The organism is Micromonospora noduli (assembly GCF_003264475.1).
GTDB lineage: Bacteria > Actinomycetota > Actinomycetes > Mycobacteriales > Micromonosporaceae > Micromonospora > Micromonospora noduli.
This window is the reverse complement of sequence record NZ_PYAC01000009.1, coordinates 57,672-114,697: the sequence shown is the minus strand read 5'-3', so window position 1 is coordinate 114,697 and position 57,026 is coordinate 57,672. Positions and strand designations below refer to the sequence as shown.

The 57,026-nt window shown below is 72.5% G+C and carries 56 protein-coding genes and 1 pseudogene (2 of these 57 cut by a window edge); 44 read left to right on the top strand and 13 right to left on the bottom strand.

The genetic code is table 11. The annotated features are described in order from the left end of the window. Positions 1–1,268: the final stretch of a leucine--tRNA ligase gene (gene leuS, locus MED15_RS13060; RefSeq protein WP_112735746.1), read on the top strand. The gene continues 1,573 nt to the left of window position 1, outside the view; the window shows 1,268 of its 2,841 coding nt (coding positions 1,574–2,841); its start codon lies off the left edge, out of view; it ends in the stop codon at positions 1,266–1,268. 215 nt (positions 1,269–1,483) lie between these two features. Here leuS and MED15_RS13055 read toward each other — a convergent pair whose 3' ends face one another. The 5 genes from MED15_RS13055 to MED15_RS13035 all read right to left on the bottom strand — a co-directional run bounded on the left by MED15_RS13055 (position 1,484) and on the right by MED15_RS13035 (position 6,263). After that, positions 1,484–2,698: a TolB-like translocation protein gene (locus MED15_RS13055; protein WP_146762995.1), complete on the bottom strand. Its 1,215-nt coding sequence runs from the start codon at positions 2,696–2,698 to the stop codon at positions 1,484–1,486. 134 nt (positions 2,699–2,832) lie between these two features. Continuing rightward, the gene (locus tag MED15_RS13050) at positions 2,833–3,630 is read right to left on the bottom strand and encodes an aminoglycoside phosphotransferase family protein (RefSeq protein WP_112582754.1); all 798 of its coding nucleotides are present in this window, start codon (positions 3,628–3,630) and stop codon (positions 2,833–2,835) included. Beyond that, positions 3,627–4,310 (bottom strand): TVP38/TMEM64 family protein, encoded by a 684-nt coding sequence (locus tag MED15_RS13045; protein WP_112730745.1) that lies wholly within the window; start codon positions 4,308–4,310, stop codon positions 3,627–3,629. The genes MED15_RS13050 and MED15_RS13045 overlap by 4 nt, the downstream gene beginning before the upstream one ends. Further along, positions 4,307–5,026, bottom strand: a complete 720-nt coding sequence (locus MED15_RS13040; RefSeq protein ID WP_091407683.1) for a type 1 glutamine amidotransferase — start codon at positions 5,024–5,026, stop codon at positions 4,307–4,309. Before MED15_RS13040 ends, MED15_RS13045 begins: the two co-directional genes overlap by 4 nt. After that, positions 5,016–6,263 carry a MurT ligase domain-containing protein gene (locus tag MED15_RS13035; RefSeq protein WP_091407686.1) on the bottom strand — a complete coding sequence of 416 codons (1,248 nt, stop codon included), beginning with the start codon at positions 6,261–6,263 and terminating at the stop codon, positions 5,016–5,018. The genes MED15_RS13040 and MED15_RS13035 overlap by 11 nt, the downstream gene beginning before the upstream one ends. A 355-nt stretch (positions 6,264–6,618) precedes the next feature. Between MED15_RS13035 and mraZ the strand changes: the two genes are divergently transcribed. From mraZ to MED15_RS12910, 25 genes and pseudogenes are all read left to right on the top strand, one after another. After that, the gene (mraZ, locus tag MED15_RS13030) at positions 6,619–7,050 is read left to right on the top strand and encodes a division/cell wall cluster transcriptional repressor MraZ (RefSeq protein ID WP_030488958.1); all 432 of its coding nucleotides are present in this window, start codon (positions 6,619–6,621) and stop codon (positions 7,048–7,050) included. Between the two features lie 206 nt (positions 7,051–7,256). After that, positions 7,257–8,294 (top strand): annotated as a pseudogene (rsmH, locus tag MED15_RS13025) (16S rRNA (cytosine(1402)-N(4))-methyltransferase RsmH); the annotation flags it as partial. A gap of 61 nt (positions 8,295–8,355) precedes the next feature. Beyond that, the gene (gene ftsL / locus MED15_RS13020) at positions 8,356–8,961 is read left to right on the top strand and encodes a cell division protein FtsL (protein ID WP_112605082.1); all 606 of its coding nucleotides are present in this window, start codon (positions 8,356–8,358) and stop codon (positions 8,959–8,961) included. A gap of 3 nt (positions 8,962–8,964) precedes the next feature. Next, a complete protein-coding gene (locus MED15_RS13015) occupies positions 8,965–11,172 on the top strand; it encodes a penicillin-binding transpeptidase domain-containing protein (protein ID WP_112735744.1) in 2,208 nt (735 codons plus the stop codon). Between the two features lie 52 nt (positions 11,173–11,224). Beyond that, positions 11,225–12,787, top strand: coding sequence for a UDP-N-acetylmuramoyl-L-alanyl-D-glutamate--2,6-diaminopimelate ligase (locus MED15_RS13010; protein WP_112582750.1), 1,563 nt, complete (start codon positions 11,225–11,227; stop codon positions 12,785–12,787). Beyond that, the gene (locus tag MED15_RS13005) at positions 12,784–14,181 is read left to right on the top strand and encodes a UDP-N-acetylmuramoyl-tripeptide--D-alanyl-D-alanine ligase (protein ID WP_112582749.1); all 1,398 of its coding nucleotides are present in this window, start codon (positions 12,784–12,786) and stop codon (positions 14,179–14,181) included. Before MED15_RS13010 ends, MED15_RS13005 begins: the two co-directional genes overlap by 4 nt. Continuing rightward, on the top strand, positions 14,178–15,302 hold the full coding sequence (gene mraY / locus MED15_RS13000) for a phospho-N-acetylmuramoyl-pentapeptide-transferase (RefSeq protein WP_030334519.1): 1,125 nt from the start codon (positions 14,178–14,180) through the stop codon (positions 15,300–15,302). Before MED15_RS13005 ends, mraY begins: the two co-directional genes overlap by 4 nt. A gap of 226 nt (positions 15,303–15,528) precedes the next feature. Then, entirely contained in the window at positions 15,529–16,974 is a 1,446-nt protein-coding gene (locus MED15_RS12995) for an FtsW/RodA/SpoVE family cell cycle protein (RefSeq protein WP_112582748.1), read from the top strand. Next, entirely contained in the window at positions 16,974–18,080 is a 1,107-nt protein-coding gene (gene murG / locus MED15_RS12990) for an undecaprenyldiphospho-muramoylpentapeptide beta-N-acetylglucosaminyltransferase (protein WP_091407701.1), read from the top strand. The genes MED15_RS12995 and murG overlap by 1 nt, the downstream gene beginning before the upstream one ends. Then, on the top strand, positions 18,077–19,642 hold the full coding sequence (gene murC, locus MED15_RS12985) for a UDP-N-acetylmuramate--L-alanine ligase (RefSeq protein WP_112582747.1): 1,566 nt from the start codon (positions 18,077–18,079) through the stop codon (positions 19,640–19,642). Before murG ends, murC begins: the two co-directional genes overlap by 4 nt. Continuing rightward, the gene (locus MED15_RS12980; protein WP_112582746.1) at positions 19,639–20,457 is read left to right on the top strand and encodes a cell division protein FtsQ/DivIB; all 819 of its coding nucleotides are present in this window, start codon (positions 19,639–19,641) and stop codon (positions 20,455–20,457) included. The genes murC and MED15_RS12980 overlap by 4 nt, the downstream gene beginning before the upstream one ends. 245 nt (positions 20,458–20,702) lie before the next feature. After that, positions 20,703–21,818, top strand: a complete 1,116-nt coding sequence (gene ftsZ, locus MED15_RS12975) for a cell division protein FtsZ (protein ID WP_091407710.1) — start codon at positions 20,703–20,705, stop codon at positions 21,816–21,818. A 9-nt stretch (positions 21,819–21,827) separates the two neighbouring features. Next, positions 21,828–22,571: a YggS family pyridoxal phosphate-dependent enzyme gene (locus tag MED15_RS12970; RefSeq protein ID WP_112700068.1), complete on the top strand. Its 744-nt coding sequence runs from the start codon at positions 21,828–21,830 to the stop codon at positions 22,569–22,571. A gap of 191 nt (positions 22,572–22,762) precedes the next feature. Next, complete coding sequence (locus MED15_RS12965; RefSeq protein WP_112582744.1) at positions 22,763–23,455, top strand: cell division protein SepF; 693 nt, start codon at positions 22,763–22,765, stop codon at positions 23,453–23,455. A 30-nt stretch (positions 23,456–23,485) separates the two neighbouring features. Then, positions 23,486–23,791: a YggT family protein gene (locus tag MED15_RS12960; protein ID WP_030334503.1), complete on the top strand. Its 306-nt coding sequence runs from the start codon at positions 23,486–23,488 to the stop codon at positions 23,789–23,791. A gap of 44 nt (positions 23,792–23,835) precedes the next feature. Continuing rightward, on the top strand, positions 23,836–24,645 hold the full coding sequence (locus MED15_RS12955; protein WP_036411965.1) for a DivIVA domain-containing protein: 810 nt from the start codon (positions 23,836–23,838) through the stop codon (positions 24,643–24,645). An 80-nt stretch (positions 24,646–24,725) separates the two neighbouring features. After that, positions 24,726–25,457 carry a hypothetical protein gene (locus MED15_RS12950; RefSeq protein WP_112603523.1) on the top strand — a complete coding sequence of 244 codons (732 nt, stop codon included), beginning with the start codon at positions 24,726–24,728 and terminating at the stop codon, positions 25,455–25,457. A gap of 10 nt (positions 25,458–25,467) precedes the next feature. Then, entirely contained in the window at positions 25,468–25,773 is a 306-nt protein-coding gene (locus MED15_RS12945; RefSeq protein ID WP_112582742.1) for a DUF167 domain-containing protein, read from the top strand. Positions 25,774–25,795: 22 nt separating this feature from the next. Next, on the top strand, positions 25,796–27,295 hold the full coding sequence (locus tag MED15_RS12940; protein ID WP_112582741.1) for a potassium/proton antiporter: 1,500 nt from the start codon (positions 25,796–25,798) through the stop codon (positions 27,293–27,295). A gap of 225 nt (positions 27,296–27,520) precedes the next feature. Continuing rightward, the gene (locus MED15_RS12935; RefSeq protein WP_091407724.1) at positions 27,521–27,940 is read left to right on the top strand and encodes a TraR/DksA family transcriptional regulator; all 420 of its coding nucleotides are present in this window, start codon (positions 27,521–27,523) and stop codon (positions 27,938–27,940) included. Positions 27,941–28,004: 64 nt separating this feature from the next. Then, the gene (lspA, locus tag MED15_RS12930) at positions 28,005–28,622 is read left to right on the top strand and encodes a signal peptidase II (RefSeq protein ID WP_112603533.1); all 618 of its coding nucleotides are present in this window, start codon (positions 28,005–28,007) and stop codon (positions 28,620–28,622) included. Then, positions 28,619–29,563, top strand: a complete 945-nt coding sequence (locus MED15_RS12925) for an RluA family pseudouridine synthase (RefSeq protein WP_112700067.1) — start codon at positions 28,619–28,621, stop codon at positions 29,561–29,563. The genes lspA and MED15_RS12925 overlap by 4 nt, the downstream gene beginning before the upstream one ends. Before the next feature lie 42 nt (positions 29,564–29,605). Then, positions 29,606–30,637 (top strand): hypothetical protein, encoded by a 1,032-nt coding sequence (locus tag MED15_RS12920; RefSeq protein ID WP_112582740.1) that lies wholly within the window; start codon positions 29,606–29,608, stop codon positions 30,635–30,637. 95 nt (positions 30,638–30,732) lie between these two features. Continuing rightward, the gene (locus MED15_RS12915; RefSeq protein ID WP_425271079.1) at positions 30,733–32,400 is read left to right on the top strand and encodes a MinD/ParA family ATP-binding protein; all 1,668 of its coding nucleotides are present in this window, start codon (positions 30,733–30,735) and stop codon (positions 32,398–32,400) included. 56 nt (positions 32,401–32,456) lie between these two features. Beyond that, positions 32,457–33,287, top strand: coding sequence for a DUF2567 domain-containing protein (locus MED15_RS12910; RefSeq protein ID WP_112603515.1), 831 nt, complete (start codon positions 32,457–32,459; stop codon positions 33,285–33,287). Here MED15_RS12910 and MED15_RS12905 read toward each other — a convergent pair. Continuing rightward, a complete protein-coding gene (locus MED15_RS12905) occupies positions 33,202–33,900 on the bottom strand; it encodes an LON peptidase substrate-binding domain-containing protein (protein ID WP_112582737.1) in 699 nt (232 codons plus the stop codon). The two genes, MED15_RS12910 and MED15_RS12905, sit on opposite strands and share 86 nt — an antisense overlap. 106 nt (positions 33,901–34,006) lie before the next feature. On the opposite strand from MED15_RS12905, the gene hisD reads away from it, so the two are divergent. From hisD to hisF, 12 genes are all read left to right on the top strand, one after another. After that, positions 34,007–35,332, top strand: coding sequence for a histidinol dehydrogenase (hisD, locus tag MED15_RS12900; protein ID WP_112582736.1), 1,326 nt, complete (start codon positions 34,007–34,009; stop codon positions 35,330–35,332). Then, on the top strand, positions 35,329–36,402 hold the full coding sequence (locus MED15_RS12895; RefSeq protein ID WP_112582735.1) for a histidinol-phosphate transaminase: 1,074 nt from the start codon (positions 35,329–35,331) through the stop codon (positions 36,400–36,402). Before hisD ends, MED15_RS12895 begins: the two co-directional genes overlap by 4 nt. Then, on the top strand, positions 36,399–37,010 hold the full coding sequence (gene hisB, locus MED15_RS12890; RefSeq protein ID WP_030334475.1) for an imidazoleglycerol-phosphate dehydratase HisB: 612 nt from the start codon (positions 36,399–36,401) through the stop codon (positions 37,008–37,010). Before MED15_RS12895 ends, hisB begins: the two co-directional genes overlap by 4 nt. After that, complete coding sequence (locus MED15_RS33450; RefSeq protein ID WP_167362522.1) at positions 37,010–37,180, top strand: hypothetical protein; 171 nt, start codon at positions 37,010–37,012, stop codon at positions 37,178–37,180. The genes hisB and MED15_RS33450 overlap by 1 nt, the downstream gene beginning before the upstream one ends. 13 nt (positions 37,181–37,193) lie before the next feature. After that, positions 37,194–37,826, top strand: coding sequence for an imidazole glycerol phosphate synthase subunit HisH (gene hisH, locus MED15_RS12885; protein ID WP_091407748.1), 633 nt, complete (start codon positions 37,194–37,196; stop codon positions 37,824–37,826). Positions 37,827–37,862: 36 nt separating this feature from the next. After that, positions 37,863–38,186 carry a hypothetical protein gene (locus MED15_RS12880; protein ID WP_091407752.1) on the top strand — a complete coding sequence of 108 codons (324 nt, stop codon included), beginning with the start codon at positions 37,863–37,865 and terminating at the stop codon, positions 38,184–38,186. Between the two features lie 14 nt (positions 38,187–38,200). After that, on the top strand, positions 38,201–38,926 hold the full coding sequence (gene priA, locus MED15_RS12875; RefSeq protein ID WP_091407754.1) for a bifunctional 1-(5-phosphoribosyl)-5-((5-phosphoribosylamino)methylideneamino)imidazole-4-carboxamide isomerase/phosphoribosylanthranilate isomerase PriA: 726 nt from the start codon (positions 38,201–38,203) through the stop codon (positions 38,924–38,926). Beyond that, on the top strand, positions 38,923–39,312 hold the full coding sequence (locus MED15_RS12870) for a RidA family protein (RefSeq protein ID WP_112582733.1): 390 nt from the start codon (positions 38,923–38,925) through the stop codon (positions 39,310–39,312). Before priA ends, MED15_RS12870 begins: the two co-directional genes overlap by 4 nt. A gap of 81 nt (positions 39,313–39,393) precedes the next feature. Then, positions 39,394–39,840: a MarR family winged helix-turn-helix transcriptional regulator gene (locus MED15_RS12865; protein WP_112582826.1), complete on the top strand. Its 447-nt coding sequence runs from the start codon at positions 39,394–39,396 to the stop codon at positions 39,838–39,840. Positions 39,841–39,845: 5 nt separating this feature from the next. Then, positions 39,846–40,277, top strand: coding sequence for an organic hydroperoxide resistance protein (locus tag MED15_RS12860; protein WP_112668570.1), 432 nt, complete (start codon positions 39,846–39,848; stop codon positions 40,275–40,277). Between the two features lie 47 nt (positions 40,278–40,324). Further along, the gene (locus tag MED15_RS12855; RefSeq protein WP_112725202.1) at positions 40,325–41,320 is read left to right on the top strand and encodes an NADP-dependent oxidoreductase; all 996 of its coding nucleotides are present in this window, start codon (positions 40,325–40,327) and stop codon (positions 41,318–41,320) included. A 73-nt stretch (positions 41,321–41,393) separates the two neighbouring features. Further along, on the top strand, positions 41,394–42,161 hold the full coding sequence (hisF, locus tag MED15_RS12850; protein ID WP_112582731.1) for an imidazole glycerol phosphate synthase subunit HisF: 768 nt from the start codon (positions 41,394–41,396) through the stop codon (positions 42,159–42,161). A gap of 5 nt (positions 42,162–42,166) precedes the next feature. Here hisF and MED15_RS12845 read toward each other — a convergent pair whose 3' ends face one another. Both MED15_RS12845 and yczE read right to left on the bottom strand, forming a co-directional pair. After that, positions 42,167–42,628: a hypothetical protein gene (locus MED15_RS12845; protein ID WP_091407765.1), complete on the bottom strand. Its 462-nt coding sequence runs from the start codon at positions 42,626–42,628 to the stop codon at positions 42,167–42,169. A 101-nt stretch (positions 42,629–42,729) separates the two neighbouring features. Next, positions 42,730–43,401, bottom strand: coding sequence for a membrane protein YczE (yczE, locus tag MED15_RS12840; RefSeq protein ID WP_112735742.1), 672 nt, complete (start codon positions 43,399–43,401; stop codon positions 42,730–42,732). 59 nt (positions 43,402–43,460) lie between these two features. On the opposite strand from yczE, the gene yczR reads away from it, so the two are divergent. Next, a complete protein-coding gene (gene yczR / locus MED15_RS12835; protein ID WP_112582729.1) occupies positions 43,461–44,915 on the top strand; it encodes a MocR-like transcription factor YczR in 1,455 nt (484 codons plus the stop codon). A gap of 88 nt (positions 44,916–45,003) precedes the next feature. Continuing rightward, positions 45,004–46,308: a low temperature requirement protein A gene (locus tag MED15_RS12830; RefSeq protein ID WP_244220450.1), complete on the top strand. Its 1,305-nt coding sequence runs from the start codon at positions 45,004–45,006 to the stop codon at positions 46,306–46,308. Between the two features lie 45 nt (positions 46,309–46,353). On the opposite strand, the gene MED15_RS12825 is transcribed toward MED15_RS12830, so the two are convergent. Next, positions 46,354–48,180 (bottom strand): AMP-dependent synthetase/ligase, encoded by a 1,827-nt coding sequence (locus tag MED15_RS12825; RefSeq protein WP_112582727.1) that lies wholly within the window; start codon positions 48,178–48,180, stop codon positions 46,354–46,356. Between the two features lie 162 nt (positions 48,181–48,342). On the opposite strand from MED15_RS12825, the gene MED15_RS12820 reads away from it, so the two are divergent. Continuing rightward, a complete protein-coding gene (locus MED15_RS12820; RefSeq protein WP_167457648.1) occupies positions 48,343–49,566 on the top strand; it encodes an RNA-guided endonuclease InsQ/TnpB family protein in 1,224 nt (407 codons plus the stop codon). A gap of 160 nt (positions 49,567–49,726) precedes the next feature. On the opposite strand, the gene MED15_RS12815 is transcribed toward MED15_RS12820, so the two are convergent. Further along, entirely contained in the window at positions 49,727–50,602 is an 876-nt protein-coding gene (locus MED15_RS12815) for a terpene synthase family protein (RefSeq protein ID WP_225855049.1), read from the bottom strand. A 198-nt stretch (positions 50,603–50,800) separates the two neighbouring features. Next, positions 50,801–51,430, bottom strand: a complete 630-nt coding sequence (locus MED15_RS12810; protein ID WP_112582824.1) for a TIGR03085 family metal-binding protein — start codon at positions 51,428–51,430, stop codon at positions 50,801–50,803. A 179-nt stretch (positions 51,431–51,609) separates the two neighbouring features. Here MED15_RS12810 and MED15_RS12805 point away from each other — a divergent pair, with 179 nt between their 5' ends. The 3 genes from MED15_RS12805 (at position 51,610) to MED15_RS12795 (ending at position 56,232) form a co-directional block, all read left to right on the top strand. Then, positions 51,610–53,493 carry an ABC transporter ATP-binding protein gene (locus MED15_RS12805; protein ID WP_112582724.1) on the top strand — a complete coding sequence of 628 codons (1,884 nt, stop codon included), beginning with the start codon at positions 51,610–51,612 and terminating at the stop codon, positions 53,491–53,493. Positions 53,494–53,607: 114 nt separating this feature from the next. Then, complete coding sequence (locus MED15_RS12800) at positions 53,608–55,398, top strand: ABC transporter ATP-binding protein (protein WP_112700062.1); 1,791 nt, start codon at positions 53,608–53,610, stop codon at positions 55,396–55,398. Between the two features lie 84 nt (positions 55,399–55,482). Continuing rightward, complete coding sequence (locus MED15_RS12795) at positions 55,483–56,232, top strand: DUF2470 domain-containing protein (RefSeq protein WP_112735736.1); 750 nt, start codon at positions 55,483–55,485, stop codon at positions 56,230–56,232. 39 nt (positions 56,233–56,271) lie between these two features. Here MED15_RS12795 and MED15_RS12790 read toward each other — a convergent pair whose 3' ends face one another. Next, a complete protein-coding gene (locus MED15_RS12790; RefSeq protein ID WP_112582721.1) occupies positions 56,272–56,868 on the bottom strand; it encodes a TetR/AcrR family transcriptional regulator in 597 nt (198 codons plus the stop codon). Positions 56,869–56,959: 91 nt separating this feature from the next. Beyond that, positions 56,960–57,026 carry the 3' end of an ABC transporter permease gene (locus tag MED15_RS12785; protein WP_112582720.1) on the bottom strand. Its footprint extends 689 nt past the window's final position, so 67 of the gene's 756 nt are visible here — the last part of the coding sequence; its start codon lies beyond the right edge, outside the window — the gene reads right to left on this strand; its stop codon occupies positions 56,960–56,962.

Genomic DNA, 57,026 nt, shown 5'->3' with positions numbered 1-57,026 from the left:
TCTACGACGAGACGGGCGCGGCCATCGCCCTGCCGGAGGAGATGCTGCCGGTCGAGCTGCCGGAGGTGGACGACTTCTCCCCGAAGACGTTCGACGCCGACGACGCCAACAGCAACCCGGAGACCCCGCTGTCGCGGCGGCGCGACTGGGTCGAGGTCGAACTGGACCTGGGTGACGGGCCGAAGCGCTACACCCGGGAAACCAACGTGATGCCGCAGTGGGCCGGCTCCTGCTGGTATGAGCTGCGCTACCTGGACCCGACAAACAGCGGGCGGTTCGTCGACGCGGAGAACGAGCGGTACTGGATGGGCCCGCGCGCCGACGGTGACTGCGGGGGCACCGACCTGTACGTCGGTGGCGCCGAGCACGCCGTGCTGCACCTGCTGTACGCGCGGTTCTGGCACAAGGTGCTGTTCGACCTGGGGCACGTGTCCTCGTTCGAGCCGTTCCGCAAGCTGTTCAACCAGGGCATGATCCAGGCGTACGCGTACACCGACTCGCGCGGCAGCTACGTGCAGGCCGAAGAGGTCTTCGAGCGCGACGGCGCCTACTACCTGGGTGACCTGGCGGTCAACCGCGAGTACGGCAAGATGGGCAAGTCGCTGAAGAACGTGGTGACGCCCGACGACATGTGCGCCGCCTACGGCGCGGACACCTTCCGGGTGTACGAGATGTCGATGGGCCCGCTGGAGGTCTCCCGCCCCTGGGAGACCCGGGCGGTGGTCGGCTCGTACCGGTTCCTGCAGCGGGTGTGGCGGGCGGTCGTCGACGAGCAGACCGGCGCCCTGCGGATCACCGAGGACCCGGCCGACGAGGCGACCCGCCGGCTGCTGCACAAGGTGATCGACGGGGTCCGTGGCGACATGGACGGCATCCGGTTCAACACGGCGATCGCCAAGCTGATCGAGCTGACCAACGGGCTGACCCGACTGTCGGCCACGCCTCGCGAGGTGGCCGAGCCGCTGGTGCTGATGGTGGCGCCGTTCGCCCCGCACGTCGCCGAGGAGCTGTGGCGCAAGCTGGGCCACGACACCTCGCTGACGTACGCGGACTTCCCGACCGCCGACCCGGCGCTGCTGGTGGCCGACACGGTGACCTACCCGGTGCAGGTCAACGGCAAGGTCCGTGGCCGCATCGAGGTCCCCGCCGACGCCTCCGAGGAGAGCGTCCGCGCGGCGGCCCTGGACGCGGTGGCGGCGACCCTGAACGGCAAGGAACCGCGCAAGGTCATCGTGATCAAGGGCCGGATGGTCTCGGTCGTCGCCTGACACCCTGTCGATCAGGGCAGCGGGCGGTCCGGCGCGAGCGACACGCACCGTGACGTCCACGGAGGCGGGCACCGCGTTGAGCGTTATGACTCAGAGGCATAAATATGCCTCTGAGTCATAACGCTCTTCGGCGCATCCGCCGCCGGTCGCCGCAAACCCGCTCGTGCAGTCGCCGGATCAACCAGACCAGCCGCCCGGCGGCTGCGCTCCGGTGGTCACGGGCAGGGCGGCAGTGGCGGCAGCCGGTCCGGGCGCAGCAGCGAGTACGCGTGCTGCTGTGCGGGGTCCGAGTTGTTGTCCGGGTCCACCAGCAGCGCCTCGCCCAAGACGACCGCGTGGGCGTGATCGGCTGTCAGCCGCACGTACGACCCGGTTCGTAGGTCGGCCACGTACCAACCCAGGTGGTACTGGAAGATCACCAGGTCTCCGACAGCCCTGGGCGTGGCCACCTTGTGGAAGGGGTCGACGGTCGGGGGTCTGGTGCCCGGTGGCAACGAGGTAGCGGCAGCCGGAGCCGGCGGAGGGGTCACGCGGAACACGCGGACCGGTGCCGCCCAGTCCGGTCGCCAGACGGTCAGGGTGCGCTCGTCGCGGGACACCCAGGCCGTGGTCTGGCCGTCGGTGGTCACGTCGACGGTGGTGCCCGGTCCTGGGCTCGGCTGCGGCGCGGACCCAGCCTCACCGTCCGGACCGACCGCGTTCAGGTGGCCCGTGGCCCGATCGAACCAGAGCAGGTCGGCGCCGTGGAACCCGACACCGGCCACCGGGCCGGCGGCCACCGTGCGGACCGTCCCGGCAGCCAGGTCGTGCAGGGTCAGCTCGTTCCGGTCCTCGCCGAGGACCTTGGTGACGGCGAGCTTCCCGTCGCGCAACGGGGGCCGGTGGAGGAAGTCCGCGGTGCCCAGTAGCTGCCGTGGTGCGGCCCCCGACTCCGCGTCCCAGGCGAAGAGTTCGGAGCCACCGCCGCCGTGGGGTGCCGCTCGCATGAGGCTGCTGCGGGCGTACACCAGCCAGCGCCCGTCGAAGACGCCCCACAGTGGGAAGGTGAACATGTCTGGCATGGTGGCCACCTCCCTCCGTCGGCCGTCCTCCTCCTGCCAGACCAGCGTCATCGAGCCGCCGCGCTGCACAGTGGCGAACGCGGAGCGGCCGTCCGGCGCCGGGGTGAGCGCCGCCCACTTTTCCCCGGGATCCTGCGGCAGGCGACTGTCACGGATCGCGTCCTGCCAGCTCGGTGGCATGGCGACCGGGCAGAAGTCGGCGAGCGGTGGGGCGGTCACCCGTGTCGCGGGCGGTGCCTCGGCCGTGGCGGGCGGCGACGATGCTGCCGGTGGATCATTCGGGGTGCACGCCGCGAGCAGCGCCGCCGCGAGGGCAGCAACGAGGGCGAAGGCTCGGGAACCGATCCTGGCTCGGGGCAAGGGCTTCACGGCCGCAGACGCTAGATCGCGCTGGCGCTGCCCGATGCCCTGCCGGCGGGATCGTCGTCCGGCTGTTACCACCGCCGACCCGGCGCTGCTGGTGGCCGACACGGTGACCTACCCGGTGCAGGTCAACGGCAAGGTCAGTGGACCTGTCGCCCCGGCGGAGGACAGGCGGTCACCGCTACGACACTGCGATGGGTGTACAGCCAGTTGTGCCAGCGGCGTATTCCGTCGGGCACGCCTGAGGCGCGCAGCCGGAGCATGGCCGGCTCGCCCCGCTCGGCGCCGGCGTCGATGCCCCGCCAGGTGCTCCCGATCTGATCGAGCATCACGTCCACCAGCTCACCCCGGTCCAGTGCCGGCGACGCCGCCTCGTAGGCGTCGCAGAGAACGCGACACCGTCGGCCCAGTTCGGCGGGATCGGCATCCTCTCCCAACGCCGCCCAGTGCCAGCCGGCGAACGCCACGTCCTCGATCCGCCGGCCCGGCGCGGCCAGGTCCCAGTCGAGGAAGGCAACCGGGAGCGGCCCGGCGGGGAAGTCCCGGTACACCGTGTTCTTCGGGGACAGGTCGCGGTGGCACACGGTCTCGGCGTCGCCGGACAGGTCGGTGTCCGCGCACGCGTCGTGCAGCCGCCGGATCAGCTGGCCCAGTCGCACCAGCGCCGGGTCGGCGAAGAATTCGGGGTCCTCCCGGTCCCGCCACGGCACGCGCCCCGGGACGTAGCTGAGCATCTGCCGACCGTGGGCGTCGACGCCCAGGTGGCGGGGCGCGAGGTCCGCGCCCACCCCGGCCAGGTGGCGCAGCAGCGCGCCGACGAAGTCCAGGTTGGCGGGCGGGGTACGTCGTACCGTGTCGCCGACCCGGACCACGGCGGCGATGAATCCGCCGGTGAGTGGCTCCTCGGCAGAGCTGTCGGTCGGCTCGGGCACGGTCATACCGGCATGCGACGGCGCTGGCGTTCGGCGCGCCACCACTGGTGGATGAGCACCAGGCTGGCGATCAGGCCGAGGCTGGCCGGGGCGGCGGCGTACCAGTTGACGTGGCCCGGGGAGCTGACCGCCGCGCCGATCGCCGCGTAGCCGAAGGCGGTCGGCGCGGACGCGATCACGCTGCCGGCCAGGAACGGCAGCACTCGGGCGCCGGTCGTGCCGTAGCCGTAGCTGACCAGGCCGAAGCCGGCGATCGGCAGCAGCCGGACGGTGACCACACCGAGCACGCTCTGCCGGGCGAACCAGCCGTCGAGGCGGGCCAGGCGACCGCGGACCCGTTCGGCTACAAACTCCCGGCCGAGCAACCGGCCGACAGTGAACCCGATCGCCGCCGCCACCAGCGCGGCGCCCAGGGCGTACGCGGCGCCCTCCAGCGGGCCGAAGATCGCACCTGCGGCGAGCGTGATGAAGGTCCGGGGCACCAGCGCGACCAGCAGCAGCGCACCACCGAGGATCGCCGCCACCGGGGCGAGGTCACCCAGCCGGTCGGCGACCTGCGGCAGCCGCGCCGGATCCGGCCGGGGCACCAGCAGCAGCAGTAACCCGCACCCGCCGATCAGCAGCACGAGCAGGGCGAACCGGGCGGCCGACGGCTGCCGGAGCAGCCGCCGGACGGCACGGATCATGCCCGGGCGGCGGCCACCGCGGAGCGGCGCTCGTTGCGGAGCCGGTCCGACCAGGTGTCGTCCAACGGCGGGAGCTGGTGTGCCCCGGTGGCCCAGCGCAGCAGCAGGTCGGCCAGGGCCGGGTTGCGAGCCAGCGCCGGCCCGTGCGAGTAGGTGCCCAGCAGCTTGCCGCGCCACGCGCCCTCGGTGGCCCCGTCGTTGCCCACCCCGGCGGTGACCCGGGCCAGCGGGGAGACCTCTGGACCGAGGTGGGTGCGGCCGCCGTGGTTCTCGAAACCGGTCAGCGGGGGCAGGCCCAGGCGGGGGTCGATCTCACCGGCCAGCTCGCCCACGGCCCGGCTCTCACCCCGGTCGGACCGCAGGTCGAGCAGCTCCAGCCCGCGGCACTGCACACCCTTGGCGAAGAACGAGGTGCCGAGCAGCTGGTAGCCGGCGCAGACGCCGAACACCACCGAGCCCTGCGCGACGGCGCGGTGCAGGCCGCCGTCGGCCAGCAGCCGCTGGGCGCCGAGCGCCTGCGGGCCGTCCTCGCCGCCACCGACCAGGTAGATGTCGGCGGTCGCGGGCAGCCGCTCGTCGGAGCGGACCTCCAGCACCTCGACCGGCATCCCACGCTGACGGGCCCGCCGGGCGAGGATCAGGGCGTTGCCCCGGTCTCCGTAGGTGGAAAGCAGGTCGGGGTAGATCCAGACGATGCGCAGACTCTCAGATGACACGGTCCAACTCCGCTCGGATGTCCTGGAACGCGGTGTAGTTCGCGATGACCTCCAGCCGCCCGGGCGGGACCGACCGGAGTGCGTCGTCGAACGTGCGGACGTGCTGGAACGGCACGTCGTTGACGTCCAGTCGAACCGCCAGGTCGTACGCCCGGTCGCCGGTGATCAACACCTGCCGGCCGCGCAGCGGGGCGAAGTCGACGTCGTAGAGCCAGGAGGTGTCCAGACCGTCGGGGTCGCGCGCGTTGATGGAGAGCAGCGTCGGCGCGTCGTCGGCCATGTCGAACGCCTCCAGCCAACTGGCCGGGTTCTTGGCCAGCAGCAGCCGGATGTTGCGCCCGTCCTTGTCGACCTGGGCGTAGCGACCGGCCACCGAGGTGACGATGCCGAGGCGGGACACCGCGTCGACCGGGCGGACGCCGAACTCGGCGGCCACCGCCAGCGCGGTCGCCGCGTTGCCGAGGTTGACCTTGCCGGGCAGTTGGAGGGAGACCTTGTGCCAGGCGCCGGTGGGGTCGAGCACGCCCTCGTCCTCCACGACCCAGTGCGGCTCCGGTCGGCGCAGCGGGCAGCCGGTGCACCACCACTGCTCGCCGGAGCGCTGGATGGTGGAGCCGCACTCCGGGCAGACCCAGGAGTCGTCGTGCCAGCGTTGGCCGGCACTGAACCACGTCACGTGCGGCGGGTTGATGCCCCGGGCGGGGTCGCCCGGTGGGGTGGCGGCCCACACGACCAGCGGGTCGTCGGCGTTGGCCACCACCCGTACGTCGGTGTGCCGGACCAGCGCCGCGCGCCAGAGCTGCGCCATCATGGCGACCTCCTTGGCGCGGTCGAGCTGGTCGCGGGAGAGGTTGAGCAGGGCGACCACGTGCGGCTCGGTCGCCTCCAGCACCTGCGCCAGGTAGTGCTCGTCGACCTCCAGCACCGCGTACGGGGTGCTGCCGGCCTTGGCCAGCGCCGAGGTGTGCCCGCTGGGCATGTTGGCGCCGAACGAGTTGGTGGCGACCCGGCCGAGCACGCCGACCGCGGCGGAGGTCAATCGGGTGGTGGTGGTCTTGCCGTTGGTGCCGGAGACGAGCGCGATCGCGCGCCCGGCCGACAGGTGGGCCAGCAGGTCCGGGTCGATCTTCAGGCCGATCCACCCGCCGATCACTGAACCGTCGCCACGGCCGGCCGCCCGGGAGAGCGCCGCGGCGGTCCGTGACACGGAGCTGGCCACCTTGGCCCGTAGGGGCATTTTCGCGTCCGTCACGCGAGCGAGGTTACCGGACCGCCGGCCCCACCAGATCGCCGCCGACGGTGAACCGTTCGGCCGTGGTGGCTGCGCTGGCGGCCGGGTCGGCGTCCCCCGGACGGAGTCGATCTATGTCGGAAAGCGGACCACGCCGAGGAGCGGCCGGAGCCCTCCACTCCGCTCCACCCCTTGTGACGTGCGGTTTTGCCGTCGGGTCAGGCGCGCCACGCGGGCGAATTTGGTTGCGGGTGGAGGGAAGTGGAGTAGAGTGGGGACCAATGGTGAGGCCGGGAGGGCTCACCGGCCCGGGGGGTCAGCGGCGCCGCGAACGCCGCTCAAGGGCGAGGGGGTTGGGCCGATGTTCCTCGGCACCCACACTCCGCGCCTGGACGAAAAGGGCCGGTTGATCCTTCCGGCCAAGTTCCGGGATGAGCTGGCGGGGGGTGTCGTGGTCACTAAAGGGCAGGAGCGCTGCCTCTACGTCTTCCCGACCCCTGAGTTCCAGCGGATCGCGGAGCAGTTGCGCGCACAGCCGATGACCCACAAGGCGGCCCGGGCCTACAGCCGGGTCTTCTTTGCCAGCGCGCACGACGAGGTTCCGGACAAGCAGGGCCGGGTGACCATCCCGGCTCATCTGCGGGCCTATGCCGCGCTGGACCGCGAGTTGGTGGTGATCGGCGCGAGCACGCGGGTGGAGATCTGGGACAAGGTCGCCTGGGAGACCTACCTCGCCGAGAGCGAAGACGACTTCGCCGACATCGAGGAGGGGGTGCTGCCCGGCGGTCTGTAGGGCGGTAACGGCGCCCGACGTACTGCGAGATCTCCAGCCGCTTTCGAGTTCCTGGCATCACTTCCCCGGTGCCAGGCGCACGATCCAGTCATTGGGCGACGGTCCGGTGTCAGGCGGGAGCGGATGGGGATCTGGCGGTACGACGGCAGCGCCGTCCGACGACAGGCGCACGAGAAGAACGGACGTTTCAACCAGTGGGGGTCATCATGGGGGAGTTGCGCGGCACGCACGTGCCGGTGCTGCTCGAGCGGTGTCTCGAGCTGCTGGCCCCCGCGCTGGGTCGAGGCGGCCGGACGGTCTACGTCGACGCGACGCTCGGTCTGGCCGGGCATGCGGAGGCGGTGCTGGAGGCGCATCCGGAGACGGTCCTGATCGGGCTCGACCGGGACACCGAGGCGCTCGCTCACGCGCGGGTCCGGCTGGCCCGGTTCGCCGATCGGGTGCACCTGGAGCACGCCGTCTACGACGAGTTGCCGGACGTACTGGACCGGCTGGGCTATCCGGCCATCGACGGCATCCTGTTCGACCTGGGTGTCTCGTCGTTGCAGTTGGACGCGCCCGACCGAGGGTTCGCGTACGCCCAGGACGCGCCGTTGGACATGCGGATGGACCAGACCCGGGGGGTGACCGCCGAAGAGGTGGTCAACACGTACGCGCATCCGGACCTGGCCCGGGTGCTGCGGGTCTACGGCGAGGAGAAGTTCGCCGGCCGGATCGCCTCGGCGATCATCCGGCAGCGGGAGCGGGCCCGGATCACCTCGTCCGCGCTGCTGGCGGAGCTGGTTCGGGACTCCATTCCGGCACCAGCCCGACGAACGGGTGGGCACCCGGCAAAGAGAACGTTTCAGGCTTTACGGATCGAGGTAAACAGAGAGCTGGCAGCGCTGGAGACAGCGTTGCCATCCGCACTCGACGCACTGACCGTGGGCGGTCGCATGGTGGTCCTGTCCTACCACTCGCTGGAGGACAGGCTCACCAAGGCGGCCCTCACGGACCGGGTCCGCAGTAAGGGCCCGATTGACCTCCCGGTCGAGCTTCCCGGGTCCGGTCCGACGTTCCGGCTGCTCAGCCGGGGCGCCGAGCTGCCGGGGGAGGCGGAGGTCGCCGCGAACCCGCGGGCCGCCTCGGTGCGGCTGCGGGCCGCGGAGCGACTCGACCCGAACGCGACAGAGCAGGGGCGGACCGACCGCGAACGGTCTCGCCGACGGGTGAAGGGAATGCACCAACCGGGCACGGGGTCCGCCTGATCCGTGGGGGGTCAGGGGCACCGGGACGGCTAGAGGGACGGACGTTAGGGGGAGGGACATGAGCATTGACAAGCGCGACCGCCGGGACGTCACCGGCGGCGGGCAGCGCGCACCGCGGTCGGGGGGCCGGACCGCGGCGGAGCGGGCTCCGCGCCTCGGAAACGGTACGCCACGCATCGATCGAACGAATCGGCAGGGGGAGACTCGCGCCCGGGGGGCGCGCGAGTTCCCGACTCAGGGCACCGCCGCGCTGCGACCGGTCGAGAAGGCCGCCAGCGCCACCAGCGCCCGGCCGCCGCGGCTGCGGGTGGCGCCGCCGCCGCCGATCTCGGTGCCGCGTGCGCCGTTCGCGGCGCTGATCGTGGTGCTGGTGGTCGGCGGGGTGCTGGGCATCCTGGCGGTCAACACCAAGATCAATGAGAACGCGTTCCGGCTGGAGCGGTTGCAGCAGCAGCAGGCTCGACTGGACCTGGAGAAGCAGCAACTGGACAAGCAGATCGCCGACGCCGAGGCGCCGGGCAACCTGACCGCCGAGGCGCGGCGGCTGGGCCTGGTCGACGCCGGCGAGCCGGGCTACATCCGGCTGCCGGACGGCAAGACCCTCGAGGTGCCGCAGCCGGCGAACGGCCAGCCGTCGGTGACCAGCCAGGGTGCGGGAGGCTGACCGGTGCCACCAAGGTCGGACGAGCCGCGCCGGGACCCTACGGGGTCCCGGCGCGGTTCTGCACGTGATGCCGGGCCCGCCGACGGGGAGCCGCGCACCGGCGAGCCGGGCATCGGGGGCATCTCCGGCGCCCGGGCGTACACCCCGAGAGGTCGGACCGTCCGGGAGGAGCGCGGTACGCCTGCGCGCGGTCAGGGCGCCGAACAGCGGCGTACGCCGCGCAGCACCCGGTCCGGTGACCCGTTCCGGCCGGCGTTGCAGGTGCTCGACGGCGGTCGGGCCGCCGCCCGGTCCGGCCGGCGCGACGCTCCGGCGGCCGGCCGCGGTGGGGTGGTGCGCACCGTCGCGCCGCGTACCCCCCGTGGCCCGGGTGGGGACGAGCCGCCGCCGCGTCGCCGGACGACGCCAAGCGCGCCGCGGCGCACCGACCGACCGGCGGCCCGCCGGCCGTCGCGCAAGCCACGACGCCCGCCGAAGCTGGCCGACTCGCGGCTGCGGCTGCGGCTGGGCACCGTGCTCGCCCTGACGCTCTTCGCCACCATCGGGATCCGGCTGATCTACCTCCAGGCGGTCGACGCTCCGGCGTACGCAGGGGGCGGCATCGCTGACCGGCTCCGCACGGTCGAGCTGCCGGCGCCGCGGGGCGCGATCTACGACAGCACCGGCGCGCCGCTGGCCCGTAGTGTCGAGGCGCGGTACGTGTACGCCGACCCGACCGAGGTGAAGGACTCGGCCGCCGTCGCCAAGGCGCTCTCCCCGCTGCTCGGCATCCCGGTGTCGAAGCTGATGGAGTTGATGAAGCCGCGCAAGCTGGAGGACGGTAAGGCGTCCCGATTCGTGTACCTGGCGCGGGGAGTGGAGATCTCCACCGCCAAGCGGGTGCAGGCGCTTGACCTCCTCGGCATCGGGGTGCACCGCGACGAGCGCCGTGAGGTGCCCGGCGGTGACCTGGCGGCCAACCTGATCGGCTTCACCAGCCAGGACATGGTCGGGTTGGAAGGGCTGGAGGCCCGCTACGACGACGTGCTCGCCGGTCAGGACGGCAAACGGGTGTACGAGGCCGGCCTCGGCGATCTCGCCGCGCCCATTCCAGGTGGCTACAGCCGGACGACCCTCGCCAAGCCGGGCAGTTCGCTCGGCCTCACCATCAACCGCGACCTGCAGTTCCGGACGCAGCAGATCCTCAGCGCGCGCATGGCCCAGGCCCCGGGCGGCACGGGCGCCGCCGTGGTCATCGAGATTCCCTCCGGCGCGGTGCTGGCCCAGGCCAGCAACCCCACCTACGACGCGGCGAAGCCGGTGCCCAGCGACCCGGTCGCCCGGGAGGACGCCGCGACCAGCTTCGTGGTCGACCCCGGCTCGGTGCACAAGGCGATCACCTACGGCGCGGCCCTGCAGGAGGGCGTGATCACGCCGGACACCACGTTGCCGATCGCCAACAACATCAAGATGGGCGACACCTGGTTCTCCGACACCCATCCGGCCAACGGCAGGCGGATGAGCGTGCCGGGGATGCTGGCCTACTCGTCGAACGTCGGCACCATCACGATCGCCGAGAAGCTCGGCCGGGACCGGTTGATCGACTACCAGAAGCGGTTCGGGCTGGGCAAGCCGACGGGCGAGGGGATGCCCGGGGAGGCCAGCGGGCGACTGCTGCCGGCCGACGAGTGGAGCGAATCGTCGCGTGGGTCGGTGCCGATCGGGCACAGCGTCGACGCCACGCCGCTGCAGATGGCCGCCGCGTACGCCGCCATCGCCAACAACGGCACGTACGTGCAGCCGCACCTGGTCAAGGAGGTGATCGGCCCGGACGGCAAGCGCACCCCCGCGCCGGCCCCGCTGACCCGGTCGGTGCTCAGCCCGCAGAACGCGGCGGCCCTGCGCACCATGCTGGAGGCGGTCACCACCGTCGACGGCGCCACCGGCGTCACCGCCGCGGTCCCCGGCTACCGGGTCGCCGGCAAGACCGGAACCGGATCACGGCTGGTCAACGGCAAGATAGAGACCGACAAGGTGTCCTCCTTCATCGGCATGGCTCCCGCCGAAAACCCCCGCTACGTGATCGCCGTCTTCGTCTACACGCCCAACGGCGGGGGCGCGGCGATCGCCAATCCGGCGTTCCGGGACATGATGCAGTTCACTCTGCGTCACTACCGGGTACCGCCCTCGACTGGCGGATCCGCGCCCAAGTTCGTGGTCTATCCGCGCTGAGCAGCGACGGCGGGACATCATCGGTGAGTGCCGACGAACCACCGGGGCGGCTGTGCGGCCGGAACCGGACGACCGGGTAGGGTCTGACGCCGTGCCCGGCAATCCACGTCCACGTACCGTGACCGGAGTCCGGCTCGGTGATCTCGCCGTCCGGCTCGCCGTCGACCTTCCGGCGGACGCCGCCGCGGTGGTCGTCTCCGGGGTCACCCACGCCAGCCAGGAGGTTCGCTCCGGCGACCTCTACGCGGCGTTGCCCGGTGCCCGTCGGCACGGCGCGGAGTTCGCCGCCGGCGCCGTCGAGGCAGGTGCCGTGGCGCTGCTGACCGACCCGGCCGGCGCGGAGTTGGCGGCGGGGACCGGCCTGCCCACCCTGGTGGTACCCGACCCGCGCGCCGTGCTCGGCGAGCTGGCCTCGGCCGTGTACGGCGACCCCACAGCCGATCTCACAGTGATCGGGGTGACCGGCACCGCGGGCAAGACGTCCACCGCATACCTGATCGAGTCGGGGCTGCGGGCCGCCGGGCACACCACCGGGCTGGTCGGGACGGTGGAGACCCGGCTCGGTGATCTGGTGATCGACAGTGTGCGAACCACCCCCGAGGCGACCGACCTGCACGCCATGTTGGCCACCGCCCGCGAGCGGGGAGTTACCGCCGTGGTCATGGAGGTCTCCAGCCACGCGCTGGCCATGGGCCGGGTGGGCGGTGTGCGGTTCGCCGTCGGCGGTTACACCAACTTCGGCTCCGACCACCTGGACTTCCACGCCGACAGCGACGACTACTTCGCCGCGAAGGCGCAGCTGTTCGACGGGCGCTGCGCGGTCGAGGTGCTCAACCACGACGACCCGGCGTTGAAGCCGCTGCTCAAGCCGACCACTGTCACCTACTCGGCGGCCGGTGACCAGGGCGCGACCTGGTGGGCCGACGGTGTGGGCGGCGAGGGGTACGCCCAGCGGTTCACCGCGCACGGCCCGAACGGCGTGGCAGTGTCCGCCGGTGTCGCCCTGCCGGGCCGGCACAACGTGGCCAACGCGCTGCTGGCCATCGCCACCTTGGTCGGCGCCGGGGTGGACCCGGTGACCGCCGCGGCCGGTGTGGCCGCCTGCGGTGGCGTCCCGGGCCGGCTGGAACTGGTCGACGTGGCCGCGCCGGTGCGCGGGGTGGTCGACTACGCGCACAAGTCGGACGCGATAGTGGCCGCGCTGGCCGCGCTGCGCGAGTTGAGCGCCGGCCGACTGATCTGTGTGATCGGCGCCGGTGGAGACCGGGACCGGGGCAAGCGGCCGGTGATGGGCGCCGCCGCGGCGGAGGGAGCCGACGTGGTGCTGGTGACCGACGACAACCCGCGCACCGAGGACCCGGGGGAGATTCGCGCCGAGGTGCTGGCCGGGGCGTACCGGGCCGGCACTGCCGCCCGGATAATCGAGGTGGCGGGCCGCCGCGCCGCGATCGACGAGGCGGTGCGGCTGGCCGAGCCGGGCGACGTGATCGCGCTGCTCGGCAAGGGCCACGAACGTGGCCAGGAGGTGGCGGGCCAGGTGCTTCCGTTCGACGACAGCATCGAGTTGGCCGAGGCGCTGCGGGCCCGCTTCGGGGACCTGGCGGGTCAGCGGTGATCGCGCTGAGCCTGGCCGAGGTGGCCGCGGCGGTCGACGGGCGGCTGGTGGCCGCCGAACCGGCCGCCACCGTGACCGGATCGGTGGAGTTCGACTCGCGCAAGGTGGGGCCAGGTTCGCTCTTCGTGGCCTTCCCGGGGGAGAAGGTCGACGGGCACGACTACGCGGCGACGGCGATCCAGGCCGGCGCGGTGGCGGTGCTCGGCAGCCGAGAGGTGCCCGGGGTGCCGATGGTGCTGGTCGAGGACGCCCTGACCGCGATGGGCCGGCTGGCCCGCGCGGCGGTGGACCGGCTGCCCGGGCTGACCGTGATCGGCGTGACCGGCTCGTCCGGCAAGACCACCACGAAGGATCTGATCGGTCAGCTCACCGCCCGGCTCGGGGCCACTGTGGCGCCACCCGGCTCGTTCAACAACGAGCTGGGGCACCCGTACACCGCCCTCCAGGCTGACCCGGACACCCGCTACCTGGTGATGGAGAAGGGCGCGCGCGGGGTCGGGCACGTGCGGTACCTGTGCGAGCTGGTGCCGCCCCGGATCTCCGTCGTGCTCAACGTCGGCACCTCGCACATCGGCGAGTTCGGCTCGCAGGACGCCATCGCCCTGGCCAAGGGCGAGCTGGTGGAGGCGCTGCCGCCGGACGGGCTGGCCGTGCTGAACGCCGACGACCCCCGAGTGGACGCGATGGCGAGCCGCACGCAGGCCCGGGTGGTCCGCTACGGCGAGGCGCCCGACGCCGACGTGCGCGCCGAGGACGTCACGCTCGACGAGCGGGGTCACCCGTCGTACACCTTGGTCACCCCGGAGGGGCGCGCGCCGGTGCGGCTCCGGCTGGCCGGCCGTCACCAGGTCGGGAACACGCTGGCGGCGGCGGCGGTCGCCCGGGAGCTGGGCATGCCGCTGGCCGAGCTGGCCACGGCCCTCGGTGAGCTGGGGCTGGTCTCGACCCGACGGATGGACGTCTTCGACCGCCCCGACGGGGTGACCGTGATCGACGACTCGTACAACGCCAACCCGGCCTCGATGGCGGTAGCGGTGCGGGCGCTGGCGAGCATGGGCCAGGGGCGGCGTACCGTCGCGGTGCTTGGTTACATGGCCGAGCTGGGCCCGTTCGAGTACGACGGCCACGCCGAGGTCGGCCAACTGGCGGCCGAGCTGGGTGTCGACCGGCTGCTCGTGGTGGGTGAGCCGGCCGCGCCGATCCACGAAGGCGCGACAGCGGTAGCAAACTGGGGAGGAGAGTCGGTGCTGCTCACCGATCAGGCGGCGGCCGTCGAGGTGCTGCGGAGCGAGCTACGACCGGGTGACGTCGTCCTGGTCAAGGGCTCCCGGTACCGGACCTGGGAGGTGGCCGACGCCCTGCGCGCCGACGCCGGTGGGGAGTCGACCCGATGAGGGCGGTCATCGTCGCCATCGGGGTGGCCTTCCTCGTCTCGCTCTTCTGCACCCCGATCGCGATCAAGGTGTTCACCCGGCTCAAGGCCGGTCAGCCGATCCGGTCCGACGGCCCCGCCATGCACCAGGGCAAGAAGGGCACGCCCACGATGGGTGGCGTGGTCTTCATCCTGGCCACTGTGATCGCGTACGTGGCCGGGCACCTCGCCCTGACCACCCTGCCGGACCAGCAGATCGCCCAGGTGGAGCCGACGATCACGGCGCTGGTGCTGCTGGGGCTGATGGTGTTCTCCGGCGCTGTGGGTTTCCTCGACGACTTCCTCAAGGTGCGCAAGCGCAACAGCGCCGGGCTGAACAAGCGCGGCAAGCTGCTCGGCCAGATCCTGGTCGGTGCGGTCTTCGGGGTGATCGCGCTGTGGTTCCCGAGCACGATGACCAACGGCTCGGGGCTGGCGACCAACACCGAGACGGTGGGCAGCACCACGCTGAGTTTCATCCGGGACATCGACTTCCTGGAGGTCAGCAAGGTCGGGGCGGTGATCATCTTTATCTTCGTGGTGATGGCCGCGACGAACGGCGTCAACCTCACCGACGGCCTGGACGGTCTGGCCACCGGTGCGTCGGTGATGGTGCTCGCCGCGTACGCGCTGATCGCGTTCTGGCAGTACCGGCACTGGTGTGCCGACCCGAACTACACCCAGCCGTACTGCTACGAGGTCCGCGACCCGTTGGAGATCGCGCTGATCGCCGGGGCGGCGGCGGGGGCCTGTGTGGGCTTCCTCTGGTGGAACACCTCCCCGGCGCGGATCTTCATGGGCGACACCGGGGCGCTGGGGCTGGGCGGTCTGATCGCCGGCATGGCGATGTCCACCCGCACCATCCTGCTGCTGCCGATCATCGGCGGGCTCTTCGTGATCATCACGATGTCCGTGGTGATCCAGATCATCTCCTTCAAGACCACCGGTAAACGGGTGTTCCGAATGTCTCCGCTCCAGCACCACTTCGAGCTGGCCGGCTGGAGCGAGGTCAACATCGTGGTGCGCTTCTGGATCATCGCCGGCATCGGCGTGGCCATCGCCCTGGGCCTGTTCTACAGCGAGTTCCTCGCCAACATGACCTGATCCGCGGGGCCGACACGCCCGAGGGGGCGTTCTGGGGGTGTCGGGCGTGTTTAGCGGTGATGATGTCGGGGTGGGGGAGGACATCGGCACTGAGGGCAGGGCGGGCGGGCGGGCGCGGCGGTCGCCGGGCGCGTCGGGGCGTACCGCGGAGGCGGTTGCGCCAACCGACGACGCGCGGGGGCCGGAACCGGGCGCGGCCGCGCGTGCGGCGGACCCGGCGGCGCCCGTGCCGCTGCGCGGTCTCGACGCGGCCGGCGGGCTCGCCGCGCTGCGCGGCCTGCTGGACCGGCCGCTGACCTCCTACTACCTGCTGCTGTCCTGCGCCGGCCTGCTGCTGCTGATCGGGCTGACCATGGTCTTCTCGGCGACCAGCGTGAAGGACTACGCCGAGGACGGCAACGCCTCGGCCTCGGTGACCAAGCAGGCCATCTTCGCGGTGATCGGCATCGGCGCGTTCTGGGTCTGCCAGCGCCTGCCCGCCAGCACCTACCGGTCGCTGGGCCGGCCGCTGCTGTTCACCTCGATCGGCCTCCTGGTGGTGCTCAACCTGCTGGTCGCCTACGCCCGGCTGACCAATCAGCTGTCGGCCAGTTTCGGGCCGGTCGAGGCGCGACTGAACTGGCTGTTCGTCGGCGGGATCCAGTTACAACCCTCCGAGCTGGCCAAGTTCGCGATGGTGCTCTGGGGTGCGCACCTTGTCGCCCGCAAGGGAGCCGCGCTCGGTTGGTGGCGCGAACTGGCCACCCCGCTCTTCCCGGTGGTCGGCCTGCTCTTCGTCCTGGTCGGTTACAACGACACCGGCACGATGCTCTGTCTGCTGGCCCTGGTCGTGGGCCTGCTCTGGGCCGCCGGGGTGCGGATGCGGGTCTTCGGCGCCCTGGCCACTGCCGGTCTGATCGGGATCGGTCTGCTCGTGGCGGTGGCCTCGTTGGGCGCCGGCTCCGGCGAGCGCGGCGCTGACAACTATCGCCTCGCCCGGCTGGACATGTTCTTCAATCCGCCGGACCCGGAGACCTGCAAACTCAACGACTGCCTCCAGTTCTACCAGGGGCGGCTGGCCATCGAGCACGGTGGCTGGTTCGGTGTCGGGCTGGGCAAGGGCAGCCTGAAGTGGGACTGGCTGCCCGAGGCGCACAACGACTTCATCTTCGCGATCATCGCCGAGGAGCTGGGCGTGATCGGGTGCGTTGTGGTGCTCAGCCTCTTCGCGGTCCTCGCGTACACCGGTTTCCGGATCGCCCGGCGGGTCGACGACCCGTTCCGCCGGCTCGCCGCCACCGCCGTGACCACCTGGCTGGTCAGCCAGGCCGTGATCAACATCGGTGGGGTGGTGGGGCTGCTGCCGATCACCGGTCTGCCGTTGCCGTTCATCTCCGACGGCGGAAGTGCCCTGGTGGTGACGTTGGCCGGCATCGGCATGCTGGCGTCCTTCGCCCGCGCCGAACCCGATGCGGCCAGAGCACTGCATGCCCGTCCGCCGGCCCGGTGGGTCCGACTACTCTGGGCCCCGTTGCCGCCGCTTCCCGGCCGGCGTCGCCGACCGGCGACGCCGCCCGCTGGCCGAGGGTCCGTGCCCCGGTCCCGCGAGCGGCGCCATGACGATCAGGCCGCACCGCGCGGGGTCCGACAGGACCGCAGCCGCGGGGGTACGGCGAGCGAGAGGAGACGCTGATGGGTCCGCTGCGTTCGGTGGTGCTCGCGGGAGGTGGCACCGGGGGGCACGTCTACCCGCTGCTCGCCTTCGCCGACTGCCTGCGCCGACACGACCCGGGCGTCCGGATCACCTGCCTCGGCACACCCCGGGGCATGGAGAACGACCTGATCCCGCCGCAGGGCTACGACCTGCGGCAGATCCCGGCGTACCAGCTGCCCAGGTCGGTCAACATGAACCTGGTCCGCACCCCGGGCCGGATGTGGACCGCGGCGCGCGCCGCGGGCAAGGTGATCGACGAGGTGCGCGCCGAGGTGGTCGTCGGCTTCGGCGGGTACGTCTCGGTGCCGGCCTACCTGGCCGCGTGGCGTCGTGAGCTGCCCATGGTGATCCACGAGGTGAACGTGCCACCGGGCGTGGCCAACAAGCTGGGCATGAAGTTCACCAAGAACGTGGCCGTCGGCTTCCCGAACCAGCCGAGCCAGGCCGAGTCGCTGCGGGACGCCACAGTCGTCGGTGTGCCGCTGCGCCGCAGCATCGCCGGCCTGGACCGGTACGCGCTGCGCAACGCCGCCCGCGCCCACTTCGGGCTCCGCCCGGACCTGCCGGTGCTCTTCGTGTCCGGCGGCTCGTCCGGCGCCCGCTCGATCAACCTGGCGGTCTCCGGGGCGGCCAAGGAGCTGGCCCGTAACGGCGTGCAGGTGCTGCACGTGATGGGTGCCCGCAACGAGCCGGTGCCGATCCCCACCGACCTGCCGGTGCCGTACGTGACGCTGCCGTACCTGTCCGAGATGGAGCTGGGCTACGCCGCCGCCGACCTGATGCTGGCCCGGGGTGGGGCGATGACCGTCGCCGAGGTGGCCGCGATCGGGCTGCCCACGATCTACGTGCCGTACCCGCACAGCAACCAGGAGCAGCGGCGCAACGCGCTGCCCGTGGTGGAGGCCGGCGGTGGGCTGCTGGTCGACGACGCGGAGCTCACCCCGGACTGGCTGGAGCGCACAGTCATCCCCCTCATCCGCGACCCGCAGCGGCTCTACAACATGGGTGCCGCCGCCGGGTCGTACGGCCGGCGCGACGGCGACGAGGCGTTGCGTTCCTTCGTGCTGGCGGCGGTGGCCCGATGACCGCGCAGTTCACCCCGGCCGGCACGCTCACCGCCGAGGACCTGGGCGCCGTCCACCTGATCGGAGTGGGTGGGGTGGGCATGCTCGGCGTGGCCCGGCTGCTGCTCACCCGTGGCATCCGGGTCTCCGGCAGCGACCTGCGGGAGTGGCCTTCGCTGGCCGGCCTGCGGGCGCTCGGCGGCACCATCCACCTCAGCCACGAGGTGACCAACCTCGACGGCGTGGACACCGTCGTCTACTCGTCGGCCATTCCGCAGGACCACCTGGAGTTGGTCGAGGCGCGTCGGCGCGGCCTACGGGTGCTGCACCGCTCCGAGGCGCTCGCCGCGGCGATGACCGGCCGTCGGGCGGTGGCCGTCGCCGGCACGCACGGCAAGACCACCACCACCTCGATGGTGACGATGGTGCTCCAGCAGGCCGGAGTGGACCCGTCCTTCGTGATCGGCGGGGAGATCTCCGAGGTTGGTTCGGGCGCCCACCACGGCACCGGCGAGCACTTCGTGGTCGAGGCGGACGAGAGCGACCGCTCGTTCCTCATCTACCGCCCGTACGTCTCGATCATCACGAATGTCGAGGCGGACCACCTGAACACCTACGGCGACTACGCGACGCTGGAGGCGGCGTTCGTGGAATTCGCCCGCCTCACCGACCCGGACGGGTTCATCATCACCTGCGCCGACGACCCGGGCGGTCGGCGGTTGGCCGAGAGCCTGCGGTCCGAGGGACGGCGGGTCTTCACCTACGGCGAGGCCGCCGACGCCGACCTGCGGTTGACCGAGATGGTCTCCTCCGCGCGTGGGGTGCGCTACCTGGCCGCGATCGACGGCCGGTCGCTGGGCGAGTTCCGTCTGCCGGTGCCGGGGCGGCACATGGGGTTGAACAGCGCCGCCGCGGTGCTGGCCGCGTACCTGCTGGAACTGCCGCTGGAGGCGGCGGAGGCCGCGCTGGCGGTCTTCCCCGGGGTGCGACGGCGCTTCGAGCGCAAGGGTGTCGTGGACGGCGTGCTGGTCTACGACGAGTACGCCTACCACCCGACCTCGATGACCCTCGCCATGCAGACGTTGCGCGAGGTCGCCGGGGACGGCCGACTGATCGTCGTCTTCCAGCCGTACCGGCTGTACCGCACCCGCGACAACCAGGCGGAAATCGCCGAGGCGCTGGCCATCGCCGACGAGGTGGTGCTCCTGGAGGTCTTCGGGCCGGGTGAGTTGCGTCAGCCCGGCGAGGGCTCGGCGGCGCTGATCGCGGCGGTGGACCTGCCCGCCGACCGAAAGGTCTTCGTGGAGTCGTGGGAGCAGGCCCCGATCGAGGTGGCCCGTCGCGCTCGCTCCGGGGACGTGGTGGTCACCATGGGCGCCCCGCCGATCTCGCTGATGGGCGACGAGCTGCTGGCCGCCCTGGGTGAGCGTACGGCCGGCTCGGCACCGACCGCGAACGTCGACCCGGTGGCCACCACCCCGGCGATCGGTGATCCGGTGCCGGGCGGGACAACGTCCGGCGGCGACGGCGCGGCTCTCGGTGGCACCGCCGTGCCCGGCGGCTCGGCACCCACGGCCGGATGAGTCCCGGCCCGGCCCGAGGGCGGACCAGCGCCGCCGACGGCGGCGCCCCGCGCCGCGGTCCGGCCCGGCGGTGGCAGTTGGTCCGGGCGGGCCGCGACGCGGTACCGCCCTCGACCCGCCGGTTCATGGCTCGTGCCCGGCAGCGTCGCATGCGTGCGGCGCTGCCGTGGGCGGTGGCCGCCGGGGTGCTCGCCCTGGCCGGGCTGGTCGCCTGGACGGTGCTCGGCACCGGGCTGTTCGGTGTGCGGGAGGTACGCGTGGAGGGCGCCGACCTGGTCACCCCGGTGCAGGTGCACGACGCGGTCGGGGTGCCGGACGGGGTGCCGCTGGCCCGGGTGGACCTGACCGCCGCCGCCCGTCGGGTCGGTGCGCTGCCGGCGGTGGAGCGGGCCACGGTCTCCCGGGACTGGCCCGGCGCGCTGGTGGTGCGGGTGACCGAGCGGACCGCTGTGGCGGTGGTGCCGCAGGGCGAGGCGTTCGCCCTGATCGACCGCAGCGGGGTGGCGTTCCGGACCGTGGAGCGACGCCCCGCCGACCTGCCACAGGTGACGGTGGCCCGGCCGGCCGCCGACGACCCGGGCACCCGGGCCGCGCTGGAGGTGCTCGTCGCGCTGACGCCGCAGCTGCGCGCGGAGCTGGTGGACGTGAACGTGGCGGGGCTGGCCCGGATCAGCCTGCGGTTGCGCGGCGACCGGACGGTGGTCTGGGGCGACGCGACCCGGGGTACGGACAAGGCTCGGGTGGCCACCGCGCTGCTCGACGAGGACACCGATCGGATCGACGTGAGCGCGCCGGATGTGGTGACCTTTCGTTGACCGGTGAGCGTGCGCGGACGTGACCCGTGGCGCTCCGCGCGGCGACACGCCGCCCGGGTCCTTGGCTCATCGCGTGGTGGCGCTTACGTTGCCTCGAAGAGCTTCAGTGGTTGACATAACTGTAAGCCTCTAGTAGAGGGTTAGGGTTTACCCCTGATCCTCGTTGGTGACAGCTGTCGTCGGCCGCTGGTCTGGCCACGCCGTAACCGGTCGGCCGAAGCCAATCTCGAAGGAAAGGACCGGAGATGACACCTCCGCACAACTACCTGGCGGTCATCAAGGTCGTCGGCATCGGGGGCGGCGGCGTCAACGCCGTCAACCGGATGATCGAGGTTGGGCTCAAGGGCGTCGAGTTCATCGCGATCAACACCGATGCGCAGGCGCTGCTGATGAGCGACGCCGACGTCAAGCTCGACGTCGGCCGGGAGCTGACCCGTGGCCTGGGGGCCGGGGCCAACCCGGACGTCGGGAAGAACGCCGCCGAGGACCACCGCGACGAGATCGAGGAGGTGCTCAAGGGCGCCGACATGGTCTTCGTGACCTGCGGCGAGGGCGGCGGCACCGGCACCGGCGGCGCGCCCGTGGTGGCCAACATCGCCCGCAAGCTCGGCGCGCTGACCATCGGCGTCGTGACCCGGCCGTTCTCCTTCGAGGGCAAGCGCCGCCAGGTGCAGGCCGAGACGGGGATAGACGAGCTCCGCAACCAGTGCGACACGCTGATCGTCATCCCGAACGACCGGCTGCTGGCCCTGGGCGACCGCAACATCAGCATGATGGACGCGTTCCGCACGGCCGACCAGGTGCTGCTCTCGGGTGTGCAGGGCATCACCGACCTGATCACCACCCCGGGTCTGATCAACCTGGACTTCGCCGACGTCAAGAGCGTGATGAGCGGCGCCGGCAGCGCGTTGATGGGCATCGGCAGCGCCCGCGGCGAGAACCGCGCGGTCGAGGCGGCCGAGGCGGCCATCTCCAGCCCGCTGCTGGAGCAGAGCATGGACGGCGCGCGGGGCGTGCTGCTCTCCATCGCCGGCGGCTCCGACCTGGGCCTGTTCGAGATCAATGACGCCGCCCAGCTGGTCACCGACGCGGCCCACCCGGACGCCAACATCATCTTCGGTGCGGTCATCGACGACGCGCTCGGTGACGAGGTGCGGGTGACGGTCATCGCGGCGGGCTTCGACGGCGGCACGCCCGCGTACAAGGCGGCCGAGCCGACCCGCAAGACCAACACCAACCAGCCGGCACCGCAGAGCACCCCGGCGCCGGCGCCGGCCACCAACCCGGCTCCGGCCCAGTCGCCGCGTCGCGTGCTCTTCGACGACGTGGACGTTCCCGACTTCCTCAAGAACGGGTCCTGAGCACCGCCGATGACCGACAGCTCAGCCACGGTACGACCAGATCGGCACGCCGAACTCGCTGCCGGTCTGGCCCAGGTTCGGACCCGGATCGATGACGCCTGCGCGCAGGCCGGGCGGGACCGCGCCGAGGTCACGATGATCGCGGTGACGAAGACCTACCCGGCCAGCGACGTGTTGGCGCTGGCCGGGCTCGGGGTGACCGACATGGGGGAGAACCGCGACCAGGAGGCAGCCGGCAAGGCCGCCGAGGTGACTGCCGCCGGGGTGCGTCCCCGCTGGCACTTCATCGGCCAGTTGCAGCGCAACAAGGCCCGCTCGGTGGTCCGCTACGCCGACGTGGTGCACTCCGTCGACAGTGTCCGGCTGGCCCGGGCGTTGGCCACCGCCACCGCCGACCGGCGGGAGCCGCTCGACGCTCTGGTCCAGGTGAGCATCGACGGCGACGCGGCCCGGGGCGGAGCCCTGCCCGGCTCGGCGGATCCGGCCGCCGGTCTGGAGCCGGTGGCCGAGGCGGTGGCCGACGCGCCGGGGTTGCGTCTGGTCGGTCTCATGGCGGTCGCTCCGCTGGGGTGGGAGCCGGAGCGGGCGTTCGCCCGGCTCGCGGAGGTGGCCGACGCGTTCAGGGCTGTCCATCCGGGAGCCACCGCGTTGTCCGCCGGTATGAGCGGAGATTTCGAAATCGCGATCCGTTACGGCGCGACACATGTCCGCGTCGGTAGCGCGTTGCTCGGAATGCGTCCCACGCTGCGGTAGCCTGACCGCGAGACAAGCAAATTACATCAGTGTTGTTTCAGGGGCGGGCGTCTCCTAGTCGGGGGTCGTGGCGCGCGACGCGAATCGCGCGCCGGGGGATTGCCGTTCCGGTCCGATGGGCATGGTTGTCCACTCGCGACGGGCGACATGGCACGGGGGCGCGTGCCGCACGGCGGACGGAAGGGCGCGGGATGGGTGCACTGCGCAAGGCGGGGGTCTGGCTCGGTCTGGTCGAAGAAGACGACGAGCGGGCCTACGACGACGGTGGCTACGAAAAGGGTGGCTACCGCGACTCGCGTTACCGGCAGAGCCGGTACGCCGAGGAGTTCGCCGACGACGACGAGGACGACGCCGAGGAGCCGCCGGCTCCCCGGCCGCGCGACAGCGGGCGGGGTCGACTCTCCGACCGGTCGAGCGGGCGGTTGGGCGAGTCCGAACGCGGTGACGGTGAGCGGCCGGAGCGGATCGAGCGGTCCAGCGTCCGGTCGATCACCCGCTCGTCGGCGGGCGAGACCTCCGGTGCGTTGACCTACCACACTCGGGACAACCTGGCCCTCGCGCCGCAGGTCACGTCGCGCGAGCGGGCCCTTCCCGAGGAGGAGCAGCGTTACCAGATCACCACGCTGCACCCCACCACCTACCGGGAGGCGCGCACCATCGGTGAGCACTTCCGCGACGGGGTCCCGGTGATCATCAATCTCACCGAGATGGATGAGGCCGATGCCCGCCGTCTGGTGGACTTCGCCGCCGGACTGGCGTTCGGCCTGCGCGGTACGATCGAGCGCGTGACCAATCGGGTGTTCCTGCTCTCACCGGCTAACGTCCAGGTCACCGCAGAGGACAAAGCCAAGATCGCTGAGGGCGGCTTTTTCAGTCTGAGTTGATCCCGCCCGACCCGAGGGACGTCGCTGACCGTGTTGTCGATCTTACTGCAAGTGTTGTACCTGATCCTTTATGTCTTCCTGCTCCTTCTTCTGTCCCGGTTCGTGTTGAGCGCCGTCCTGCAGTACGGCCGTCGCTGGCAACCGGGGCGTGGAGCATCGGCAGGATTGGAATCCGTGTGGAGCGTCACTGATCCCCCTCTCAACGCGTTGAGGCGTGTGATCCCTCCGCTGCGAATTGGTACCGTGAGCATCGACCTGGCCTCCCTTGTGCTCCTGGTTATCCTGTTCGTGCTGATGGAGTTCGTGTTAGGGCCGTCGATCAGGGCATCTGCCTGATGACCGACGCGCTTTCGCGGCCGCAACTGACCCGAGGAGTTTCGATGCCGCTGACCCCGGCCGACGTCCACAACGTCGCCTTCAAAAAGCCGCCGATCGGCAAACGGGGGTATGACGAGGAGGAGGTCGACGCCTTCCTGGATGAGGTCGAGCGCGAGCTCGCCCGTCTCATCGAGGAGAACAACGAGCTGCGCGCCCAGGTGGAGCGCGGCGGCCGTGGCGGTGCCCCCGCCGGCCCCGGCGGCGACGCCCGACTCGCGGCGGAGCTCAACGATGTCAAGGCCCAACTGGACCGGGTGCAGCGCGACAAGTCGGCGGCCGAGCAGGCTGCCCGCGCGATGCAGGCCGAGCTGGAGCAGGTCCGCGCGACCGGCGGCCCGGCCGGCGGCGTCACCGGTGACGGTGAGCAGCAGGCCCTGCGCGTGCTGATGATGGCCCAGCGCACCGCCGACGACCACGTGTCCGACGCTCGCCGCGAGGCCGACCAGCTGTTGTCCGAGGCTCGCAGCAAGGCCGAGGAGGTGACCCGGGAGGCGCGCGCCAAGGCTGACGCCCTTGAGCGGGACGCCCGCCAGCGGCACCAGGAGGCCATGGGCGGCCTGGACGCCAAGCGCACGGCGCTGCAGAAGCACATCGAGGAGCTCAAGCAGTTCGAGCGCGAGTACCGCACCCGGCTCAAGGCGTACCTGGAGAGCCAGCTGCGTGACCTCGACGGTCGTGGCCAGGGCCTCGAGGCCGAGATGACCCGCTCCGAAGCTGGCCGGGTCGCCGGCGGCAACGGGCTGGCCGCAGCGGGTCTCGCTGGTTCGTACGGCGGCGGCGGGCGCTCCGGCGCCCTCGAAGCCGGACGCTGAGCACCGGCCGGCGATCGCTGTCCGCCAATGGTGACGGTCGCCGGCCCAGCCTGGACGGTTCGACGCGGCGGGGGTGAGCCGTGATAGTCGCAAGTCTTCTGCTCATCCTCGTCGCGGTGGTGCTACTGGTGCTCGGCCTGGCCGGTGGCTCCAGCTTCTTGTTGGTCATCTCCATCGCGGCCAGTCTGCTGGCCGCCGTGGCGTTGGTGGTGGGCGCCCGCCAGGCAGCCGCCAACCGCGCCATGGCGGATCCCGGCCGGACCGACCGGCAGCACCCCGACGCGCCCCGCACGGCCAGCCAGGCCACACCGGGTGTCGCGTACGGGCCGCCGCTGGTCGAGCCGGAGGTTCCGGTCCAGCATGTGCCTTCGACGTTTGGTACCGGCGGCACCGGGTGGCGGCAACCACCCGAGCCGCCGGTCGATGAGGCGTCGCCGGTCGACGCGCCGCACGTCGATGACGCGTCGCCGTTGGTGAGTGCGGCGGACGGGGCACCCGCGCGGGCCCGGCCGGTCAGCCCGGCGTCGCCGATCGCGGCGTCGGCCGACGACGTGTTCGACCCGGCGGTCGCGGCGGTCGACGAGCCGGCCGCCCAGCAGATCACGGCCGCCGAGGCGGCCCGGGTGGCCCGACTGCTCGACGCCGTCGAGGTCGTCGACGGCCGCCCCCGTTACCACCTGGACGGCTGCCCCCACCTGATCGGCTGGCAGCCCGAGACGTTGCCGGTCGCCGAGGCCGTGGAACTCGGCTTCACCCCGTGCGCGCACTGCGCGCCGGCGACCGCTCTCCTCGCCGACGCCCGGCCGATCTGAAGCGGCCCCGGTGCCCGCGCAGGACACGCTCACCGTGGCGGTACGGGTGAAGCCCGGCGCCTCCCGGGACCGGGTGGGTGGCCGCTTCGACGGCCCGCACGGGCCCGCCCTCGTGATCGCGGTCCACGACCCGGCCGTCGACGGTCGGGCCACCGAGGCCGCCCGCCGGGCGTTGGCCGGCGCGTTGGGCGTCCGACCGGCCGCCGTGTCACTTCGTGCCGGCGCGGCCAGCCGGGACAAGCTCTTCCTCGTCGATCGACCCGGCCCGGAGTTGCCCGAGGTGCTGCGCCGCCTGCGCGACGGATCCGCCGAGTGAGGACAGCCCAGGCAAGGCAGCCGTGACGCCCGGGTTGGATATCGCGCTGCTGCTCGGTGCGGCAGTGCTGCTGGTCGCTGTCGGCGCGGTGCGACTGTCCACCCGGCTCGGCGTGCCCAGCCTCCTGGTCTACCTGGCGTTGGGCGTGGCGATCGGCGAGGGCGGGCTGGGCATCCGTTTCGACGACGTCGAGCTGACCCGGACCCTCGGCTTCTGCGCGCTGATCGTGATCATCGCGGAGGGCGGCCTCACCGCCCGGTGGACCACGCTGCGTCCGGTGCTCGGGCTGGCCTCCGCGCTCTCCACGGTCGGCGTGATCGTCAGCATCGTGGTGGTCGGCGTCGCCGTGCACCTGCTGCTGGGGTTGGACTGGCGGTTGGCGCTGCTCTACGGCGCGGTGCTCTCGTCCACCGACGCGGCGGCCGTCTTCGCCACCCTGCGCCGACTGCGGTTGCCGCCCCGGCTGGTGGCGACCCTGGAGGCCGAGTCGGGGATGAACGACGCCCCGGTGGTGCTGCTGGTGGTGCTGCTGTCCCACGAGGGCTTCTCGCACCCGTGGTGGTACGAGGCCGCGCTGGTCTGCTACGAGCTGGGCGTCGGCGCGGCGGTGGGCGTGGCCGCGGGCGTCGCCGGCACCTGGGCGCTGCGCCGGGCGGCGCTGCCCTCGGCCGGGCTCTACCCGATCGCCGCGGTGGGCATCACAGTGCTGGCGTACGCCGCGGGGGCGGTTCTGCACGCCTCGGGCTTCCTCGCCGTCTATGTGGCAGGGGTGCTGCTGGGCAACGCCCGCCTGTCGCACCGGCAGGCGATTCTCGGTTTCGCGGACGGGCTGGCCTGGCTCGCCCAGATCGGGTTGTTCGTGCTGCTCGGGTTGCTGGCCTCGCCGGGCCGGCTGGACGCGGCGGTGCTGCCCGCGGTGGTCGCCGGGCTGGCTCTGGTGCTCCTGGCCCGACCGTTGTCGGTGGCCGTCTCGGCGTTGCCGTTCCGGGTCGGCCTTCGAGAACAGGCGTTTCTGTCCTGGGCCGGGCTGCGCGGCGCGGTGCCGATCGTGCTGGCCACCATTCCGCTCTCCGAGCGGGTGCCCGGCGCGGAGCGGCTCTTCGACGTGGTCTTCGTGCTGGTGGTGATCTTCACGCTGGTGCAGACCGGGACGCTGGGGTCGTTCGCCCGCCGGTTGCGGGTGACCGCGCCGGCCGAGGCCGCCGAGATCCACGTGGAGACCGCGCCGCTGGAGCGAATGCGGGCGGACCTGCTCCAGGTGGAGGTGCCACCGGGCTCACGGCTGGCCGGCGTGCACGTCGACGAGTTGCGCCTTCCGCTGGGCGCGTCGGTGACCCTGGTGCTGCGCGACGGCGTGGGCTTCGTGCCCGCACCGGACACCCGGTTGAAGACCGGCGACAGTCTGCTGATCGTGGCGACCGCCGGGGTGCGGGACGCGGCGGAACGGCGGTTGCGGGCGGTCAGTCGGCGGGGTCGTCTGGCCCGATGGTTTGGTGAGTACGGGGATGAGGTGCCCAATTGATCTGCTAGCGTTCCCTTTGCCCCAGTTAGGCAGGGCTAGGGGCTGTTAAACGGTGCGACGGTGCGGCACGTTGTCGGACGCCTGTACGTTCCGTATTCTTGCCAACCTCCGGAGTGCGCGGCCATCGTCGCCGTGCGCCCCTTTTCGTACATAGGGGACGCCCTGGTCGGCGCCCCCTGTCCAGGCGCCGCGGACCGCGCGGTTCCCCGGCCGAGGGAGCGACCCATGGCGAAGCCATCCGACACCAGGACCGCCGGGCGCAAGCCGGTGGCGAAGGCCACCCGCAGCACGGCGGAGACCGAGAAGATCCGGGCCGCGCTGGCGGCGCGTCGGGACGAGCTTCGTGCCGAGTACGATCAGACGCTGAGTGAGATCACCGAGCTGCAGCGCGATCGGCTGACCGACTCGGCCGGGGACGACCAGGCCGACACGGGCACCAAGACGCTCGAGCGGGAGCAGGAGATCTCTCTCGCCAACAGCATTCTGGAACGGATCACGCAGGTGGAGCGCGCTCTGGAGCGCCTCGACGAGGGTGGTTACGGCTGGTGCGAGCGGTGCGGCAACCCGATCCCGGTCGAGCGCCTCGCCGCCTTCCCGTCGGCCACCCTGTGTGTGACGTGCAAGCAGCTGGAGGAGCGGCGCTGAGGTCCGTTCCCCGGCGGCGATGAGACGGTGAGTGATCACCGCCAAGACTGTCGATGGGGAGCGCATGACCGCAGTACCGTCCGCCGAACCCGGCCGCACCGATCCGGGCGGCGGCACGCGCCGGCCCCGGGCCGTCGCGATTCTCGCCGGAGTCGCCCTGGTGGCCCTGCTGGCCGACCTGGTCACCAAGCACCTCGCGCTGGCCGCGCTGACCGACCGGGAGCCGGTCCGGCTGCTCGGCGGGTTCGTCTACCTGAGCCTGACCCGCAACAGCGGCGCGGCCTGGAGCATCGGCTCGGACCACACCTGGGTCTTCCCACTGATCACCATCGGTGTGGTCGGCTGGATCGTCTGGATGGCACTGCGGCTGCGCTCGTTGCCCTGGGCGATCTCGCTCGGCCTGGTGCTCGGCGGCGCGTTGGGCAACCTCGTCGACCGGATCTTCCGGGCGCCGTCTCCGTTCCACGGGCACGTGGTGGACATGATCAGCCTCTTCGATCCGTACGGTCAGGTCTGGCCGGTGTTCAACCTGGCCGACAGTTCGCTGGTCTGCGGCGTGCTGCTGGCGGTCCTGTTGGAGCTGACCGGCCGTCAGCGTGACGGCCGGCGGGCGGGGCGCGACGGCGACCCGGCCACGACGGACGCCGCCGCATCGGGCGCCGAGCAGCGGGAGCGGGCATGACCTCCGCGTTCGCCGCTGGCGGCGACCACCGTTCCCTTCCGGTTCCGGACGGCCTCGACGGCATGCGCCTGGACCAGGCCGTGTCCCGCCTGTTCGGGCTCTCCCGCACCGCCGCCGCGGCCCTGGTCGACGCCGGGGACGCGCTGGTCGACGGCTCCACCCGGCCCAACTCGCACAAGGTCAAGGCCGGCTCCTGGCTGGACGTCACGCTGCCCGCCCCGGTCGCACCGCCGACTGTGGTGCCGCAGGCGGTGCCCGGCCTGCGGGTCGTCTACGCCGACGACGACATCGTCGTGGTCGACAAGCCGGTCGGGGTGGCCGCGCACCCGAGCCCCGGGTGGACCGGGCCGACGGTGATCGGCGCGCTCGCCGCGATCGGGCACCGCATCTCCACCAGTGGCGCCGCCGAGCGCCAGGGCGTGGTGCACCGGCTCGACGTGGGCACCACCGGGATCATGGTGGTGGCCAAGAGCGAGCAGGCGTACACGGCGTTGAAGCGGGCCTTCAAGTACCGCGAGGTCGACAAGGGCTACCACGCGGTGGTGCAGGGCCACCTGGACCCGCTGCGCGGCACCGTTGACGCGCCGATCGACAGGCACCCCACCCACGACTACCGCTGGGCGGTGGTCTCCGGCGGCAAGCCGAGCATCACCCACTACGACACCCTGGAGGCGTTCCCGGCGGCGAGCCTGGTCGACGTCCGGTTGGAGACCGGCCGGACGCACCAGATCCGGGTGCACTTCTCCACCATGCGGCACCCCTGTGTGGGTGACCTCACCTACGGCGCCGATCCCACCCTCTCGGCCCGTCTCGGCCTGGCCCGACAGTGGCTGCACGCCCGCGAACTGAGCTTTCTGCACCCCCGAACGGGGGACGAGGTCCGGTTCGTCAGCGACTACCCTGACGACCTGGACCGTGCGCTTCAGATCCTGCGTGACTGAGCGGCGACCGCCCGACACCGTTCCACAGAGGGGATCCCGCCCGTGCGCGCCGGCAACCTGCTGCGGCAGCTGGACCAGCGGTTGCTGCCGCCGCTGACCCGGGCCGTGGCCCGGCTGGGTGACCGGTCGGCGCGCTCCGGCGTGCTCAGTTGGGCCGCGGTGCTCTCCGCGGCGGCGGTGTTGGGCACCGCCGTCTGGGCCGTCGACGACACTCCGGTCGGCGACCGGACTGTCGGCGAGGTGACCCGGGTCGGTGTTGCCGACGGCGACTCCGTCCCCGGCTACCTGCGGTCCGCCGCGGCCGACCTGGCCGCGCTGCCCGCATCCGCCCCGGCGGCCGAGGACGGGACGTACGCGCTGGTCACGCTCGACGCGTACCTGCCTCCGCAGCGGCTGGCGACGGTGCTCGGCGACGTCGGGGTCTCGACCGTCTTCGGGCGGGTTCCGCTGCCCGGCCGGCAGACCGAGATCGTCAAGATCCCCGCGCTGCGGGTGCCCGACGACGTGGTCGCCGGGATGGAACAGGTGGCGGCCCGCAAGGAGACCGAGGCCGCCGACTACCGGGCCAGGGCCGCCGCGGTCGACGGCGACGGGGTGGGCGAGCGGGAGTTGCGGGAGCAGTACGCCAGCGGCGCCGAGGTGGCCGCCGCCGAGGCGGCCGCGTACCGCACCGGCTGCGCCTGCGTCTACGCGGCGGTGGTTCGCGCGACGCCGGTGGCGCTGCGCGGTGTCGCGGCCCGGCCGGATGTACGGGCGGTCGACCCCGCCCCCGAGGTGTACCGGCTGGACCGGACGGTCTTCACGCCGCCCCTGCCCGAGCAGCGTGACGTGGTGCGCCCGCCGGTCGACACCGGGCCGAGCCCCGCACCGACCCGGTCCGAGCGGCCAGCGCCGGTGATCAGTGCACCGGCGCCGTCGCCCCCCGTGGGCGAATCGTCGGAACCTGCACCAGTCGTGACCATTCCGTCACCCGAACCGTCGAAGCCGGAGCCCACCGAGTCGGCGCCGCCGAGTGTCACCACCTCGCCGGACGCCATCCTCACCGAGCCGTCGCCGCCACCGCCGTCGTCGTGATCTGCACCGGCTGGTGTGCGCTCTGAGGTGTGGTCCGAATAGGGTTGGGTTCGTAGCCTGTCAGACAGAGATCGATGGCGCTGGGAGGGCGGGCCGTGGAGGGCAGTGAGACCGGCTGGGGCCGGCCGGCCGAACCAGCGCCGCGGTGGCGCGCGCTGTTGGACCGTGCCCGGCTGGGCGGTCGCGGCGCGGAGCAGACCGAGCCGGAGCGGCGCGGCGAGGAACCGCCGCCGGACCCGCTGCCACGGCGTGCGGCCCCCAACGGCTACGCCGGGCGGGCACCCGCCATCGGGCATCCGGCCGACCTGTCGTACGGAGCGGAGCCCGGTTACCGGGCCGAGGCGACCTACCGCGTCGACCCCGCGTACCGGGCCGAGCCCGCGTACCGGGCCGAGCCGGACTACCGGGCCGAGCCCGCGTACCGGACCGAGCCGGGTTATCGGGCCGAGCCGGACTATCGAGCGGAGCCGGCGTACCGGACCGAGCAGCCGGACTACCGCGCTGAGCCCGGCTACCGGGCCGAGCCGGGCTACCGCCCTGAGCCGGACTACCTCGCCACGCCCGGCTACCGGGCCGAGCCGGACTATCGGGCTGACCCGGGTTACCGGGCCGAGCCGGACCACCGGGCCGAGCCGACGTACCGGGCCGAGCCCGAGCCGCCGGCACGCGGCCCCGACCCGGTCCCGTCGCGCTACGCGTTGCTGGACAACGGCTACCGACCGGGCGACCCGCCGGTGGAATCGCGGTACGCCCTGCTGGAGACCGGTTACCAGCCGGAGACCGGCTACCCGGCCGCCGCGCCACCGCCCCCGCCGGTCGCCCCATCGCCTGCGCCGCCGGTCGCCGTGCCAGTCACGCCGCCCGTCCCGCCACCACCCGCCCCGGCGGTCGGCTCGGCGGTCGCCGAACGTGCCTACCCGACCCGGATCGAATGGCGCCCACCGGCCGTTGACCAGGAGCAGGAGCGCGCCAACGGAGTGCTCCAACGCGACCTGGGCACGCCCCGGGTGTTCGCCTTCGCCAACCCCAAGGGCGGGGTGCACAAGACGACCGCCACCGTGCTCGCCGCGGCGACGGTCGGCAGCGTCCGCGGCAAGGGCGTGCTGGCCTGGGACGACAACGAGCTGCGTGGCACCCTCGGCCTGCGCGCCGGCAGCGCCCGGCACGCCCGGACGATCCGGCACCTGATCAGCGACCTGGCCCAGATCGAGATCCTGGAGGGCGCGACCCTGCTGGACCGGCTGGACGACTACCTGCGGCACGCCTCCGACGGCTCGTACGACGTGCTGGCCGGCGAGGAGAGCCCGCGCTTCGCCCAGCGACTGGACCAGTTCACCGTCCGACGGGTGCTGGAGCTGCTGCGGCGCACCCACGACGTGGTCTGCGTGGACACCGGCAACAACGTGGAGAGCCCCAACTGGCGCACCGTGATGCAGGCCGCCGACCAGCTGGTGGTGACCACAGTGCCCCGGGAGGACGCGGCGTTCAGCGCGGACTGGATGCTCGACCTGCTGCACGAGGAGGGCATGGGCGAGTTGGCGGACAACGCGATCACCCTCATCTCCTGCCCGACCCCGGGTCGCTCGACGCTCCAGGACGACCTGGAGCGGCACTTCGCCACCCGTACCCGGGGCGTGGCCGTCGTCCCGTACGACCCGGCTCTGGAGACCGGGTCGTCGATCGAGTACCACCAGCTCCAGCCGGAGACGCGGCAGGCGTGGCTGCGGGCCGCGGCGATGATGGTGGAGCCGTTCGCCCGGTGAGCTGGACTGCCGCCACCGGAGCCCCGACCGTGCACCGGGCCTGAGAGGATCATCGGGTGAGCCCGGACAACCCCGACCGTGAGCGGCCCGTCGACGAGCCCGACCAACCCGCGCCACCCCGTACGCCGGACGCGAAACCGGCGGAGGTCGACCCGTCGGCCGGGACCGCGCCGGGCGAGTTCGGTCCGGGCCAACCGCCGGCCTCGGCGGCGTACCAGAGCTCGCTGGAGCTTCGGTTCGACGAACCGCGTCGTCCGCTGCGTGCCCTGGCGACGGTGCTTGGCGCCGTGCTCGCGCTGGCCGCGCTGGGTGTGCCGCTCGGGCTGCTCTGGGCCGCGCTCGCGCCGGACACCCCGGTACTCAAGACCGCCGAGGGGGCGATCTACGCCGAGCCGCAACCGGAGCAGCCGATCGCCGCCGACGGGTGGTTCAGCCTGCTCGGGCTCGCCTTCGGGCTGCTCGTGGCGCTCACCCTGTGGTTCGTGCTGCGTCGGCGGCGCGGCCCGGTCGGGTTGCTCGCCGCGGTGCTCGGCACCCTGGCCGCCGCGCCGGTGGCCTGGCAGGTGGGACGGCGGATCGGTCTGGGCACCTTCGACCGACTGCTGGCGACCGCCCCGGCCGGACAGGCCTTCAGCAAACCCGCCGACCTGCGGGCCGGTGGAGTGGACTGGCTGCTCGGCGTGCTGCCGGTGCCGCACGGCAACCTGCTGCTGCCGGCGTTCGGGGCCGCGGTCATGTACACCCTGCTGGCCGGCTGGTCGCGGTGGCCGGGGCTACGCCCGGAGCCCGAGCCGGGGGATTTCAGTTGGGTGTCGGCGGGGACGCCAGCTCCGACAGCGGCACCGGAACCGCCCGCACCTGACGCAGCAGAGCCGCCTCGCGGTTGAGCAACCGCAGCTCGGCGCGGAGCCGGGAGGCGGTGTCGTCGATCGCCAGCAGCCGTTGCCGGTCGTCGACGGTGAGCGCCGCGGTCGCCGCCACCAGGTGTGAGAGCACTGTCGGGTCCTCCGGCAACTGCTCGGAGATCTCCTCCGGGTCGGACCGGATCAGGCCGAGGTACTGCCGGAACACCGCGATCACCCGGGCGGCCAGCAGGTCGGCCACCTCGTCCGGGCCGCCCGGGTCGGGCAGCCACTCGACGTCGGCGGTCAGGTAGGGCTCGGCGCTGTCGTCGACCTCGGCGATGCGGAACCGGCGGCGGCCGACCGTGACGATGTCGAAACCGCCGTCGGCCAACTCGGTCACCTGGCGCAGCTCGGCGGTGCAGCCCACCTCGTGCAGCGTCACCTCGCCGACGCTCGACGTGGCCGGGGCGCCGGCGGGCGCGACCTCCCAGCCGGCCTGGATGGCCACCACGCCGAACTCGCGCGGGGCACCCTCGGGCAGGCCGACCAGGTGCCGGACCAGCGCCCGGTAGCGCTCCTCGAAGATGTGCAGCGGCAGCACCAACCCGGGAAAGAGCACCGTTGCGAGCGGGAACACCGGCAGCCGTGCGGTCACATGGTCGAGCCTAACCAATCTCGGCACCGGGGGCGTGGCCCGGCTCACCGTCCCGGCGGACGGGCGGCTCGGGTGGACGTCGAGCCGGCCGCCTAGACTCGCAAGGGTGCTGAATCGGATCGACCTGCGCGACGGTCTCGGTGACCCGCGCCGCCTGCTGCCCCGTGCCCAGCTCGACGTGTCCGTCGCCGTCGAGCGCATCCGGCCCCTGGTGGAGGCGGTCCGTGAGCATGGGTACCCAGCGATCCGGGAGGCCAGCGTTCGGTTCGACGGCATCTCCCCCGAGGTGCTGCGGGTGCCGGTCGAAGCGATCACCGAGGCGGAGGGGGTGCTCGACCCGGCGGTGCGTGCCGCGCTGCTGGAGTCCATCGCCCGGGCCCGTCGGGTCCACGCCGACCAGCGGCGCACCGACCACACCACGAAGGTGGTGCCCGGCGGCACTGTCACCGAGCGGTGGCTGCCAGTCGACCGGGTCGGCCTCTACGTGCCCGGTGGCCTGGCGATGTACCCGTCGACAGTGGTGATGAACGTGGTGCCCGCCCAGGCGGCCGGGGTGCGCTCGCTGGTGGTGGCCAGCCCGCCGCAGAAGGACAACGGCGGCCTGCCCGATCCCCGCGTGCTCGCCGCGTGCGCGCTGCTCGGCGTCGACGAGGTCTACGCCGTGGGCGGGGCCCAGGCGGTGGCGATGCTGGCGTACGGCGCGGCGGTGGACCCGGCGGGGGAGCTGCGGTGCGACCCCGTCGACCTGATCACGGGCCCCGGCAACATCTGGGTGACCGCCGCCAAGCGGCTGCTGCGCGGCGTGGTCGGCATCGACGCCGAGGCGGGGCCGACCGAGATCGCCATCCTGGCCGACGACACCGCCGACCCGGCGCACGTGGCCGCCGACCTGATCAGTCAGGCCGAGCACGACCCGCTGGCCGCGAGCGTGCTGGTCACCCCGTCGGTGGCGCTGGTCGAGGCGGTCGAGGCGGAGTTGGCCCGGCAGGTTCCGGCGACCAAGCACACCGAGCGGGTCACCACGGCGCTGACCGGTGAGCAGAGCGGCGTGGTCCTGGTCGACGACCTCGAGGCGGGGCTGCGGGTGGTCGACGCGTACGCGGCCGAGCACCTGGAGATCCAGACGGTGGACGCCCGGGAGTGGGCGCTGCGGGTCCGCAACGCCGGAGCGATCTTCGTGGGCGCCTGGTCGCCGGTGTCGCTCGGCGACTACTGCGCCGGCTCCAACCACGTGTTGCCCACCGGCGGCTGCGCCCGGCACTCCTCCGGCCTGTCCGTGCAGTCCTTCCTGCGCGGCGTGCACCTGATCGAATACACCGAGGCAGCGCTGCGCGAGGTGGCCCCGCACGTGGTCACGCTGGCCAACGTGGAGGACCTGCCCGCGCACGGCCAGGCTGTCCAGGCCCGTTTCCCGGTAGGAGGACCGGCGTGACCAGCCTGGACGATCTGCCGATCCGGGCCGACCTGCGGGGGCTGTCGCCGTACGGGGCGCCGCAGTTGGACGTGCCGGTGCGGCTCAACACCAACGAGAATTCCCACCCGGTGCCGGAGCCGGTGGTCGAGGCCATCGGCAAGGCGCTCGCGGCCGAGCTGCGCGAGCTGAACCGCTACCCGGACCGGGACGCGGTGGCGCTCCGCGCCGACCTGGCCGAATATCTGGGGCACGGCCTCACCGTCGAGCAGGTGTGGGCGGCCAACGGCTCCAACGAGATCCAGCAGCAGCTGCTCCAGGCGTTCGGCGGGCCGGGGCGCACCGCGCTCGGCTTCGTTCCGGCGTACTCGATGCACCCGCTGCTGGCCCTCGGCACCAGCACCCGGTGGGTGCCCGCCGCGCGCGGCGTCGACTTCGGGTTGACCGCCGAGGAGGCGGTCGTCCAGGTCCGCGAGCACCGGCCGGACGTTGTCTTCCTCTGCTCGCCGAACAACCCCACCGGCACGGCACTGGACCCGGCGGTGATCGCCGCGGTGCTCGACGTCGCGCCCGGCATGGTGGTCGTCGACGAGGCGTACGCCGAGTTCGCCCGACCCGGGACGGTCAGCGCCCTCGCGGTGCTGCCCGGCCACCCACGGCTGGTGGTCACCCGGACGATGAGCAAGGCGTTCGGCTTCGCCGGTGGCCGGCTGGGTTACCTGGCGGCCGACCCGGCGGTGGTGCGGGCGGTGCAGCTCGTCCGTTTGCCGTACCATCTCTCCGCGCTCACCCAGGCCGCCGCACGCGCGGCGGTGGCCCACCGCGACGCCCTTCTCGGTACGGTGAGCGCGATCATGGCGCAGCGGGACCGGATCGTGGCGACGCTGCGCGAGCGGGGGTTGCGGGTCGCCGACAGCGACGCCAACTTCGTGCTCTTCGAGGTGGGCGGCGACCAGACCGTCGTCTGGAACGCCCTGCTGGCGCAGGGGGTGCTGGTCCGTGACGTCGGCCTGCCCGGCTGGCTGCGGGTGACCGCCGGCACCGCCGCCGAGACCGACGCCTTCCTTTCTGCAATGGAGACTTCGCAATGAGTCGGACCGCCCGGGTGGAACGGATCACCAAGGAGACCAAGGTCCTCGTCGAGATCGATCTCGACGGCACCGGTGCCGCCGAGATCAGCACCGGCGTCGGCTTCTACGACCACATGCTGCACCAGATCGCCCGGCACGGCGGCTTCGACCTGACTGTGCGCACCGTGGGTGACCTGGAGATTGACGCGCACCACACGATCGAGGACACCGCGCTCGCCCTGGGTGCGGCGTTCGACCAGGCACTGGGCGACAAGGCCGGCATCCGGCGGTACGGCTCGGCGACCGTGCCGATGGACGAGGTGCTGGTCCGGGCCGCGGTGGACCTCTCCGGTCGGCCGTACGTGGTGCACGACGAGCCGGTGCTCGCCCCCTACATCGGGCCGGTGTACGCGACCAGCATGACCCGGCACATCTGGGAGTCCTTCGGCCAGGCGGCCCGTGTCACGCTGCACGTCGACGTGCTGCGGGCGGCCCGGCCGGGTGGTCACCCGGACGCGCACCACGTGGTGGAGGCGCAGTTCAAGGCGGTCTCCCGCGCGTTGCGCGAGGCCACCTCGATCGACCCGCGTTCCGCCGGAGCGATCCCGAGCACGAAGGGCGCGCTCTGATGGGTGCCGCGTTGCCGACGTTGCTGCTGATTCTGGCCGGAGTGCTGGTGGGCGGCACCTGGTCGCTCTACCGGCAGGGCGCGCCGAAGGCCGCCGTGCTGATCACCGCGGCGCTCGCGGTGCTCGCCACGGTCGCCGGGGTGCTGCGGCTGCTGCCGGAGAACGGGTGATCGGGGTGACGACATGAGTGACGTGGTGGTGCTCGATTACGGCTCGGGCAACCTGCGCTCGGCGGAGCGGGCGCTGGCCGCCGCCGGAGCGGACGTCCGGGTGACCGACGACCTGGCTGCGGCGGCTGCCGCCGATGGTCTGGTGGTGCCGGGTGTGGGCGCGTACGCGGCGTGCATGGCGGGGATCGAGGCGCTGGGCGCCGGCCCGGTGATCGCCGAACGGGTGGCTGCCGGCCGGCCGGTGCTCGGCATCTGCGTGGGCATGCAGGTGCTTTTCGAGCACGGTGACGAGCACGGCGTGGTGACCAAGGGGTTGGGGCTGCTGCCCGGCGGGGTGACCCGGCTGGCCGCCAACCGGTTGCCGCACATGGGCTGGAACACGGTTCGGGCGCCGCGGGAGTCGGTGCTGTTCGCCGGGTTGACGGAGCAGAGCCGGTTCTACTTCGTCCACTCGTACGCGATGGGCGACCCGGCGGCGCTGGCCGCTGCCGGCGCCACGGTGACCACCGCCCACCACGACACGGATTTCGTCGCGGCGGTGGAGCGTGGCTCGTTGTCGGCGGCCCAGTTCCACCCGGAGAAGTCCGCCGACACCGGTGCCGCGCTGCTGCGCAACTGGCTCGCCACGTTGCCCAGCGGTGACTGAGCGCCGTCGCGCGGTGCCCGAGCGGCGGGCGTCGCGGTGAGCCGGGAGCGCGCCCGCCGGCGGGCGGAGCGGGAGGCGGAGCAGGCCCGGGAGCGGGCGGTCCGGCAGCGCCAGGTCGCCCGGCGGCAGCGCCGTCGCGCTGTGGTCCGCAGCTTGACGCCGCGGCTGCGGCGGGGTCGCTCCGGGCGGCTGGCCCGGCACACTCGGGGTGAGCGGGCCGCGATCGTGCTGCTCACCGGCGCGGCGTTGATCCTGATCTGGACGTTCGTCGACAACCTGGCGTTGCGTATCGCGCTGATCGTGCTCCTGCTGCTCGTACTGCCGGCGATCGTGGTGATCGCCCTGGACCGTCGTACCTGATCGAGGAGAAGACCTTGAGCCTCACCCTGTTACCCGCCGTGGATGTCGCTGACGGCCGGGCCGTCCGGCTCGTGCAGGGCGCCGTCGGAAGCGAGAGCATCTACGGCGACCCGTTGGACGCGGCGCTGGCCTGGCAGCAGGACGGCGCGGAGTGGATCCACCTGGTCGACCTGGACGCGGCGTTCGGCCGGGGCACCAACGCGCACCTGCTCGCGGAGGTGGTGCGCCAGTTGGACGTGAAGGTGGAGCTCTCCGGGGGCATCCGTGATGACGAGTCGCTGCGCGCGGCGCTGGGCACCGGAGCGGCCCGGGTGAACATCGGGACCGCCGCCCTGGAGGACCCGGTCTGGTGTGACCGGGTGGTCGCGGAGTACGGCGACCGGGTGGCCATCGGGTTGGACGTGCGGGGTCACACCCTGTCGGCGCGGGGTTGGACCCGCGACGGTGGTGACCTGTACGAGGTGCTGGAGCGGTTGGACAAGGCGGGCGCGAGTCGGTACGTGGTCACCGACATCACCAAGGACGGCACGATGCGCGGGCCGAACCTGGATCTGCTGCGCGAGGTGTGTGCCCGTACGGACCGGCCGGTGATCGCCTCGGGTGGGGTGTCCACCCTGGACGACCTGCGGGCGTTGGCGACCCTGGAGTCGGCCGGGGTGGAGGGCGTGATCGCCGGCAAGGCGCTCTACGCGGGTGCGTTCACTGTGGCCGAGGCGCTGCGGACGCTGGCCGAGGCGTGACGACGACCCGGCTGGGGTCGGGCGGCCCGTGGGAGCAGCGCTACGGGTACTCCCGGGTGGTCCGGGCCGGTGAGCGGGCCTGGACGGCCGGTTGCACGGCGACTGTGGACGGCCGGGTGGTGCATGTCGGTGACGCGGCCGCGCAGACCGCGCAGGCGCTGCGGATCGGGCTGGCCGCGCTCGCCGAGGTGGGTGCGGAGCCGGGTGATGTGGTTCGGACCAGGATGTACGTGACGGACCGGCTGCACGCCGACGAGGTGGGTCGGGCGCACAACGCGGTCTTCGGCGCGGTCCGGCCGGCGGCCACCCTGGTGGTGGTGGCCGGTCTGCTGGACCCGGAGCACCTGGTCGAGGTGGAGTTGGAGGCGTACCTCGGCGATCGCTGAGGTACCCGCCCGGGTGGCCTGCTGGGCCGTCCCGCAGCCCGATAAGTTGTGCACAACTTAATTGTGGGCTACCTTTCAGTGGTGACCGATGACCTGGTGCTGCGCCGGCAGGTGTGCTTCGCGCTCTACGCCGCGTCGCGCGCACTGACCGACGTCTACCGGCCGATCCTCGACGAGGTCGGTCTGACCTACCCGCAGTACCTGGCGCTGCTGGTGCTCTGGGAGCGTCCCGACGACGCCCCCACGGTGTCCGAGTTGGGCACCGAGCTGCGGCTGGACTCCGGCACGCTCTCCCCGCTGCTCAAACGGCTGGAGGGGGCGGGTCTGGTGGTGCGGCGGCGGTCGGCCCGTGACGAGCGGCGGGTCGAGGTGGGCCTCACCGAGCAGGGCCGGGCGCTGCGCGAGCGGGTCTGCGATGTCCCGCTGCGGATCGCGCAGGCCACCGGGCTTGGCTTCGACGAACTCGTCGCGCTGCGCGACACCCTCACCCGGGTCACCGACACCATCCACCGACAGAAGGAGCAGTGACCACCATGCAGGTTGTCTACACCGCGTCCGCGACCGCCACCGGCGACGGCCGGGACGGCCACGTCGAGACCTCCGACGGCACGTTCGCCCTCGACCTGGCCGTGCCGAAGGAGATGGGCGGCGCCGGTGGCGCGGCCAACCCTGAGCAGCTCTTCGCCGCCGGTTACGCGGCCTGCTTCCACAGCGCGCTGCGGCTGGTGGCCCGCCGGGCCAAGGCCGACGTGACCGGTTCCGTGGTCGGCGCCGAGGTGGGCATCGGCCCGAACGGCAGCGGCGGCTTCGGGCTCACCGTGCAGCTCGTCGTCGACCTGCCCGCCGCACCCCGCGAGGTCGCCGAGCAGATCGTCGAGCAGGCCCACCAGGTCTGCCCGTACTCCAACGCCACCCGTGGCAACGTCGACGTGACCCTGACCGTCCGCGAGACCCTGTCCGCGTGACCTCGCGGCCCCAGGCCCCCATCCGCGGACGAGAGGACGACCACCCCGTGACCAGCAACCGTGAGATCCACCTGGCCAGCCGCCCCCAGGGCTGGCCCACCGAAGACACCTTCCGGCTCGTCGAGACCGAGGTCCCGACGCCCGGACCGGGCCAGATTGTGGTCCGCAACCAGTACATCTCCGTCGACCCGTACATGCGCGGACGGATGAACGACGTCAAGTCGTACGTGCCGCCGTTCGCGCTCGACGCGCCGCTCGACGGTGCCGCGATCGGTGAGGTGGTGGCCAGCGAGGCGGCGGACATCGCCGTCGGGACCACGGTCCTGCACGGGCTGGGCTGGCGGGAGTACGCGCTGCTCGACGCCGCCGCGGCCCGCCCCGTCGACCCGAGCATCGCCCCGGTCAGCGCGTACCTGAGCGTGCTCGGCATGACCGGGTTGACCGCGTACGCCGGTCTGCTGGAGGTGGCCGCGATGAAGCCCGGCGAGACGGTCTTCGTCTCCGCCGCGGCCGGCGCGGTGGGCAGCCTGGTCGGCCAGATCGCCAAGCTCAAGGGTGCCGGCCGGGTGATCGGCAGTGCCGGCTCGCCGGCCAAGGTCGAGCGGCTGCGGGCGCTGGGCTTCGACGCCGCCTTCGACTACCACGACGGGGTCCGCGAGTCGCTGCGGGCGGCCGCCCCGGAGGGCGTCGACGTCTACTTCGACAACGTCGGGGGTGACCACCTGGAGGCCGCGATCTCGGCCATGAACCTGCACGGCCGGGCGGCCATCTGCGGCATGATCTCGCAGTACAACGCCACCGAGCCGCCGGCCGCCCCGCGCAACCTGGCGCTGGTCATCGGCAAGCGGCTCACCCTGCGCGGCTTCCTGGTCAACGACCACAACGACGTACGGGCGGCGTTCGTGCGCGACGTCTCGGGCTGGCTGCGCGACGGCACGCTGTCCTACGACGAGACGATCGTGGACGGCATCGAGAACGCTCCGGAGGCGTTCATCGGCGTGCTGCGCGGCGACAACCTCGGCAAGATGCTCGTCCGCGTGTGACGCAGACCTCTCTCACGGCGGTCGACCCGATCGGGTCGACCGCCGTGCCGCGTGCGGAGGATAGGCTCGCGGCATGACGGTGGCGGTACGGGTGATCCCCTGTCTGGACGTGGACGCCGGGCGGGTGGTCAAGGGGGTCAACTTCCTCGACCTGCGTGACGCCGGCGATCCGGTGGAGCTGGCCGCCGCGTACGACCGGGCCGGCGCGGACGAGTTGACCTTCCTCGACGTCACCGCGTCCTCCAGCGACCGGGGCACCATGCTCGACGTGGTGCGCCGCACCGCCGAGTCGGTGTTCATCCCACTGACCGTCGGCGGTGGGGTCCGGCAGGTCGCCGACGTGGACACGCTGCTGCGCGCCGGTGCGGACAAGGTCGGCGTGAACACCGCGGCCATCGCCCGTCCGGAGCTGATCGCCGAGATCGCCGACCGGTTCGGCCGGCAGGTGCTCGTGCTCTCCCTCGACGTGCGGCGCTCGCCGAACGGCGGCACGCCCAGCGGCTTCGAGGTCACCACCCACGGGGGTCGGCGTGGCACCGGCATCGACGCCGTGTGGTGGGCGCACCGGGGCGCCGAGTTGGGCGCGGGGGAGATCCTGCTCAACTCGATGGACGCCGACGGCACCAAGGCGGGCTTCGACCTGGAGCTGATCGCCGCGGTGCGCGCGGTGGTGGACGTGCCGGTGGTGGCCAGTGGAGGCGCCGGCGAGGTGGCCCACTTTCCGCCCGCGATCGGCGCCGGCGCGGACGCGGTGCTCGCCGCCAGCGTCTTCCACTTCGGCGAGCTGACCGTCGCCGAGGTCAAGGACGCGCTGCGCCTCGGCGGCCATCCGGTGCGCTGAGCAGCTCAGCGCTCGCCGGAGTGCCCCTCCGGTGACCGACGCGGGGTGGGAATCGAACGGACCGCGTACTCCTGGACGGCAGCCGCGTGGTCGGCCTCGTCCAGGATCCAGTCCGCGCTGCCGGGCGCGTGCCGGCGGGTCAACACTCCCTGCACGGTGTCCACCATGGTCGCCACACCCGCGCGTGGGCGGGTACGCCACAGCTGCTCACCCTCGGCGGTGATCCGGAACCAGCCATCGGCGACGCTGACCAGCCCGGCGCCGACCAGCCGCTGGACCGCGGCCTCCACCTCGTGTCGCTGCGGAATCGCGTGGTTGAGGTGATCGGCGGTGGAGAGCACGTCGGTCAGGCGGACGCCCTCCGGCCGCCGGCTTGTCGCCGACCGACGGTGCCGTCCGGCACCGCTCGCGATGACGAGCGACACGAAGATCCAGGCGTCGTTCCAGCGCCAACCGTTCTCCCCCATGCAGAGATGATGACGGCGCGCGTCGCGGAAGGGAACACCCACCCGCCAACAGGTGCGCGGTACCACCGCCACGTACCGGTTCGCGGACGGTCGGTGAGGGTTCAGCCGGCCGGGGTGGCCGGCGCGGGGTTGCCCGGCGGGGGCGCGGCGCTGTCCGGCTCGGTGCCCTCCGGCACGGCGAACAGCGGGATGAAGAACTGGGCCAACGGACCGATGGCGAGGGCGTACGCGACGGTTCCCACGCCGACAGTGCCGCCGAGCAGCGCGCCCAGCGCCAGCACTGTGACCTCGATGACGGTGCGCACCAGTCGGATCGACCGGCCGGGCCGGCGGGCCACGTACCCGGTCATCAGACCGTCGCGGGGGCCGGGCCCCAACTGGGCGCCGAGGTAGAGAGCGGTGGCCGCGCCGTTGGCGACGATCCCGGTGACCAGCATCGCGATCCGGACGCCGAACGGGCCACCCGCGGGCAGCAGGGCCAGTGTGGCGTCCACGACCAGGCCGATCACCACGACGTTGCTGACCGTGCCGAGGCCGGGCCGCTGCCGCAGCGGGATCCAGAGCAGCAGGACCAGTGCGCCGACGCCGATGGTGACAGTGCCGAAGGAGAGCCCGGTCAGCTCGGAGAGCCCTTGGTGGAACACGTCCCACGGGTCGAGGCCCAGTTGGGAACGGATCATCAGGGCCATGCTGACGCCGTAGAGCGTGAGCCCGAGGTAGAGCTGGACCAACCGTCGAACCGGCCGGTGCCGCAGATTGCCAAGCAGTGCCATGCATGCCACCCTAGGTGCCAATCCTCGTCGAGGAAGAAGCCAATATCCGAGGAGTGGCTATGACTGGGCAGGTGCGCGGCGTCCAATTGGCCCGTCTGCTCGGGCAGTGGCATGCCCTGCCGGGCCGCCGCCGCAGCCCGGACTACGCCGCGCTGGCCGGCTCGGTGCGCGGGCTGCTCGCCGACGGCCGGCTGCCGCTGGGCGTCCGCCTCCCGGCCGAACGGGAGCTGGCCGAGGCGCTGCGGATCAGCCGGACCACTGTCACCGCCGCCTACCGGCAGCTACGCGAGACCGGGCACCTGGCCAGCCGGCGGGGCGCCGGCAGTTGGACGATGCTGCCCGGCAACCACCGGGTGGCCAGCACCGGCCTGTGGACCCCGCTGGACGACCGGGAGATGCTCGACCTCGGCGTCGCGGCGCTGGCCGCCCCGCCGCAACTGCTGTCGGCCGCGCGGGCCGCCGCCGAGGACCTGCCCCGCTACCTGAGCGGGGCCGGTTACCACCCGACCGGCATCATCGAGCTGCGCGAGGCGGTGGCCGACGCGTACACCGCGCGGGGTCTGCCCACCTCGGCCGACCAGATCATGGTCACCAGCGGCACCCAGCACGCACTGGATCTGGTGCTGCGGCTCGCCCTGGCCCCGGGCGGCACCGTGCTGGTCGAGTCCCCGACCTACCCCAACGCCCTCGCCGCGCTGGCCGGCCGGCGGGCCCGGATCAGCACCCACGGGCTGGCCGCCGACGCCGGCTGGGAGCCCGACCTGCTGCTGGGCAGTCTCCGACAGACCCGGCCCAAGCTGGCCTACCTGATTCCGGAGTTCCAGAACCCGACGGGGCACCTGATGCCCGCCTCGCTGCGCGAGCGCGTGGTGGCCGCCGCGCACGCGGTCGGCACCGATCTGATCATCGACGAGTCCTTCGTGGACCTGTCCATGGACGGCACCGAGGTGCCACCCCCGGTCGCCACCTACGACCGGCACAGCCGCGTGGTCAGCATCGGCGGGATGAGCAAGCCCTACTGGGGTGGCCTGCGGATCGGCTGGGTGCGCGCGTCCGCGCCGCAGGTGCAGCGGCTGGCCGCCGTGCGGGTCGGGGTCGACATGGCCAGCCCGGTGCTGGACCAACTGGTCGCGGTGCACCTGCTCGCCGACGCCGAGGCCATCGTCGCCGACCGCCGCGTCCAGTTGGCCGTCCAGCGCGACGCCCTGCTCGGCGCGCTGGCGCACCAACTGCCGGAGTGGCGGGTCACCGTGCCACGGGGTGGCGTGACGCTCTGGGCCGAGTTGGACGGCCCGGTCTCGAGCGCGCTGGCCCGGGCCGCGGAGGAGGTCGGCGTACGGCTGGCCCCCGGCCCCCGGTTCGGCCTGGACGGCACCCTGGAGCGCTTCCTGCGGCTGCCCTTCACACTGCCCGCGGCGGACCTCGTGGAGGCCGTCGGGCGGATCGCGGCGATCCGCTACGACCTGGACCGGGCCGGCCGCCAGCGGTGGCGGGAGCCCGCCGTCATCGCCTGAGCCGGCGCCCAACAAACCATCGGCATCCGCCGGCACCATTATGCCGGGAATATGTCATTCGCCCTGGTTCGGCTGCCAGACTCTCCTGGTGGACCAGGGTGGCGGGACACGCGGAGTCCGCCGGAGTGCGCCGGGCTCGCGGGCGACCCCGCTGGAGCTCTTCTACGACCTGGTCTTCGTCTTCGCGTTCCTGCACGTCACCACGGCCACCTCCGACAATCCGACCGCCCGGGGCCTGGTCCGGTGCCTGGTGCTGCTGGCCCTGCTCTGGTGGTGCTGGTCGGGGTTCGCCGTGCTGGGCAATCTGATCCGTACCGACCAGGGCATCGTCCCGGCGGTCGGCTTCGTCACCATCGCCGCCGCCTTCGTGCTGGCGTTGAGTCTGCCGAAGGCGTTCGTCGACCGTCCCGGTGGGCTGTTCGGTCCGCTGGTCTTCGCAACCTGCTACTTCCTGGTGCGGGTGAGCGAGAGTGTGATCTTCCTGTGGATCGGCCGCCGGAACCGCGACGTGCGCCGACGCTGGCAGCTGCTCGCCCTGCCGGCGCTCGCGGCCACGGGCCTCATCGTGGTCGCCGGGTTGCTGCCGCAGCGGCTCTTCGACGGAACAGCCGAGTCGGTGGCCCGCCTGCTGTGCTGGCTCGCGGCCATTGCCGTGGAGTACGGGGCCGGACTGGCGCTGCGGGGCACCGGGTGGACGGTGCTCTCCGCCGGGCACTGGGCCGAGCGGCACGGTCAGATCGTCCTGGTCGCCCTCGGCGAGGCCATCATCGCGCTCGGGTTCAGCCCCGGCGCGAGCGCGGGTCTGCCGCTGACCTGGCCGGTGCTGTTCGCCGCGGTCCTCGGCATCGCGGTGGCCGCCGCGATGTGGTGGGCGTACTTCGACACCCTGGCGCTCGGCATGGAACAGACCCTGCACCGCACCCGCGACCCGGACGCGCGCGCCATCCTGGCCCGCAACGCCTACAGCTACCTGCACCTGCCGGTCATCGCCGGCGTCATCCTCTTCGCGCTCGGTCTCAAGGGGCTGATCCACGAAGGCGCCGATCCCACCACACCGAGCTGGGGCGTTCCGCTGCCGAGCTTCGACCTGCTGGCGCTCTACGGAGGGGTCGCGCTCTACCTGCTCGCGCTCATCGTGCTCGGCCGGCTGATGCTCGGCGCCCCCCGCTGGCCCACCATCGGCGGGATCCTGCTGCTGGTCGCGCTGGTGCCGGTTGCCGGGTCGCTGCCCGAGCTGATCGCGTTGGGCATGTTGGCCCTGGCCGCGGCGCTGGTCGTGGCCGCGCAGACGGTCGTCGACTCCCGGCGCCGCGCCGGCGTTCGGCAGACGGCGTTCGAGGAGCAGCTCGCCGCGGAGGAGGAGCACACGAGGTGGCGGGGCCACCACCTGTGAGGGCCCCGTGCCGGCTTCCTCGCCGGCACGGGACCCTCGGCCGGCTCACAGCTCGGCGAGCGTGCCCGCGTACATCTTGTCGATCTCGGCGGCGAAGTTGCTCTCCACCCCACGTCGTTTGATCTTCAACGAGGGGGTGATCTCGCCGTCCTCGATCGTCAGGTCGCGCGGCAGGATGGCCACCTTCTTGATCGTCTCCCAGCGGTTGAGCTTGGCGTTGAGCTGGGCGACGTACTCCTCGACCATCGTCTGGGCCTCGGCCGACGCGACGATCTCGGTGTAGCTGCGTCCTTCGAGCGGACCGCCGGCGACCCAGCCCCGGATGGCGTCCGGGTCCAGGGTGACCAGCATGGTGCAGAAGTTGCGGGCCTGACCGACGACGACCGCCTGCGAGGTGTACGGGCAGATGGCCTTGAACATCCCCTCGATGTGCGACGGCGCGATGTACTTGCCGCCCGAGGTCTTGACCAGGTCCTTCTTGCGGTCGGTGATGCGGAGGTAGCCCTGCTCGTCCAGGGAGCCGATGTCACCGGTACGGAAGAAGCCGTCCTCGGTGAACGAGGCGGCGGTCTCCTCCGGCAGGTTGTGGTAGCCGCGCATCACCGGCCGACCCCGTACCAGGATCTCCCCGTCGGTGTCGATCTTGCACTCCAGGTCGCCCATCGCCCGGCCCACGGTGCCGATCCGCAGCCCGGCCGGCGGGTTGACGAAGTTGCCCGCGCTGGTCTCGGTCAGACCGTAGCCCTCGGAGATCGGCAGGTTCGCGGCGGCGAAGAAGGTGGCGATCTCCGGGCTGAGCGGCGCAGCGCCGGACACCAGCACCCGCATCCGGCCGCCCAGGCGGGCCTGGAGCTTGCTGAACACCAGCTTCTCGGCCAGCCCGTAGCGCAGCTTCAGCCCGGCCGGCACCGGCTTGCCGGCCTGCTCCAGGGTGACCTTCTCCTTGCCGACGCCGACGGCCCAGCCGAAGATCTTCGCCTTCGCGCCACCGGCGCCCTGCGCGGTGGTCACGGCCTTGTTGTAGACCTTCTCGAACACCCGGGGAGCGCCGCACATCAGCGTCGGACGGATGACCGAGAGGAGGTCGACCAGCTTGTCCACCCGCCCGTCGACGTAGGTGGGCAGGCCGACGTGGATGGCGCCGCAGAGCAGGGTCTTGCCGAACGAGTGGGCCAGCGGCAGCCACAGGTACTGCAGGTCGTCGTCGCGTAGCAGCCCGACCTCCGCCTGCGCCACGGCCTCCCAGCACCAGCCGCCGTGCAGCAGCTCGACGCCCTTGGGCTGGCCGGTGGTGCCGGAGGTGTAGATCAGGGTGGCCAGGTGGTCCGGGCCGATGCCGGCCACCAGCATGTCGATCAGCTCCGGCTCGGCGGCCAGCGCCTGGGTGCCGCGCTCCTCCAGGTCGGCGAGCGTCAACTGCGCGATCGCGGCGTTCGGGTCGACGGCGCCGTCGAGGAGCACCACGTGGGTGAGCGCGGGCAGGGATGCCCCGGCGATCTTCGCCGCCTGGGCCGGGTTCTCCGCGAACAGCACCTTCGACCCGGAGTCGGCGATGATGTACGTCGCGTCGGCCGGCTCGGTGGTCGGGTAGACGGTGGTGGTCGCGCCGCCGGCGCACATGATGCCGAGGTCGGCGATCACCCATTCCAGCCGGGTGTTGGCGAGGATCGCGACCGGGTCCTCCTGGCCGACGCCCAGGCCGTGCAGGCCGGCGGCGACCGCCTTGGCGCGCTGGCCGACCTGCGCCCAGGTCAGCCAGACGGGCCCCGAGTCGTCGGAGTTCGGGGACGCGAACGCGGACCGGTCGGGGGTGGCCGCCACGCGCTTGAGGAACATGTCCGGGATGGAGCGGTACGGTACATCGAGAGCCATCGCTGTAGCCGCCTTCGGGGGTGGTGGCGTGACGGTCGTCACGTCATGATGGTTACCGAAGAGTATTGCGTGGCACCGTGCATCGGCTAGTGCGGTGTCCATTTACGTTTGCCGGGTTGGCGGCCGGGGGGTTTTGTCGTACCGATGGTGTTGGGTTTGGTTATGCCTCGTCGTCGGGATCCGGCCGCGCCTCGGGTGGTGTATCGCACCGCGCGGGTGGCGTGGCGGCGCCGCCGTCGGGACGCGCCGTTGTCCGGCTATCAGGAGTTGTGTCGGGAGTTGGCGGCCTCGGGGCCGGGCACGTTCGCCGAGTTGGACTCGGCGGGGGCCCGGTCGGTGTTGCGCCGGTTTTCCGACGCGTGGTTCGCGGCAGCGAAGCGGCGTAAGGACGGTGACGTGTCGGCGGGGTTCCCGCGTCGGCGACGGGGGTTGGTGCCGGTGCGTTGGCATCACGGCACGTTCGTCCTGGACGGGCGTCGGGTCCGGATCCCGGTGGGCAGGGGCGCGGCGCCGTTGTGGGTGAGGTTGGCGAGGGAGGTGCCGTACCCGCTTGAGCAGGTCCGCTCGATCACGCTGCTGTGTGAGGGCGGGCGGCTGTTCTTGGATTTGAGTGCTGAGATTCCGATCGCGACCTATCCGGTCGGCGCTGGACCGGACCCGGGTCGGGTCGCTGGGGTGGACCTGGGGATCATCCATCCGTACGCGGTGACGGGCCCGGACGGTGCGGGGTTGCTGGTGTCAGGGCGGGCGATCCGCGCGGAGCACCGCATGCACCTGGCTGACACGAAAGCCCGCCGCCGGGCGGTCGCTCGCCGGGCGCCGAAGCCGGGTCAGCGGGGTTCGCGGCGGTGGCGCAAGTACCGGCGCCGCGCCCGCATGGTGGAGGGCCGGCATCGGCGCAGGGTCCGTCAGGCCCAGCACGAAGCCGCCCGTTCGGTCGTGTCGTGGGCGGTAGAACAGCGTATCGGTGAGCTGCGCGTCGGGGACCCGCGTGGGGTGCTTGACATCGAGGCCGGGCGGCGGCACAACCTGTGGTTGCGGCAGTGGCAGGTCGGTCGGCTCTTGCAGGTCCTCACCGACAAGGCCACGCTGTCCGGTATCACGCTGTGTCTCGTGAACGAACGTGGCACGTCCTCGACCTGCCCTGCCTGCCAGCGGCGGGTACCGAAACCCCGTGGGCGGACCCTGTCCTGCCCGCACTGCCGGTTTTCCGGGCACCGTGACCTGGTCGCGGCTGCCACCATCGCCACCCGTAGCCCGGGCGGCGGACCCACCACCCCGACAGCTGTTGTGTTGTCGGAGGTGCTCACGCACCGTCGAGCCGGACGGCATCTTCCCGGTGCCGGCCAGTCCCGACGTGATCCCCGCCGCCCACGCGTGGCGTGAGGATCAGTTGGCCCGCGGTGGCCCGCCCCACCACTCGGTGGGGAGTCGCTCGCCCACAAGGCGAGGATCCACAACGACCACCGGACACCCGGTGAACGTTCATGGACACCGCACTAGCCCTGGTGATCGTCCGTCCCATCCCATCAACCGGTACGGCCGATCAGGCGTACCGGGCAGCCACCACTGACCAGTCGTAGGTCGCCCGGACCCAGTTGCGCCGGGCCGCCAGGGCGTCGCGGATCCCGTCGTCGCCGGCGGCGCGCAGCGCCCCCTCCGCGTCCAGGTACGTCGCCAACCCCTGGTTGAACCGGTGTGCCGCACTCCGGAGCGCTGTCACCTCGTCCGTGCCGCTGTCCTTGGCGAGCACCGTGACCAGGTTGTGCGCGTCCGGGTCGGCCTGGCTCTCCTTGCCGTAGGAGAAGAGGTCGTTGCACCAGCAGACCAGGTCCACCGCCAGCAGGTCCAGGGCGACCAGCCCCGGGTCGGCGCGCTGGGCCGGCCCGGAGGGCCGCGTCGACGCCAGGTCGGTCAGGGTGAGGCAGGGGTGCACGCCGCCGATGTGCCGGCGCAGCTGCACGTACTCCGCCACCTCGGGTACGCGCCGACGTTCCCGGTTGCCCGCCTCCCAGAGCAGCGCCAGCAGGTACTCACGCATCTGGCTGACGAACCGCAGCAGCAGTCCGGCGTGATCGTGCAGTCGGGTCCGGCGGCAGAGGTCGTGCAGCGCGTCGCCCAGTGGCCCGACGGCGGGCGGTGCGACGTACGGGTCACCGCAGCGGTCCAGCACGTCGAGCAGGGTGCTGATCGCCGGGCCCAGTCGGGCCGGGTCGGCACCGAGGCCGTCCTCGTCGCAGGCGTCGTCCATCACGAAGAGCCAGCTGATCAGGTCTGTGAGCAGCCGTAGGCCGTCCACCGAGCCGTCCGGGCAGGCGCGGCCGGCCAGTCCGGCGGCGTCGGCCCGTTCCAGGCGGTGTACGCGTTGGCTGGAATCGACCAGCCCGAACGTGCGCGCCCATTCGATGCTCTCACTCGCCACCTGGTCCGTGGCGCCGTGGCGCCCCGTGGGAAACGGGGGTTCCCGCAGCGCCGAAATCGCGAAGTCCCGCACAGTGTGCCCCCACTCCGTGCCGCCCGGCGCGGAGCGGCGCGGTGAAGCGTACGGGAGAAGCTATCGGCGTGTATCGTTGGGTGTGGAAATTCCACAGGCATCTCGTGACCGTTTAAGTACAGGCGGTCACATGCCCAGGTTGGCGGCGCGCAGCCGCCGAGCAGCCTCCGCCGAGCCGTTCAGTTGGACCCGGGCCACCCGTTGCCGGCCGGAGAAGAACAGCACCAACTCGGCCGGGGCGCCGACCAGGCGCAGTGGCTCACCACCGCGACCGAGGGAGACCTCACCGTGGCCGGGCGCCTGCACGTAGAGGTCGGCCGGAAAGCGCCGCAGTGCCAGCCGGGCCATCGGGGCCGCGCGTTTCCAGAGCGCGCTCTGCAGGCCGGTGGGCAGATCGCGCGGCTGCCACCCGGTGCCGGCCCGCCGGACGTCCTCGTGATGGATGAAGAACTCCATCGTGTTGGCCAACTCGTCAGTCAGCGGGTTGCTGACCGGGCTCCACAGCGGCGGTCGGCGCACCTGTGCGACCAGCTCGGGGTAGGGCCGTGCGGCGAGTCGCCGACGGACCCGCTCGGAATAGCCGCGCAGCGGCGGCAGCACGATCCCACCCGCCGCGTCCGGACGGCGCTCCCGCAGCACCAGATGCGCGGCGAGGTCACGGGTCGCCCAGCCCTCGTTGATGGTCGGGGCGTCCGGCCCGAGGGCCAGTAGAAGATCGGCCAGCGCCTCGCGCTCGGCTCGGGCGTACCGCGGCATGGCCCGATCGTAGGCCCGGTGGCCCGTCGGCGCGCGACACCGGACGGCGGACGGCGGTCGGCGCCTGCGGCAGGCCGCCGTCCGGTACGTGATGGTCGACATATCCAGTCAGGGTCGGCGGCACTGGCCCCGACCGGTAAGGATGAGGGAGATAATTGTGGCTTACGGCGGGGGAGAGCGTGGCGAGCAAGACAAGTCGGGACGTTCTCAGTCGAGGGCTGGGGGTCCTGCGGCAGGCGATCCGTGAGCAGCCGCGGATCTTCGCGGTGGCGGTCGTCGGCAGCGTGCTCTTCGGCGGGATGATCATTGTCAGCGCCCGGGTGGTCGGGTCGGTCATCGGTGAGGTGGCGCTTCCGGCCATCGAACGCGGCGAGGTGGGCGCCGGCACCCTGGCGCTGGCCGCGGCCGCGTTGTTCGGGATCAGCGTGCTGCGGGTGGCGGGCATCTTCGGCCGCCGGCTCGGCGCCGGTTACATGCAGTACCGCCTCCAGGCCTCCTACCGCCGCAGGGTGACCCGTCGGTACCTGGAGCTGCCGCTGTCCTGGCACCACCGCAACTCCACCGGCACCCTGCTCTCCAACGCCAACTCCGACGTGGAGGCGGCCTGGTACCCGATCGCGCCGCTGCCGTTCGCCGTCGGCACGTTGGTGATGCTGGTCGGCGCGATCGTGTCGCTCTTCGCCACCGACTGGGCGCTCGCCCTGGTCGGGCTCGCGGTCTTCCCCGCGCTGTTCGCGCTCAACGTCGTCTACTCCCGCCGGATGGCCCCCCGGCAGGCCCGGGCGCAGCGCCTGCGCGCCGAGGTCAGCGGCATCGCCCACGAGAGCTTCGACGGCGCCCTGGTGGTCAAGACGATGGGCCGCGAGGCCCAGGAGACCGCCCGGTTCGCGGGCCGCGCCGGTGAGCTGCGCGACTCGCTGATCGCTGTCGGCCGGCTGCGCGGCATCTTCGACCCGCTGCTGGAGACGCTGCCCAGCCTCGGCACCCTGGCCGTACTGGTGGTCGGGGCGTTCCGGCTGCGCCAGGGCGCGATCAGCGTGACCGAGCTGGTCAGCGTGGCCTTCCTCTTCACCGTGCTGGCCTTCCCGGTGCGGGCCATCGGTTGGGTGCTGGCCGAGCTGCCGCGCAGCGTGGCCGGGTGGGACCGGGTGCGCCGGGTGCTCGACGCCACCGGCGAGATGCCGTACGGGCAGCGGGTGCTCGACCCGGCCGGCGCCGGCCCGGCCACCCTCACCTTCACCGACGTGCACTACTCCTACCCGCCGGCCGAAGCGCACCCGCCCGGCGCGCAGGTCCTCGGCGAGGTCGGCTTCACGGTGCCGTCCGGTAAGACGGTGGCCCTGGTGGGGCCGACCGGCGCCGGCAAGTCCACCATCGCCTCGCTGGCGGTGCGCCTCGTCGACCCGGACTCCGGCACTGTGAGCCTGGACGGCGTGGACGTGCGCGAGCTGACCTCCGCGTCGTTGGCCGGCACGGTGGCCCTGGTCGCCCAGGTGCCCTTCATCTTCGACGACACGGTGCGCGCCAACATCGCCCTCGACCGGCCCGGTGTCGACGACGAGGTGGTCTGGGCGGCGCTGCGGCTGGCCGAGGCGGACGGGTTCGTCGCCGCGCTGCCCGATGGTCTGGACACCATGGTCGGCGAGCGGGGCACCTCGCTCTCCGGCGGTCAGCGGCAGCGGCTCACACTGGCCCGCGCGCTGGCCGGTCGACCGCGCCTGCTGGTGCTCGACGACGCGACAAGCGCTGTCGATCCTCGAGTGGAGGCGGCCATCCTGGCGGGGCTGCGGTCGTCGACCACGCAGGCGGGAGTTCCGGCCGCGTCGATCCTGGTGGTGGCGTACCGCCGGGCCACCATCGCGCTCGCCGACGAGGTCATCTACGTGGAGCAGGGACGGGTGGTCGCCCGGGGCACCCACACCGAGTTGTTGGCCACCGTGCCCGGTTACGTCGACCTGGTCACCGCCTACGAGCAGGCCGAGGTGGAGCGGGCACAGGAAAGTTCCTACGGCGACGACGTGGCACCGCTGCCGTCGGGCCTGGAGATCGAGGTGGACCGGTGAGCGCGAGGAGTGCAGCGCAGCGGAGCCCCGCAGTCGCGAACGAAAGGCCAGACCGGTGAGCGCGAGGAGTGCAGCGCAGCGGAGTCCCGCAGTCGCGAACGAAAGGCGGGCCCGGTGAGCGCGACCACGGAAACGAGTGACACGCCGGAGGCCCGGCAGGAGACGACCTGGCAGACCCTGCGTCGGGGCCTGGCGCTCTCGCCGGAGCTACGGATCGGTCTGGCCGGCACGTTGGCCCTGGCGTTGGTCTACATGGTCGGTCGGGTTGCCGTGCCGGTCGCCGTGCAGCAGGGCATCGACCGGGGCCTCGTCGGTGGTCTGGATCTGAACGTGGTCTGGACGGTGGTGGCGATCACCGCGGCGATCCTGACGATCACCACGATCTGCGGCTACCTGATGATGCGCCGGCTGTTCACGGTCAGCGAGACGGCTCTGGCCAACGTCCGGACGCGCGCGTTCCGCCACGTGCACGACCTGTCGATGTTGCACCAGCAGTCGGAGCGGCGCGGTTCGCTGGTCTCGCGGGTCACCAGCGACGTGGACCAGATCACCCAGTTCCTCCAGTGGGGCGGGGTGATCCTGCTGGTCAACCTCGGTCAGCTGGTGGTCACCACCGCCGTCATGCTGGCGTACTCCTGGCAGTTGACAGTGGTGGTGTTGGCCGCGTTCCTGCCGGCGGTGTTCGTCATCCGGCAGCTGCAACGTCGCCTCGGCAGCGCGTACGCGACGGTGCGTCAACGCACCGGGACGTTGCTCGGCGCGATCGGCGAGAGCGTGGTGGGCGCGCCGGTGATCCGGGCGTACGGGATCGCCGGGCGCACCGAGCGGCGGCTGGACGAGGCGATCGACAGGCAGCGGCTGGCGCAGCAGCGGGCGATCCGGATCAGCATCGTGGGCAGCTCGGTCGGGGAGTTGGCGGCGGGGGTGGCGCTGGCCGGCGTGGTGGTGCTCGGCGTGCTGTTGGGGGTGGACGGCACGCTGTCGATCGGCCAGCTGACCGCGTTCCTCTTCCTGGTGACGCTGTTCATCCAGCCGGTGCAGATCGCCACCGAGGTGCTCAACGAGGCGCAGAACGCGATCGCGGGTTGGCGTCGGGTGCTGGACGTGCTGGACGTAGCCCCGGACGTGGCCGACCCGGGGGAGCAGGGGCGGGAGCTGCCGGGCGGGCCGCTGGACATCCGGTTCTCCGGTGTGCGGTTCGCCTATCCGGGTGGTCCGCCGGTGCTGCACGACATCGACCTGGAGATCCCGGCCAAGAGCCGGGTGGCGGTGGTCGGTGAGACCGGCAGCGGCAAGACCACGTTCGCCAAGTTGCTGACCCGACTGATGGACCCGTCGGACGGGGCGGTGCTGCTGTCCGGGGTGCCGCTGACGGACGTCCGGTTCGGCTCGCTGCGCTCCCGCGTGGTGATGGTGCCGCAGGACGGGTTCCTCTTCGACGCGACAGTGGGGGACAACGTCCGGTTCGCCCGGCCGGAGTTGACCGACGAGCAGTTGAGCGCCGCCTTCACCGAGCTGGGCCTGTCCGACTGGCTGGAGGGTCTGCCGGCGGGCCTGGACACTCCGGTCGGGGAGCGCGGCGAGGCGCTCAGCGTCGGGGAGCGGCAGCTCGTCGCGTTGGCCCGCGCGTACGTGGCCGACCCGGACCTGCTGGTGCTCGACGAGGCGACCAGCGCGGTGGACCCGGCGACGGAGGTGCGGTTGCAACGCACGCTGGACGCGGTCACCCGGGGCCGGACCACCCTCGCCATCGCGCACCGGCTCTCCACGGCGCAGGCCGCCGACGAGGTGATCGTGGTGGACCGGGGCCGGGTGGTGCAGCGCGGCCCGCACGACGAGCTGGTTCGCGACGCCGACTCGGTGTACGGCCTGCTCTACGCCTCCTGGCTGGAACAGACCCGGTGAGGTGCGGCGGTGTGGTGGACGTCGACGGGCGGGTGCTCTAGGCTCCGGGTTAGGTAAGCCTAACCTCTGAAGGAGGTCGCACCCATGCGGCCCAACTCCGCCGAGATCGTCCGTACCCTCGTCGCCGGCCGCCTGCCCGGCCTCGTGCACCTGGCCCACCGGCCGGGTCCGCACCACGCCCGGCACGTCACCGACTCGGACGGGCGGGTGCTGCTGCTGGTGCCGGTGGCCAGCCATCTGGCCGCCGCCCTGCAACCGGCCGCCGGGGGCAGCGACGTCGCGGTGGTGCTCGACGTGCTCGACCTGCCGCCCGCCGCCGGCGCGCCCGGGCTGGGTCGCGCCTGGGTGTCCGGCTGGGCGGCCGAGCTGCGCGGCGACGAGGCCCGCCACGCGGCGGTCGAGTTCGCCGCGGTGGAGCCGACCGGCGACCTGCTCGACCTGGGCACCCGGTTCCGACTGTTCCGCTTCGAGGTGGTCGAGGTCCGCTGGGAGCGGGCCGGCGTCGTGCACCGGATCGACCCGGTGGAGTACGCCGAGGCCGAGCCGGACCCGGTGCACCCGGTCGAGGCCCGCCTGCTCGCCGACCTCGCCGAGTGCCACGGCACCCAGGTGACGGAGTACCTGCGCCGGCAGCTCGGGTTGACCGAGCACACCCGGGAGGGGCCGCCCCGGGTGGTGCGCATCGACCGCTACGGGCTGGTGGTGGCCCTCGGCCAACCCGGTGCCCGGCGTCGGGTCCGGCTGGCCTTTCCGGGCCCGGTGGCCGACCCGGCCGAGCTGCCGCGGCTGCTGCCGCCGCTGCGACTCACAGCCGACGCCCGACCCCCGCGCTGACCGCCCTCCGCTGGTCGGGCTGCCGCCTTCGCTGTCGGGTCAGCTCGGCAGTGGGCCGGTGAGGTAACGCTGGATCGTGGGGCCGATCGCGGCCACTAGGGTTTCCGGATCCGCCGAGGCGACCGGCTCAAGGCGCACCACGTGCCGCATCATGGCCAGGCCGATCATCTGGGTGGCCACCAGGGAGCCCCGCAGCGGTAGCTCGACCGGGTCGACGTCGAGGTTTTCCAGCACCCGGCGCAGCACCTGGGTGGTGACGAACTCACGCAGCAGTCGAGCGGTCCACTCGTTGCTCACCGCGGAGCGCAGCAGTGCCTGCGCCGCGCTGCCGGTCGGGGAGTCCCAGACGCCGAGGAAGATGCGCACCATCCGCTCACCGACGCCGTCCCGGTCGCCGGCGAGCACCTTCGGCACCAGCTGACCGGGGTCGACCGGAAAGTTCATCGCGGCCAGGAAGAGCTGGTCCTTGCTGCCGAAGTAGTGGTGCACGAGCGCCGGGTCGACCTGCGCCGTAGCGGCGATGCCCCGGATCGAGGCGGCGTCGTAGCCACGTTCGGCGAACGCCGTCCGCGCCGCGTCGAGAATCGCCTCCCGGGTGCCCGGGTTGCCGGGTCGCCGGCCGGTCCGCCGCGTCATCGCCGCCCTTCGTTCGTCCGCCTCGGCCCGTCGTGGGCCCGGCCACGCCGGGGTCGGCTGCCGCGCTGGCCGCCGCCCCCGGCGCCGGCGGTCAGCCGCTGCGTCGGCGCAGGGTGGCCGCCGCGAGCACCAGCGCCAGCACCACAGCGCCGAACACC

Bases quoted from the DNA above. Each gene is read 5' to 3' on its own strand.
- MED15_RS13050 (WP_112582754.1), bottom strand. From the start codon at position 3,630: ATGACCGTGCCCGAGCCGACCGACAGCTCTGCCGAGGAGCCACTCACC.
- MED15_RS13045 (WP_112730745.1), bottom strand. From the start codon at position 4,310: ATGATCCGTGCCGTCCGGCGGCTGCTCCGGCAGCCGTCGGCCGCCCGG.
- MED15_RS13035 (WP_091407686.1), bottom strand. From the start codon at position 6,263: ATGCCCCTACGGGCCAAGGTGGCCAGCTCCGTGTCACGGACCGCCGCG.
- mraZ (WP_030488958.1), top strand. From the start codon at position 6,619: ATGTTCCTCGGCACCCACACTCCGCGCCTGGACGAAAAGGGCCGGTTG.
- ftsL (WP_112605082.1), top strand. From the start codon at position 8,356: ATGAGCATTGACAAGCGCGACCGCCGGGACGTCACCGGCGGCGGGCAG.
- mraY (WP_030334519.1), top strand. From the start codon at position 14,178: ATGAGGGCGGTCATCGTCGCCATCGGGGTGGCCTTCCTCGTCTCGCTC.
- murG (WP_091407701.1), top strand. From the start codon at position 16,974: ATGGGTCCGCTGCGTTCGGTGGTGCTCGCGGGAGGTGGCACCGGGGGG.
- murC (WP_112582747.1), top strand. From the start codon at position 18,077: ATGACCGCGCAGTTCACCCCGGCCGGCACGCTCACCGCCGAGGACCTG.
- MED15_RS12980 (WP_112582746.1), top strand. From the start codon at position 19,639: ATGAGTCCCGGCCCGGCCCGAGGGCGGACCAGCGCCGCCGACGGCGGC.
- ftsZ (WP_091407710.1), top strand. From the start codon at position 20,703: ATGACACCTCCGCACAACTACCTGGCGGTCATCAAGGTCGTCGGCATC.
- MED15_RS12970 (WP_112700068.1), top strand. From the start codon at position 21,828: ATGACCGACAGCTCAGCCACGGTACGACCAGATCGGCACGCCGAACTC.
- MED15_RS12965 (WP_112582744.1), top strand. From the start codon at position 22,763: ATGGGTGCACTGCGCAAGGCGGGGGTCTGGCTCGGTCTGGTCGAAGAA.
- MED15_RS12955 (WP_036411965.1), top strand. From the start codon at position 23,836: ATGCCGCTGACCCCGGCCGACGTCCACAACGTCGCCTTCAAAAAGCCG.
- MED15_RS12935 (WP_091407724.1), top strand. From the start codon at position 27,521: ATGGCGAAGCCATCCGACACCAGGACCGCCGGGCGCAAGCCGGTGGCG.
- lspA (WP_112603533.1), top strand. From the start codon at position 28,005: ATGACCGCAGTACCGTCCGCCGAACCCGGCCGCACCGATCCGGGCGGC.
- MED15_RS12925 (WP_112700067.1), top strand. From the start codon at position 28,619: ATGACCTCCGCGTTCGCCGCTGGCGGCGACCACCGTTCCCTTCCGGTT.
- hisB (WP_030334475.1), top strand. From the start codon at position 36,399: ATGAGTCGGACCGCCCGGGTGGAACGGATCACCAAGGAGACCAAGGTC.
- MED15_RS33450 (WP_167362522.1), top strand. From the start codon at position 37,010: ATGGGTGCCGCGTTGCCGACGTTGCTGCTGATTCTGGCCGGAGTGCTG.
- hisH (WP_091407748.1), top strand. From the start codon at position 37,194: ATGAGTGACGTGGTGGTGCTCGATTACGGCTCGGGCAACCTGCGCTCG.
- MED15_RS12860 (WP_112668570.1), top strand. From the start codon at position 39,846: ATGCAGGTTGTCTACACCGCGTCCGCGACCGCCACCGGCGACGGCCGG.
- hisF (WP_112582731.1), top strand. From the start codon at position 41,394: ATGACGGTGGCGGTACGGGTGATCCCCTGTCTGGACGTGGACGCCGGG.
- MED15_RS12845 (WP_091407765.1), bottom strand. From the start codon at position 42,628: ATGGGGGAGAACGGTTGGCGCTGGAACGACGCCTGGATCTTCGTGTCG.
- yczE (WP_112735742.1), bottom strand. From the start codon at position 43,401: ATGGCACTGCTTGGCAATCTGCGGCACCGGCCGGTTCGACGGTTGGTC.
- yczR (WP_112582729.1), top strand. From the start codon at position 43,461: ATGACTGGGCAGGTGCGCGGCGTCCAATTGGCCCGTCTGCTCGGGCAG.
- MED15_RS12825 (WP_112582727.1), bottom strand. From the start codon at position 48,180: ATGGCTCTCGATGTACCGTACCGCTCCATCCCGGACATGTTCCTCAAG.
- MED15_RS12820 (WP_167457648.1), top strand. From the start codon at position 48,343: ATGCCTCGTCGTCGGGATCCGGCCGCGCCTCGGGTGGTGTATCGCACC.
- MED15_RS12810 (WP_112582824.1), bottom strand. From the start codon at position 51,430: ATGCCGCGGTACGCCCGAGCCGAGCGCGAGGCGCTGGCCGATCTTCTA.
- MED15_RS12795 (WP_112735736.1), top strand. From the start codon at position 55,483: ATGCGGCCCAACTCCGCCGAGATCGTCCGTACCCTCGTCGCCGGCCGC.
- MED15_RS12790 (WP_112582721.1), bottom strand. From the start codon at position 56,868: ATGACGCGGCGGACCGGCCGGCGACCCGGCAACCCGGGCACCCGGGAG.